The following is a 55,524-nucleotide window of genomic DNA, read 5'->3' as shown; positions in this document are numbered from 1 at the left end:
ACCGCTTCCGCCTGGAGGCCCCGGTGGACACGCTCGGCGCCCTGCTGCCGGTGCTGGCCGCGCTCGGCGCCGTACCGCAGACGACCGCCGCGCGCGGGGACACCGGGGTGCTCGATGGCACGGTGCCCGCAGCGCGGGTGCACGAGCTGGAGCAGCGGCTGCCGGGGCTGACCCGCGGCGAGGGCGAGCTGGAGAGCGCGTTCGAGGCGTACGCGCCCGTCACCCACGGCCCGGTGCCGCGGCGCCCGCCCACCGACCACAACCCGCTGAACCGCAAGGAATACCTGCTGAACGTGACACGCCGGGTGGGCGGCTGACACCGCCCGCCCGCCCGGCGCGGCTTCCCGCCGTCAGCCGCCGGCCGGTCCCGTCCAGTCACGCGGGACGTGGCCGAGGCGCACCCGCTGCGGATGGTCGCCGACGGGCACGGTCGCCGTCTTCTCGCCGGTGGCGAAGTCGATGGCCGTGACCCGGTCGGCGCCGCTCTCGGAGACGACGCAGCTTCGGCCGTCACCGCTGACCGTCGCCCAGTAGGGCTTGGACACGGTGACGAGCGGGCCCTCCTGGAGGGTGGCCCGGTCCACGACCGTGGCGTAGTCGTCCATGGTGCCCGCGACGCACAGCTTCGTGCCGTCCGGGCTCATCGAGATGCCGTGGTGGCGCGAGTCGTTGACCCAGGTGGTGCGGTCCTCGTCGGTCGCCGGGTTCTTCGGCAGCGTCTTCACGCGGGTGATGCGGTCGGACGCCAGGTCGTACTCCAGGAAGCCGTTGAAGAAGGACACCTGGAAGTACACCTTCGACTCGTCGGGCGAGAACACGGCCGGGCGGACGGCGTCGGAGTGTCCCTCCAGACCCGCCGCGTCGAGCCGCTCCCGCATGTCCACGACCCTGACCTGCCGGTACGTCGTCGCGTCCACGACCGTGATGCGCCGGTCGCCCTTCGTCCAGTCCAGCCACGGGGCGTCCAGGGAGGTGTTCACCTCGCCGATGGACATGTTCCACAGGTGTCTGCCGTCCTTGCTGAAGATGTTCTCGTGCGGCTTGTCGCCCGTGGCGAACTCCCCGAGCTGCCGGCCCGTGGTGATGTCCAGGACGTGCACGGTGTTCGCGGTCGAGGCGGAGACGGCGACCCGCGTGCCGTCCGGGGAGAGCGCCATGTGGTCGGAGCGGTAACCGTCCACGGCGAACCGCCAGTTGACGCGCCCGGTGGCGAGGTCGAGGGAGACGACGTCGGCGAAGCTCGGCCGGGACACCACGACCGACTTTCCGTCCGGCGTGGAGTACATGTCGTCGACGTACTGGTCGTGGCCCTCGCCGACGCTGTTGCGGATGGCCGTGAAGTAGATCCACCTCACGGGGTCGGCCCTGATCTCCGCGAGCCGCTGCTCCTTGTCCGGTACGACGTCGATCCGGCCGACCCTGGCGAGGTCCCCGGTGGACTCGACGACGTCGGCGGTGCCCTCCCAGTTGTTGCCGACGAACAGCACCTCGCGCAGGGCGGCGGTGTCGTGCGGGGCGGCACCGGCGGTCGCCGGGACACCGGCGATCAGGGTGAGGGCGGCTGCCACGGAGCACAGGTGCCCGGGTCTGAAGGCAGGCAAGGGCTGCTCCCTTCTCGGGACGCGAAAGCTGAACACGCCTCAGTTTCAACTTACTGAAAAGTAAGGAGTGTTGGCGCCGCACCACAAGACCGCGTACGCGACGACTTTCCCGGCCGGGCTCCGCCTGTCGGGTGAGTGCGGCCCCGCGCCCGTGTCCGGGGACGGCCCGCCGGCGTTGCGGAAAGCATGATTGCAACACGACGTATCGTCGCCGCCGTCGGTCTCGCCGCCGGGCTCGCCGGCCTTGCCGCGCAGCCGGCGAGCGCGGCCGACGGGGCGGCCCGTGACACCGGCCGGCCGAACCCGATCACGATGCTCGACTCGCTGGTGGTCATGGACCTCCCCGAGGAGCACAAGGACGCGATCCCGCGGCCCTCCGCACAGCTCACCCAGCTGAAGAAGGCGAACGAGCTGAACCGTCTGAACGAGCTGTACCAGGTCGTCGGCCTCGTCTCCCCGGTCCTCGGCCTGGTGCCCGCCGTCGGCTAGCGACCGCGGCACCCGCCCGTGAGGGGCCGCCCGGCCGACGGGTGGCCCCTCACGCATGCCCGGCCCGCCGCCCCTGCCGACCGCGCTCCGACGTCAGCCCGGCGTCGCCAGGAACTGCGTGGCCGCCAGCTCCGCGTACAGCGGGTCCGCCGTCACCAGCTCGGTGTGCGTGCCGACGGCCCGGACCCGGCCCGCGTCCAGGACGACGATCCGGTCGGCCGTCGTCACCGTGGACAGCCGGTGCGCGACCACCAGCACCGTCGTCGCACGGGCCACGTCGGCGACCGTGTCCCGCAGCGCCGCCTCGTTCACCGCGTCCAGCTGCGAGGTGGCCTCGTCGAGCAGCAGCAGGCGGGGCCGGCGCAGCAGGGCACGGGCGATGGCGACCCGCTGGCGCTCCCCGCCCGACAGCCGGGTGCCGCGGTGCCCCACGAGCGTGTCGAGGCCGTTCGGCAGCCGCTCGACCAGCCCGTCCAGGCGGGTCGTCTTCACCACGCGCGCCACGGCGTCGTCGTCCGCCTCCGGATTGCCCAGCAGCAGGTTGTCCTTCAGGGAACCCGACAGGACCGGCGCGTCCTGCTCCACGTAGCCGATGGCCGCCCGCAGTTCGGACAGCTCCCAGTCGGCGACGTCCCGCCCGTCCAGCGTGATCACGCCCGAGTCGGGGTCGTAGAACCGCTCGACGAGCGAGAACACGGTCGTCTTGCCCGCGCCGGACGGGCCCACGAACGCCGTCATGCCGCGTGCCGGCACCGCGAACGTCACCCCGTGGTGGACGTACGGAAGATCGTCGGCGTACCGGAAGCGGACGTCCGTGAAGGCGACCGACGCGGGCTCGGCGCCGGGGGCGGGCAGCGGCGCGGGCCGGGCGGCCGGCTCGGCGGGCAGCCGCAGCGCCTCCTGGATGCGGGCCAGCGCGGCGGAACCGGTCTGGTACTGCGTGATCGCCCCGACCACCTGCTGGATCGGCGACATCAGGTAGAACACGTACAGCAGGAACGCCACCAGCGTGGCGACGTCGGTCGCGCCCGTGGCGACGCGCGCGCCGCCCACCGCGAGCACCGTGATGAACGCGCACTGCATCGCGAGGCCCGCCGTGTTGCCCGCCGCCGCCGACCACTTGGCGGCCCGCACGCTCTGCCGCCACGACTCCTCCGCCGCCGCGTGCAGGGTGCGCTCCTCGCGGTCCTCCGCGCCCGACGCCTTCACCGTGCGCAGCGCGCCCAGGATCCGCTCCAGGGAGGCCCCCATCACGCCGACCGCGTCCTGCGCCTGCCGGCTCGCCCGGTTGATGCGCGGCACGATCACGCCGAGGATCGTGCCCGCCAGCAGGATCACCGCCAGCGTGACGCCCAGCAGCACCGGCTCCACCAGGCCCATCATGACCACGGTCGCCACCAGCGTGAGCCCGCCCGTGCCCAGGCCCACCAGCGAGTCGGTGGTGACCTCGCGCAGCAGGGTGGTGTCGGAGGTGATGCGCGACATCAGGTCGCCCGGCTCGGTCCGGTCCACCGCCGCCACCCGCAGCCGCAGCAGATACGACGACAGGGCGCGCCGCGCGCCGAGCACCACCGACTCCGCCGTGCGCCGCAGCACGTACGAACCCAGCGCCCCCAGCGCCGCGTTGGCGACCACCAGCGCCGACATGAGCAGCAACGCCCCGGTGATGGCCCGGTCCCGCGACAGATCGGTGATCAACTCCCGTGCCACCAGCGGCAGTGCGAGCCCCGTGGCGCCCGTGACCAGCGACAGCAGGGCGCCCGCGAGCAGGGCCCAGCGGTGCGGTCTGACATAGCCGAGGAGCAGCCGCCACGTCGGCGTGCCGGTGTCCGTCTCTGCTGTGCTCACGGCTCTCCTGGGGAGTCGGGGGGCGGGCCCTCAGGCTACGTGGGCAGGCCCCCGCCGGCCCCGGGGTTTTCCTGGCCGGGGAACCGCTCGGCGCCCTGTCGGTACGTGCCGCTACCGATCGGTCACGCGTAGGCTCGAAGGACCGACGGACCGACGAAGGGGCCGGCACCATGGCGCAGGACGTACGCGGCGTGATCGCACCGGGCAGGGACGAGCCGGTACGCATCGAGACCGTCGTGGTGCCCGACCCGGGGCCGGGCGAGGCCGTGGTGCGGGTGCAGGCCTGCGGGGTGTGCCACACCGACCTGCACTACAAGCAGGGCGGCATCAGCGACGACTTCCCGTTCCTGCTGGGGCACGAGGCTGCGGGCGTGGTCGAGTCGGTCGGCGAGGGCGTCACGGACATCGCGCCCGGCGACTTCGTGATCCTCAACTGGCGTGCCGTGTGCGGCGCGTGCCGGGCCTGTCTGCGGGGCAGGCCGTGGTACTGCTTCGACACGCACAACGCCCGGCAGCGGATGACGCTCGCCTCGACGGGGCAGGAGCTGTCCCCGGCGCTGGGGATCGGGGCGTTCGCGGAGAAGACGCTGGTGGCCGCCGGGCAGTGCACCAAGGTCGACCCGGCGGTGGCGCCGCAGGTGGCGGGCCTGCTGGGCTGCGGGGTGATGGCGGGCATCGGCGCGGCGATCAACACGGGCGGCGTCGGCCGGGGCGACACGGTCGCCGTCATCGGCTGCGGCGGGGTCGGAGACGCGGCGATCGCCGGATCACGCCTCGCGGGCGCGGCGAGGATCATCGGCGTGGACATCGACGACCGCAAGCTGGAGACGGCCCGCGCGATGGGTGCCACGCACACGGTCAACTCCCGTGACACGGACCCGGTGGAGGCGATCCGCGAGCTGACCGGGGGGTTCGGCGCGGACGTGGTGATCGAGGCGGTCGGGTGTCCGGAGACGTACCGGCAGGCCTTCTACGCCCGGGACCTGGCCGGGACGGTGGTACTGGTGGGCGTGCCGACCCCGGAGATGAAGCTGGAACTGCCGCTGCTGGACGTGTTCGGGCGGGGCGGCGCGCTGAAGTCGTCGTGGTACGGGGACTGCCTGCCGTCCCGTGACTTCCCGATGCTCGTCGACCTCCATCTCCAGGGCCGCCTGGACCTCGCTGCGTTCGTCACCGAGACGATCCGGCTGGACGAGGTGGAGAAGGCGTTCGGGCGGATGCACGCGGGTGACGTCCTGCGTTCGGTGGTGACACTGTGACGGCCGCCCGCATCGAACGCGTCGTCACCTCCGGGCAGTTCACGCTCGACGGCGGCACCTGGGACGTCGAGAACAACGTCTGGCTCGTCGGCGACGACCGTGAGGTGATCGTCATCGACGCCGCCCACGACGCCGACGCCATCATCGAGGCGGTCGGCGACCGCCGCCTGACCGCCGTCGTGTGCACCCACGCCCACAACGACCACGTCAACGCCGCGCCCGCACTCGCCGACCGCACCGGCGCCACCGTCTGGCTGCACCCCGACGACCTGCCGCTGTGGAAGCTGACCCACCCCGGCCGTCTGCCCGACGCCCACCTGGCCGACGGGCAGGTCATCGAGGCCGCCGGCGCCGACCTCACCGTGCTGCACACCCCCGGACACGCGCCCGGCGCGGTCTGCCTCCACGACCCGGGCCTGGGCGCCGTGTTCACCGGCGACACCCTCTTCCGGGGCGGCCCCGGCGCCACCGGCCGCTCCTACTCCCACTTCCCGACCATCATCGACTCGATCCGCGACCGGCTGCTCACCCTGCCGCCCGGGACGAACGTCCTCACCGGCCACGGCGACGCGACCACCATCGGCGCCGAGGCACCGCACATCGAGGAATGGATCGCGCGCGGGCACTGACCCCACCGGCCGGGCGACGCGTCCGGAAAGGCGACAGGAGATGTCCGGCTTACCCGCCATCCTCGGACGACGAAGGTCACCGCAGGCGGCGGTCGCCCGCCGACGGGCGACCGCCACACCGGATACGGGAGGTCGGACATGTCACTGCCGCTGAAGGACAAGGTCGCGCTGGTCGCCGGGGCGACACGCGGCGCCGGACGGGGGATCGCGGCCGAACTGGGCGCGGCCGGTGCCACGGTGTACGTCACCGGCCGTACCACGCGCGAGCGGCGCTCCGAGTACGACCGCCCCGAGACCATCGAGGACACCGCCGACCTCGTCACCGCGGCCGGCGGGCACGGCATCGCCGTACCCACCGACCACCTCGAAGCCGGGCAGGTCCGCGCCCTCGTGGACCGCATCGCCGACGAGCAGGGCCGGCTCGACGTCCTCGTCAACGACATCTGGGGCGGCGAGCACCTCTTCCAGTGGGACACCCCCGTCTGGGAGCACGACCTCGACAAGGGACTGCGGCTGCTCCGCCTCGCCGTGGAGACGCACGCGATCACCAGCCACCACGCGCTGCCCCTGCTGCTGCGCAGCCCCGGCGGACTGGTCGTCGAAGTCACCGACGGCACCGCCGAGTACAACCGCGACACCTACCGCGTGAACTTCTTCTACGACCTCGCCAAGGCGTCCGTGCTGCGCATGGCCTTCGCCCTCGGCCACGAACTCGGCCCGCGCGGCGCCACCGCCGTCGCGCTCACACCGGGCTGGCTGCGCTCGGAGATCATGCTGGAGACCTTCGGCGTGCGGGAGGACAACTGGCGCGACGCCCTGGAGCGCGTCCCGCACTTCGCCATCTCCGAGACCCCGCACTACGTCGGCCGCGCCGTGGCGGCCCTCGCCGCCGACCCGGAGGTGGCGCGCTGGAACGGCAGGTCGCTGTCCAGCGGCGGGCTCGCCCAGGAGTACGGGTTCACGGACCTCGACGGCAGCCGCCCCGACGCCTGGCGCTACCTGGTCGAGGTCCAGGACGCGGGCCGGCCGGCGGACACCACCGGGTACCGCTGAGGACCGCTGGAAGCCACCCGCTGCCGGCCCTCTGCCGTTCGGATCACCGGGCCAGTACCGTCGGCCCATGACCGACACGACACGCTTTGCAGGCCACGGAGTTCTCGTCACCGGCGCCGCCCGCGGGATCGGCGCCGCCACCGCGCGGCGGTTCGCCGAGGAGGGGGCGCGGGTGCTGGTGACCGACGTGGACCTGAGCGCGGCCGAGAAGACCGCGAACGGGCTGCGCGAACACGGCCTGGCCGCCGAGGCGTTCCCCTGCGACGTGGCCGACCGGGATTCCGTCGAGGCGGCCGTCGCCCGCGCCGTCGAGACCTTCGGCACGCTCGACGTCCTGGTCAACAACGCCTACCACTGCACCCGCGACGCCCCGCGCTTCGAGGACGAGCCCGACGAGACGTGGGCGCGCGACCTCGACCTCACCCTGACCGGTGCCTACCGCTGCTGCCGCGCCGCCCTGCCGCACCTGGCCGCCTCCGGGCGCGGCGCGATCGTTTCCATCGGCTCGGTCAACGGGCTGCAGGACTTCGGCAACCACGCCTACAGCGCCGCCAAGGCCGGCCTCGCCTCCCTCACCCGCACCCTCGCCGGGCACGCCGCCGCCCGGGGTGTCCGTGTCAACCTGGTGGTGCCCGGCACGGTGCGCACCACGGCGTGGGAGGGGCGCGACGCCCAGCTGGAGGCGGTCCGCGAGCTGTATCCGCTGGGCCGGGTCGGCGAACCCGACGACATCGCCGCCGCCGTCGCCTTCCTCGCCTCCCGCGACGCGGCCTGGATCACCGGCGCGTCCCTGTGTGTCGACGGCGGGCTCACCGCCGTCAACACCGGGTTCCGCGCGGCCGTCGAGCGGGCCGGGGAGTGAGGTCGCGGCCGCGCAGTGTCACCGTTTCGTACCGGCCCCCGCGCGACCACAACCGAGGGCGCCGAACTCCGGTCTAGTTGGCAGATGTCGCAGACAGACGCTGCGAGCACTCCGCGCGAAAGGAATGACCAGTCATGGGGGACACACGCAGACGAGCAGTCGTGGCCGTCGGGGTGACCGCGCTGGTGGCACCGCTCACACTGGCGCTCGGCACCGCGCCAGCGCAGGCCGCGAGCTGCACCACGACGGCCGGCCCGTACCAGAAGCAGGTGGAGAAGTTCCTGGGCCGGCCGGTCGACGGCAAGCAGTCCACGGCCGACTGCCAGGCGATCCAGGCATTCCAGAACAAGCACGGCATCCGTCCCAACATCGGCTATGCCGGGCCCATCACCTGGGGCGTGATGGACCTGATGCTGAAGCAGCGGGCCGTCGGGACGAACCCCAACAAGAACGGCGCGTGCCCGGTGAACAAGGGCCGCATAGCCTGCGTGAACCTCACCCTCCAGCTGAGCTGGATCCAGGACGGCAGCAGGCTCGTGTACGGCCCGGTCCCGGTCCGCACCGGACGCGACGGCTACGAGACCCGCACCGGCCTGAAGAAGATCTACTGGCGCAACATCGACCACGTCTCGACCATTTATGACGTGCCGATGCCGTACAGCCAGTTCTTCGACGGCGGGCAGGCCTTCCACCAGGCGGGCCTCAGCATGTGGAACCCGCCGGGCTCGCACGGCTGCGTCAACATGACCACCACCGCCGCCAAGAAGTACTGGTCGCTGCTGAAGAACGGCGACGACGTGTACGTGTACGGCCGCAAGCCGGGCACCTGACCGGCACCCGGCCCGTCCGGCGCCCGGCCGGGGACGGCGGGGCGCCGGACGGGTGTGAACTCCCCGGTCGCGGCGGGGAACTGCCTCTCCGGGCGGCCCGGGCGGACGTGAGCAGGGACACGGTCCGGTATGCACCTTTTGCGGGTGCTTACTCACGTCGCCTTCACCTCTGGCGCCGTATGCTTCACAGCATGTCCACCACTGTTGAACCTACCTCCGAGCGATCGGCTGACGAGGTCAACGAGGAGATCCGGGCCCTGTGGCTCAGGTCGGGCGGGACACTCAGCGTCGAACAGCGCGAGGAGTACCAGCGCCTCGTCCTGGAATGGGCCTCCGCGGCCCCGCAGCGGGTGTCCGCGGCCTGAGTGCCGCAGTCGCCCCCGCGCATCGCATCCTCGTCCCTGGGCACTCCGTCACCCGATGGTGCCCTCCTCGCACTGGCCCCGGCCGTCTGTTACGGCGTCGTCGACTTCGTCGGCGGCCTGCTGTCCGGACGTGTCTCCTGCACGGCCGTCACCTTCCTCGGTCAGGTGGGCGGGCTCCTGCTCGCCTGTCTGGCCGCCCTCCTCGTGCCGGCCGGCGCCGCGCGCCCCGCGGACCTGATGTGGGGCGCGCTGCCCGGCGTCGACAGCGGCACCGCCTGGCCGGCCCTCGACCGGGGCTGGGCCGGGGCGCCATGAGCGTCGTCGTGCCGGTGAGCGCCGTCACAGGCGTCGTCCTGTCCGTGCTCTGCGGGGGTTTCCTGCTTGGCGGCCGGCCCGGCGCCCTCGCCTGGGCGGGCATCGCTGTCACGGTGCCCGCGCTGTGGCCGGCACCCGGTGGCTCCGCCGGACCGCGCCGAGGCCGCCGACGGGTTGCTCGCCGGCGCGGGCGTCGCCTGCCTGGCCCTGCTGGACGAGCACCTCACCCGGTGGGGGGCCGGCCGGCGCCGTGGCGGCCACCGTCCCGCTCACGCCCGGCCGACCGGCCCCACGTCGACCGCCGCGGGGCCCGTCCGAAGCCGACACGGCCCGGCTCGTTCAGCGTTCCGCTCAGCCCTTGCGGCCCACTCCGCAGTACATGGCCACCTCGGCCGGCTCGGGACCGTCCTCGGGCTCCGGACGCCAGCGGGAGCAGGACACGACCCCCGGCTCCAGCAGCTCCAGGCCGTCGAAGAAGCGGGCGACGTCCTCGGGCGTGCGCTGGGTCAGCTTCGGAGTGCCGTGCTCGTTCCAGAACGTGACCGCCTCGTCCACGTCGGGCATCGACGGGCTGGTGATGGTGTGCGACAGCACCAGGTGGCTGCCCGGCGGCAGCGCGTCGACCAGCCGCCGCACCACGCCGTAGGGGTCCTCGTCGTCCCGCAGGAAGATGACCACGCCCAGCAGCATCAGCCCGACGGGCTGCGTGAAGTCCAGGGTCCGCGCCGCGTGTTCGAGGATCGCGTCGACGTTGCGCAGGTCCTCGTCGAGATAGTCGGTGCGGCCCTCGGGGGAGCTGGTGAGCAGCGCGCGGGCGTGGGTGAGCACCAGCGGGTCGTTGTCGACGTAGACGATCCGGGAGTCCGGCGCGATGCGCTGGGCGACCTCGTGCGTGTTGTCGGCGGTGGGCAGCCCGGTGCCGATGTCGAGGAACTGGCGGATGCCCGCCTCGGCGACGAGGTGACGCACCGCCCTGCCGAGGAACAGCCGGTCGGCGCGGGCGTACTCACCGATGCCCGGGTGCAGTTGGCGTATCTGGTCGCCGGCCGCACGGTCGACCTCGTAGTTGTCCTTGCCGTCGAGCCAGTAGTTCCAGATGCGGGCCGTGTGCGGCTGCGAGGTGTTGATGCGGTCGAGCAGCGGCCGCTGGGCGTGCTGCTCGGCCGGCGGGTTCTCGGTCACGGGAACTCCCGGGGTGGTGACGTGCGCGGACAAACAGCAATTTAGACCCCCGAGTTGATCTCTGACGAGTCTTCGGCGTCTTCCGTCACCCGCCACCGGCGCCCCGCCCGCCCCGTCCGGCGGCCCGCACGCGTGATTCCGCGCCACCGCCACGGTCCCTATCGTGTGTTCATGACCAGGACCCCGCACGAGATGTCCGGTGAACCCAATCCGCTGTGCGCGCTCGGCCTGGACGACCTCCGGCGCCGTACGAGCATGAAGTGGCGCACCTACCCGGACGACGTGCTGCCGCTGTGGGTGGCCGAGATGGACGTGCCGCTCGCCGAACCGGCCGTCCGCGCCGTCGCCGACGCCCTCGCGCTCGGCGACACCGGCTACCCGGCCGGGACGGCCTACGCCGAGGCCCTGGCCGGGTTCGCCGAGAAGCGGTGGGGCTGGGAGGGGATCGCTGTGGAGCGCACCGCGATCGTGCCCGACGTGATGCTCGGCGTGGTCGAGATGCTGAAGCTGGTCACCGGACCCGGCGACCCGGTCGTTGTCAACCCGCCCGTGTACCCGCCGTTCTTCCCGTTCGTGGAGCACATGGACCGCAGGGTCGTGGAGGCGCCGCTCGGGGCGGACGGACGGCTCGACGCCGCCGCCCTGGAGGAGGCCTTCGCGGCGGCCGTCGCCCACGGGGGCCGGGCGGCCTACCTGTTGTGCAGCCCGCACAACCCGACCGGCACCGTGCACACCGCCGCCGAGCTGGCCGCCGTCGCCGCTCTCGCCGAGCGGTACGGCGTCCGCGTCGTCGCCGACGAGATCCACGCCCCGCTCGTCACGGCCGGGCCCGGTTTCGTGCCGTACCTGAGCGTGCCGGGTGCCGAGCGCGGCCTGTCGCTGATGTCGGCGTCCAAGGGGTGGAACCTGGCCGGTCTGAAGGCCGCCCTCGCCGTCGCCGGACCCGGCGCGGCGGCCGATCTCGCCCGGCTGCCCGAGGAGGTGAGCCACGGCCCGAGCCACGTCGGCGTCCTCGCCCACACGGCGGCCCTGCGGGACGGCACCGCGTGGCTGGACGCCCTGCTGGCCGGGCTGGACGCCAACCGGCGGCTGCTCGCCGGGCTGCTGGCCGCGCACCTGCCCGCCGTCGCCCATCGTCCCGGCGAGGCGACCTGCCTCGCCTGGCTGGACTGCCGTGCCCTCGGCCTCGGCGACGACCCGGCGGAGGTGTTCCTGCGCCGCGGCAAAGTGGCCCTCAGCTCGGGGCTGCCCTTCGGCACCGGCGGCGCGGGCCACGTACGCCTCAACCTGGCCACGTCGCCCGGCATCCTCACGGAGGCGGTGCGGCGCATGGCGGCGGCGGCCGAGGGGGAGTCGTGAGCGGGCCACCCCCCTAGACTGCCCGCCATGGACGACGCGTTGCTCGACCGGCTCGCTGCCGGGAAGTACCTGCTCCTCACCAGCTACCGCAAGAACGGCACCCCGGTGGCCACGCCGGTGTGGGCGGTGCGCGACGGCGACGCGCTCGGCGTGTGGACGGCCGCCGATTCGTGGAAGGTGAAGCGGATCCGGGCCCGCGCCGACGTCCTCGCGGGCCCCTGCGACCTGCGCGGCAACCCGACCGGCGAGCAGCACCCGGCCACCGCCGAGATCGTGGACGACGCCACGGTCGCCCGCTACCGGCAACTGATCGCCCGCAAGTACGGGCTCGTCGGCCGCCTCAGCCTGTTCGGCAGCAGGCTGCGCCGCGGACTGAAGGGCACCGTCGGCATCCGGGTCACCCTGACCGGCTGACCCGCGGCGGGCCCCGTCAGGTCCAGGCGCGGTACGGCTCGTCGACGAGCTGGAAGACCGGCTCGCCCCGCACCGGGTCCTTGGCGGTGGACAGCCGTACCCGGTCCCCGCTGTGGATGCCGATGGGCGGGCCCATCACCCGGCCGCGCACCACGAAGCCCTCGCTCATCTCGATCAGCGACACATTGCGCGCGGCGGGCGTGTTGCGGTGCACCACCGTGGAGTGGCGGACCGTGCCGGTGCCCGCGCTGCGCTCCGTGCGCAGGTCGCTGCCGCGGCACACCGGGCACAGCAGCCGGTGGTACATGGCGGTGCCGCACCAGGCGCAGCGCTGGAAGAGGATCGCGTCCTTGTCCGGGGCCTCGGGTGCGAGGACGCCCGTCGCGGAGCCGGCTGCCTGCTGAGTGGCGTTTCCTGAGTGGTGGTACACGCTGTCAACTCCCTGCACTCGCCGGAATCCCGCGTGCGCGGACAGCCGGGCACGCGCGTGCCCGGTTCGCCGTGCCACCGTGCACAGCCACAGGGTATGGCACTGAGTGTCACTCGTAAAGGCACTCGGTACCCCATATTCGCCGGGGATCGGCCCTGTGCGAAGCGCCGCTCAGTCCCCGGCGAGCGTGGTCTCGATCTCCTGGACGACCCGCCACAGCGGCGCCCCGCGCCGGGAGACCACGATCACCACGTCCTCGGGCCGCTCGTCGGCGGGCGGCGCGGCCGGAGCGCCGAACGCGGACCGCACGTACCCCACCGCGTGGTCGAACGCGGCACTCGCGTCCCCCTGGCCGTCCGAACGCAGCCAGGACCGCAGGGCGTTGTTGTGCGCCGCCACGACCGCCGCCGCGATCACGTCCGCCTGGAGCGTGCCGTCCCGCCGGCCGGCGAACCGCCCGCGCAGGTACTCGGCGAGGGCGCGCTCGTACCGCCACACCACCGACAGCTCGTACGCGCGCAGCCCGGGCACCCGCTTGGTGAGGCGGTAGCGCTGCACCGAGAAGGACGGGTTCTCGGCGTACATGCCCAGCACCAGCCGGGCCGCCTCGCAGACCCGCGCCACCGGCTCGTCCTCGTGGCCGCCGGACGCGAGGAACGCCGTCATGTCCGCCAGGCACCGCTCGTGGTCGGGGAAGACCACGTCCTCCTTGGAGGGGAAGTAGCGGAAGAACGACCGGCGTCCGACTCCGGCGAGCGCCACGATGTCGTCCACCGTGGTCTGCTCGTAGCCGCGCTCCAGGAACAGCTGGAAGGCCGCCGCGACCAGCGCGTCCCGCATGGGCGGCTTCCCGGCCGCCGCCTTCTCGCCGCGGCGGGGCGCCGCACTGCTGGAGCTCATGAACGGGAACGTAGCACCTGCCCGGCCCCGATGGCACTCAGTGCTGCCCTGTGAGGGAACTCAGTACCTTCGGTGAGGCCATGACGGCGGACCGGGTCGCATACGATCTCCCCAGTCACCGCCGAGGAGCCCCGCATGCCGCACGCCCGCCCCCGCCTCCTGTACGTCACCGACCTGGCCTATCCGGCCCGCGGGCGCCGCTACTGCGACGAGGACATCTTCCTCACCGCCCGCCTGCGCGAGGACTTCGGCCTCGCCCTGTGCCACCCACGGGACGCCGTCGCCCTCATGGACGCCTTCGACGCCGTGGTCGTGCGCAACAGCGGGCCCGTGCTCGACCACCAGGAGGCGTACGCCGCGTTCCGCGCGCGTGCGGCCGAGCGCGGTACCCGCGTCTACAACCAGCTCTCCGGGCGCGCCGACATGGCCGGCAAGCAGTACCTGCTCGACCTGACCGCCGCGGGACACCCCGTCATCCCCACCGTCGACCGCGCCGAGGACCTCGACCGGCTGCCCGCGGCGGACCAGTACGTCGTCAAGCCCAAGCTGGGCGCCGACTCCATCGGCCTGCGGATCGTCCCCGCCGACCGCGTGCGGGACGAGGTGCGCGGCGAGGTCCTCGTGCAGCCGCGCGTCGACTTCGCCTACGAGGTCTCGTTCTACTACGTTGACCACGACTTCCAGTACGCCCTGTACGCGCCGGATCCTGGCCGGCGCTGGGAGCTGCGGCCCTACGAAGCGACCGCGGCGGACCTGGAGTTCGCGCGCCGCTTCATCGACTGGAACGGCATCGACCACGGCATCCAGCGGGTCGACGCCTGCCGCGCGCCCGACGGCGAACTGCTGCTGGTCGAGCTGGAGGACCTCAACCCGTACCTGTCCCTGGACGCCCTCGACGACACCCGGCGGGACGCCTTCGTCGCCGCGCTGCGGGCCTCCCTGCACCGCTTCCTCGCGGCGGGCTGACTGCGCACCCCGGGCCCCGGGCCGGGACGGCACGGCCGAAGGTGCCGTGCCGAGCCGGACGGGTACCCGGCAGGCGGAAGCGACCGGGCACGGGAAGGGGACGGCGGCGGCATGGCGGACATGGACGCGTTCACGGGGTGGCTGAACCCCGACATGTGCGTGGTCACGGCCTCGGCGGGCGGCGAGCGGGGCGGCTGCCTGGTCGGCTTCGCCTCGCAGTGCTCCCTCGATCCCGTGCGGTTCGTGGTGTGGCTGTCCGAGGTCAACCGCACCTATCGGGTGGCCCGCCGCGCCGACGTGCTGGCCGTCCACCTCCTCACCCCGGACCAGCACGGCCTGGCCGAGGTGTTCGGCGGACACACCGGGGACCGGGAGGACAAATTCGCGCGGGTCGGCTGGCGTGAGGGGTACGGCGGGGCCGTCGTACTGGAGGACGCTGCGGCCTGGTTCGTCGGCCGGGTGGTGCTGCGCGCCGGGGGCGGCGACCACGTCGGCTTCGTCCTCGACCCGGTGGAGTGGGGCGGGCGGGAGCCCGGCGAGGGCCGGCTGCTGCGCCTGGCGGACGCCCTGGACATCACGCCGGGGCACCCGGTCGACTGAGAACCCCCTGGTGGGCGGAATCGGCCTACTGGGGCAGCGCGTCGGCAGGGCCGTCGTCCGGGACCCGGATGTCGAGCACGCACACGTCGTCGCGCCGCTCCTCTTCGAGCATCGCCGCGAGCACCGGTTCCAGCGCGGAGTCCGTGTGGTCCGCGTGTGCCTCGACGGCCCGGGCGAGCCTTTGCAGGCCCCGGTCTATGGGCTCCTCGGGCCGCTCGACCAGGCCGTCCGTGTACATCAGCACCCGGTCACCGGGCCGCAGGAGGCACTCGCCCTCCTCGAAGACGGGGCTGGGGCTCGCCCCGAGCAGCACGCCTCTCGGCCGCTCCAGGAAGCGTGCCTGGCCGTCGCGCAGCAGCAGCGGCGCCGGGTGACCGGCCTGCGCCCAGACCAGCCGGCGCGCCTGGGCCCGGTAGCAGGCCAGGACCATGGTCGCCGTGCCGTGCGAGTCGTGGGAGTGCAGCAGCAGCCTGTTGAGCCGGGCGAGCGCGCCGGTCAGCGACGAACCCGTGATGACCATGCCCTTGGCGGTGAAGCGGAGCTGGGCCATGGTGGCCACGGCGTCGATGCCGTGCCCGGCGACGTCGCCGACGACGAACAGGGCCTCGCCGTCCGGCAGCTCGATCGCCGAGAACCAGTCGCCGCCGACGTTCACGCCGGACTGCGCGGGCAGATAGGCGACGTCGACGTGCAGCCCCGCCAGCCGCATGGACCGCTTCGGCAGCGGCAGCAGCGCGTGCTGGAGGCGGGCCGCCAGGGTGCGCTCGGCGCGCAGCACGTCGTGCTGCGACAGGATGGCCCGCTCGCTCTCCACCAGGGCCAGCTCCACCCGGCGCCGGGCGGTCAGGTCCTGCACGACGCCGTGCACCTCGACCGGCGTGCCGCTCATGTCCTCGACCGCCTCGGCGACGATGCGCAGGTGCCGTACGGCGCCCGCCGCCCTGACCCGGACCGGCAGGTCGAACGGCCGGCCCTCCGCCTGGAGCGCCTCGACGGCCCGTGCCAGCGCCGGGGCGTCCTCGGGCAGCGCGAGGTCGGACAGTTCGGCGAGACGGACGGGGCCGTGCGCGGGTTCCCGGCCGAACAGGGTGAAGACCTGGGACGACCAGGCGGCCTCCTGGGTGACCAGGTTCCAGTCCGCCCAGCCCACGCTGCCCAGCCGCTGCAGATCCGCCAGCCGCTGTTCTTGCAGGTCGGAGGCGTCGTGCCGAAGCCAGGTGACGACCAGCCGGTCACCCAGCCGCGTCACCCGGACCGCGTACGTGGACAGCTCGGCGACGCCCGCCACGACCTCCTGGTACGCGAAGGGGGCGCCCTCGTGGGGCTCCCCGGTGGTCAGGGTGCGCAGGCAGCCGCGCCACACCGGCTCGCGTCCCATGGCCGGGCAGCACTCCAGCAGCCGCCGTCCGGTCAGCTCGTCGCCCGCGCGGCCGACGATGTCGGCGGCATGCGAGGTCACGGCGTCGATGCGGTAGTCCTCGACGCGTCCCGACGGCGAGCGCAGCGGCGTGAGCAGCATCGCCGCGACCGGCAGCGCGTCGAACAGGGAGCGCAGGGCGGCCTCGGCGGTGTCACCGGTGGTGGTGTCCCCCTGGCGGGGGCCGAACAGGCGCAGCGGGCCGGAACACAGCAGGGCGGCGCCGCGCAGGTGCTCGCGGTGGCGGGGCGTGAAGACGCCGGGGTGCGGGCGGAGCACGCCGACGCACACGTCGTCCGCGTTCGGCATCGGCACCGGCAGCCACGCCTGGGAGCGGCGGCGCCAGGGCGGCTGCCCGACGGGCAGCCGGGGGTCGTCGCGGTCGGCGCCGGTGTCCTCCACCCAGCGCGGCTCGCGGTCCCGCAGGGCGTCGAACGCCGGGAACCCGGCCAGCGGCGGCACATGCTTCCACTGGTCGGCGTGCGGGTCGCCGATGCCGGCGTGCCCGATCAGCTCCAGTGCTCCGGAGGGCCGGCGGGCATACAGCACGACCGTGTCGGCGCCGGTGCTCGGCGCGAGGTGATCCAGCAGGCACTCGGCGAGCTCCTGCGGACCGCCGACCCGTACGAGGGCCCGGCCGAGGCGTCCCAGAGCGGCGGCCACGTCGCCGGGGGAGGCGGCCTCGCCGGGCACGTCGGGCCCGGACACCGCGGGGACCTGGGGAACGGGCCCGGCGGAACCGGAGGCCTGCGCCCCGGTCAGTGGCGGGACCAGGCTGCCGAGCGCGATCCAGCACTCCTCCAGCAGCGTCCGGTTCGCCGCCTTGGCCCGCTGCACCAGGGTGTCGCGCGCGGCGTCCGGGGAGCAGCCGCTCACGGCCATCACCGCGCCCACCGCCCGTTCCAGGACAGCCGAGGTCGCCGCCAGCTCGCGCAGCCGTTCCATCTCGGCCCGCTGCCTGGCGACCACCTTGGCCAGCGCGACCGTGTCCGGCGCGACACCGGACTCGGCCGGGCGGGTGGGCTCGCTCGTCACGGCTTGAGCATCGCACACGCATCCCGGTTCGTTGCCCGGCTTACCCACACGTAATGTTCCCCTGCCGGGCGCGTCGTCGGGCGTGACCGACCTCGGCCCGCGGATCGCAATCGCGCAGCTCAGCGGCCTGAGTCCGGTCCCGTCAGCGCCCGGGTGACCGCGCGGACACTGCGCGCGATGTGCTGGAGCTGGCGGACCTCGGCCGCGTACAACTTGATCGTGTGTTCGATCACGGACTCGTGGAGGCCGAGCCGGGGCAGGTCGGCCCGCGCGGTCTGCAGGGCGGTGCGGGCCACCCGGATCTCGTGCTCGACCTGGATCTGCGCGTGCCGGGCGAGCAGCACGGGGTGGCGCATCAGCGCGGGATAGCCGCCGTAGCGCGCGGGCACCAGCTCGCGCAGCCACCTGACCGCCGACCGCTCCCAGTCGTAGCTGCCGGGGGGCTTGACCTGGCAGGGCCAGTCCTGGCTGGTGCGCGTGGACGTCAGGGGCATGATCATCGCTTCCGGTGGTGCGGCGGCGTCGGGGGGCGACGGGGCGGGGGGCGGCCCCGGCCTAGGGGATGACCGGGACCGCCACGGGCTCCCGCACAGGCGGGGGCCCGGACGAACACCCGGAGCGCCGGGGCGGGTAGGAGTCGGCGGCGGGTGTTCATGCAGCGGGAGCAGTATTTATATATGCCGTCGACTTGGCAAGAAGCATGAAAACATTCATGCGTGCCGTAAAGCGTCGCGCTGTCGGTGCAGGCCCGTACAGAGGGGACGCCCGAGAGCCCAACGGCCCGCGCCCGCCCAGTCCTTGAGGAAGAACCCGCTCAGTCCCCGAGGAAGAACCGGTGCTCGTCGGCGATCTGCTCGTACTCCTCCAGCCGCGCCTGCGTCCGCTCCGGATCGGCGTCGGTCATGGCCTGGAGCAGCGCCGCGCACATCACGCCCGGTGCCGCGTACGAGTCGAACACCAGGCGGGAGCCCGTCCCGCTGGCGAAGGTCACGTCGGCCTCGTCCGCGATCGGGCCGAGCGCCAGGTCGGTGACGAGGGCCACCTTGAGCCCGGCCCGCCGCGCGACCCGCACCGCGCCCAGCGTCTCGTGGGCGTGCCGGGGCAGGGAGAACGCCAGCACCCAGGTGCCACCCGCCTCCCGGGACTGCAGCAGCGCGTCGTAGGCGACGGTTCCGCCGCGCGTGACCAGCCGTACGTCGGGGTGGATGCGGCGGGCGGCGTAGGCGAAGTACTCGGCGAGCGACCCGGAGATGCGCAGGCCGAGGACCGTCAGCGGCACCGACCCGGACAGCTTGCGGCCGACGTCGATGACCCGGTCGGGGTCGGCGAGGTCCCGGCGCAGGTTCTCCAGGTTCTCGATCTCGGCGTCGACGGCCGCCTGCAGCTCGTTGGCGCGGTTCTCCTCGCCGGGGCCGCCCGCGAGGGTGCCGAGCGCGATCGCCTGGAGCCGCTCCCGCAGCGCCGGGTAGCCGCTGAAGCCGACGGCCGAGGCGAACCGCGTCACCGACGGCTGGCTCACCCCCACCCGGTCCGCGAGGTCGGTGATCGACAGGAACGCCGCCTCGGTGAGGTGCTCGATCAGGTACTGGGCGATGCGCCGCTGTCCGGGGGAGAGCCGTGGCTGGTCGAACAGGGCGCGCAGCCGGGAGGTCGGGGAGGGCTCCGCCACGGGAGCGGTCCTTCCCGAGGTGATCGCGGACGCCTGTGCGCGTGCCTGCTGCGGCGATGGCACCGGTGCGCCTCCTTCGTCTCCCACAGCGCTCAACATAGCTCACCGACCGCGCTGACCAGGGGCGGTGACCGGGCCCGCGGTACGGCGGCGACGGCCGGGGCACGGGGGATAGGCGCGGGCCGGACGGGAACCCGGGCGGGGAAGATCCGCACACGACCCCGACACGACCCGAACGCGACCCCAAGGAGTCACCGTCATGACGGTCCCCGAGGAGAACCGGGCGAAGACCGGCGCCACCGACGAGGTCCTGGACGGCCGCCGCGACCGGACAGGCCGTCAGGAGCGCGCCGAGGACGCGAACCGCCCGCCCGGCGGCACCGGCCGCACCCTGCGCGAGGCGCTGGAGGAGGCCCGGGTACGGCCCGACGACTACGACGAGAAGTAGACCGGTGCGAGGAAGCGGACGACAGCGGCAGGAGACAACCACATGAGCGCGCTCACCGCGCTGGAACAGGCCCTGGAACACCGATGGGAGGCCCTGTGGGCCCGGCTCCTGGACAAGGAGCCGGTCGAACTCCTCGACGCGCTGCGGGAGGAGTGCGACAGCAACGCCGTGGTCTGCGGCGAGGGCCGCAAGATGGCACCCAACGTGTACGCCGTCGAACTCCACCACTGCGTGCACGACGAACTCGCGCGACGCGGCAGCCGGGTGGGCCAGGTGCTCACCGACAGCCTGGCCCGGCACGGCGAACGCCAGGGATACATGTGGCCGGGCCCCCTCACGGTGCACGTCACCCGGTCGCCGCACGTGCCCAACGGCCGCTACCGCGTGGCCAGCGCCGTCATGTCGCACGTCAGCGCCGACGGCCTGCCGGACCCCGGGCGGGCGTGACCGGCGGGCGTCTGCCCCGCACCGAACAACCCCGTCAGGCGCGGGCGTCCAGTCGCGGCAGCGCGGTCGGCGGCACCACGAGGTCGGCACGGTCCCGGGTCGCGGCGACCAGGCCGGCGTTGCGCTGGTCGGTGCCCAGCGTCCAGGCCACCGCCTCGTCGTGGCCCTTGCCGAACTCCTCGTGCCGGGCGACCAGCCGCCGGACCCGCTCCTCCTCGTCGAGCTCGCAGAACCACACCTCGTCGAGCTGCGCCCGCACCCGCGCCCACGCGCCGGTCCCCAGCAGCAGGTAGTTGCCCTCCGTCACGACCAGCCGGGCGGTCGGCGGCACCGGCACGGCGCCCGCGACCGGCTGCTCCAGGACCCGCTCGAAGGCGGGCGCGTACACCACGTCGTCGCACGGGTCCTCGCGCAGCCGCCGGAGCAGGGCCGCGTACCCGGCCGCGTCGAAGGTGTCCGGGGCGCCCTTGCGGCCGCGGCGGCCGAGACGGTCCAGCTCGGCGTCCGCCAGATGGAAACCGTCCATCGGGACATGCGCGACCCACGGCTCGCCGTCCCCGTTCAGCGCCCGCACCAGATGCTCGGCGAGCGTCGTCTTGCCCGCGCCGGGGCTGCCCGTGACACCGAGGACCGCGCGCCGCCCGGCGCGGGGCAGGGCACGGGCCCGGCTGAGGAGATCGTCGAAAGTCAGCGGCACACGCAGAGTCTGTCACCCGGCACACCCGCCAGGAATCCCGCGAGCCGCAGGCGGGCCGCCGGGCAGGTGGCCGAATCCCGCGCGACGCGCCCCTCACCGCGTGATTAATGTGGCGGTGATTCCCCCGGAAATCCCCCCACTCCGGCGGAAAGGCCGGAAAATCGGCGACATGCGGCAGAGAGGCGGACGATGACCGGCGGCACCGACGCCATCCTCGTGGGTATGCGACGACACGCACCGGCGACCGGGCCGGGCGCGCCCAGCCGGGAGCACGGCACCCGCCTGCTCATACTGGTGGCCGGCCTGTTCACACTGGCCCAGCTGGTCCTCGTACGCCCCGGCTTCGGCCTCGGCTGGGACGAGACCGTGTACGTCAGCCAGATCAGCCCGCAGGCCCCGGCGGCGTTCTTCAGCGCGCCGCGCTCCCGCGGCGTCACGCTGCTCGTGGCGCCCGTCGCGTCCTGGTCGACCTCCACCGAACTGCTGCGCGTCTACCTCGCCGTGCTCTCCGGCATCGGCCTCTACCTCGCGCTGCGCGCCTGGCGCGGGTTGTTCCCGGCCCGCGTGCTGGCCGCCGCGGGCGCGCTGTTCGCCACCCTGTGGGTGACGCTGTTCTACGGCCCGCAGGCCATGCCCAACCTCTGGGTCGCCTTCGGGGCCCTGGTCTGCGTCGGCTGCTTCCTGCGGGCCCGCGACCACCGCGCCGCCCTGTGGGGCGTCGGCGGCGGCGCGCTCCTCATGGCTCTGATGCGGCCCACGGACGCCGTGTGGGTGACGGTTCCGCTGCTCGCCCTCGCCGTCACCGCCCGCCACCGGCGAACCCTTCTCCCGCTCGTCGCGGGACTCGTGGCCGGGGCCCTCCCGTGGGTGATCGAGGCCTACGCCGGCTTCGGCGGCCTCGCCGAGCGCCTGAACGAGGCCTCCCGCGTCCAGGGCCACCTCGGCTGGTACTTCGCCGTGGACGACCAGATGCGCAGCCTCGGCGGCCGGGCGCTGTGCCGCCCCTGCGTGGGACCGCTGCCGCACCCGGCGGTGGCGCTGTGGTGGTTCGCGCTGCCGGTGCTGGCCGCCCTCGGGCTCGCCGTCGCGGTCCGCGCGGGGCGCACCGCGCGCACCCTGGTCCCGCTGGCCTGCGCCACCACCGCCGCCGCCCCGTACCTGTTCATGATCGGCTACGCGGCGCCCCGGTTCCTGCTGCCCGCCTACGCCCTGCTGTCCCTCGCGGTCGCGGACGCGCTGCGGCACCTGGTCACCGCGCCGCGCGGCCGGTGGCGCACAGCCGCCGTGGCGCTGGTCACCATCGGCCTCGCCGGGCATCTGGCCGTGCAGTACGCGGTGCTCACGCACACCGTCGCCCGCAACACCGCCGACCGCCAGGCCTGGACCCGCGCCGCCGCCGACCTGCACCGGCTCGGCGTCCGCCCGCCCTGCCTGCTCACCGGGCACGAGGCCATCCCCCTCGGCTACTACTCCGGCTGCGCCTCGGCCGCGACCCGCGGCAACAACGCCAACTCCACCGACGCGGAGATCCGGGGCACCGCCCGCCGCATCCCGGTCGCCCACCTCACCCTGCCCGGGGCCACCCCGGCCGGCTATGCCCGAGACTGGACCGAACACCGGCTGGAGCGCCTGCGGGCGTACGTGGCACCAGGTGATCGATGAGGTTAGGGCCCGCGCATCGGGAAACGCGGATCAGGACCCACCGAACGATGCGAGTCGACGCAGCGCCCCAGGGAGGCACACATGGGCACGGAACCGATGGCGGACGACGCGTACCAGCCCACCGGGACCAACGAGGAGCAGGAGGACGCCGCGCCCCTCGACATGCAGGACGCCGTCGACGAACGGACCTACGACGACACGCTGGACGAGGGCTACTCCCCGCCGGAGAAGCCCCTCGGCGTGACCAAGTACGGCACGACCGCCGCCGAGCAGCACGAGGGCGAGACCCTCGACCAGCGGCTCGCCCAGGAGGTTCCCGACGACACGGAGCCCGTCGGGGACGGCGTGGGCGACCTGCCGGGCGGCGAGGGCGAGCCGGTCGACCCCGAGGCGGGCACGGTCCGCGCCGGCCGTCTGGTGGCCCCCGACGAGGGGGCGCACCCGGACACCACGAAGGAGACCGTCGCCGACGACGTGGGCATCGACGGCGGCGCCGCGGGCGCCGAGGAGGCGGCCATGCACATCGTGGAGGACGAGACGGCGCTGCCGGACGACCGGGACGCCTGACACGGGCCGGCCCGCGCCGTCCCACGGCCGTAGCGCCCGGGGAGCCCGCCGAGCACGGCTCGGCGGGCTCCCCGGCGTGCGGGTACCCGGCTCAGGGCAGCAGCTTGTCGAGGGCCGCGGGGCCCTCCGCCGCCAGCTTGCGCTTGGCCCATTCCAGATTGCGGGGGGTGAGGTCCCGGCCCGCGGCCAGTACCAGGTCCTCCGGTGACACCTCGGTGCCGGTGCGGGCGTGGAGCAGGCCGTCCGGGGTGGTGCGGTCCTCGGGCGGCCGGGACGCGTCGGGCTGTGTCGTCGACATGATCTCTGCTCCTCGGGTCCGGATCGCTGGGGCGGCCCCGGTGCGGTCATCGGGTCCGATATCACCATTCAACGGCGGAGTGCACCGTGCATCCGGAAAAGCCCGGGGACCGCGCTGGAGCCGACCGCTCCCTGTCCGTGCAGGGGTACCTTCCCGGGCCGCCGGGAAACCTCGCCGGGACGGCCGGCCGGGGCCCGGCGCCCCCCGTTCGGACGCTCACCGATGTCGCGTCGGCGGGAGGCGGGTTTATGTGGAGTCACGTGTCCCAGCGAGTGACAGGAGTTTTCCATGCGTAACCGTGTGATGGCCGCGGTCGGACTTGCCAGCGCCGCGCTGTTGGCGTGCGCCGGTACGGCGAGCGCGGGCGACGGGCCGATCGTGGGCGTGGCGAAGAACAGCCCCGGCGTCCTCTCCGGCAACGTCGTCCAGATCCCCGTCCACATCCAGACCAACATCTGCGGCAACACGGTCAACGTGGGTGGGCTGCTCAACCCGGCGTTCGGCAACGTCTGCATCAACAAGTGACATCCGCGTCCACCACCGACGCCTGCGTGAACGACTGACGTCGTCACGCGCGAACGGCGCCCCGCGGGATCTCCGCGGGGCGCCGTCCTGCCGTCCGCCCTCTCGCCCCGCTCGGGGCCCGATGGGGCCCTAGAACGGGGTGAGCGTCAGCCGGAAGCCCGTGGGGGCCGTGTCCTGGATGTACGAGGCGAAGTCGGCGACGTCGTCGAAGGCGAAGCCGTAGGCCCTGCCGTCCTCGGTGGCCGCGTGCACCGCCTTGGCGTAGTGGTTGGTCAGGCCGGTGCGGTAGAAGGCCGCGGGGTCGGTGGCCGGCTGCGCCGGGTGGCTGATCAGGGTGGTGCGGTTGAAGCCCGCGCCGAGCACGGCGGCCACCGGACCGGTCGTGCCGTCGTTGGGCGCGGCCAGCCTGCCGTCGCAGAACAGCACGTCCCGGGTGGACGGCTTGTCGAAGCCCACCCGGGCGGGGCCGTCGAAGGTGAACCGGTCCGCGCGCACCCGCCCGGTGAACGTCCCGGCGTTCGTGGTGACCGTGAGGTCCTTGCCGGTGTACGTGCTCCACACCTCGTCGATGTACGGCGCGAAGTAGTCGGCCGGGAACAGCCCGGCGTCCAGGCCGTGCCCGGGCGCGATGACGCGGGTGTCGCCGACCACCAGGTGCGAGAACTCCTCGACCTGCCTCACGGCGGCGAACACGGCGGCGCGCCCGCCCTCGCGGACCGTGCCGGTCGTCTGGTCCTTGGCGCCGGTGAGCCGGATGGCGAGCGGGACGCTGAACATGTCGACCATGGTCGTGTTGCAGAACATGCCCGACGCGTTGTACGTGAACTCGGCGCAGTCGTGCAGCACGCCGTGGTTCGGGTCCGAGGACACCCAGCCCGCCGGGTACTGGAGTACGGCGTTGCCGTTGCCGTCCGCGACGGCCCTGAACTTGAGCTTCCCGCCGAGCGCGACGTAGATCCGGCCGGACATGTACGGCAGGGACAGCCGGGTCTCGTCGCTGCCGGACAGGCTGAGGGCGTAGTCGGTGAAGCCGTCGGGGCCGTTGTCCGACAGGGCGATGGGCGCGAGGGTGCCCTCGGGAGTGACCCGTACCTGCCTGCCGTCCGTGTTGCCCACGATGTAGACGTGGACGTTCGCGTTGTCGAAGGCACCGCTGTTGTTCACGATCGTCAGCGGCAGAGCGCCCGCGGCGGCCTTCGTGCCGGACCCCGAGGTGGTGCCCGCGAGGGCGTGCGGCCCCACCGCGGCGACGACGGGCGCGGCCACCGCCGCACCGCCGAGAGCGAAGAGGACTGTGCGACGGCCGTACGGGCGCTGGTGACGGGGTGTCATGTGGCGGTCTCCTGTGGGGGGATGGTGGTGCTCCGGTGCGGGACACGGACGACACACGACGTGAGAGAGCGCTCTCAGAACGCGCGTGACGCCGCCGCGGGGCCCCGATGCTACGCACGACCCCCGCCTCGGCCAACCGGTCATACGTCCGCCAAGTCCCGTTCGTCACCCGGCACTTGGGTCATCCCGCGCGAACCGCCTGCCGTGCCCGGAGGGCTTAATCGACTGTTAAGGCTCCTTTAAGTGGCGGCTGAAGAGCGCTCTGTCGGGGTTGCCGGTCCGGCGACGAAAACCGGTGGACGACCCGCCCGGGGAGCCGTACCGTGGGGACGCCACGCCCCAAGATCGACGGAAGGAGGCAGCCGTGCAGTTCTCATGTCACCAGCGCTCCCTCCCCGTTGACCCGGCGTGTCACGTCTGAACCGACCGGGAGCGCGCCACGCGGCAGCATCCCGGAGGAATCCATGACCGACACGGTCATCCGCGCGCTCGACGCGCGCGACGCACACCTTTTCGACGCCATGCCCGACCCGCTCGGCGCCGCCGAAGGGCACCGGCTCACCCGGCACCGCCCCGACTGGAAGCGCGTCGCCCTGCGCGACGGCACGGTCGTCGCCCGCGGCGCCTGGTGGGGCGGCCCCGACGACACCGCGCCGATCGTCCTCAACTGGTTCGACGTGGCCGAGGGGGAGGAGGAGGCGGGAGCCCAGCTCCTGCGGACCGCCCCCTGGCAGGCGGAGATCGAACTGAACCTGCCCGACGGCTGGCGCACCGACCCCACGCTGCGCGCCGCGGCCGACACCCGCCTCGCCGCGGCCCGCGCGGCCGGATACGAACTGCTCGCCGAGCGCCGCATCTACCGCTGGACACCCGAGCACGGGCTGCCCGCGCGGCCCGGACGCCTGCGGTTCGGCCCGGAGCCGGACGACGCGGTGTTCTTCGCCGCGCTGCGCCGCATCCACTCCGTCACCCTGGACGCCCACGCCCTGCGGGCCGTCGCCGAGGGCGGACTCGACCGGGCGGCCCAGGAGGAACTCGACGTCTTCCGCTGGTTCCCCTCACCGCGCGAGTGGTGGCAGATCGCCCGTATACCGGACGGCGAGCCGGTCGGCATCCACATCCCGGCGCACAACCCCTCCGGCCCGTGCGTCGGCTTCATCGGCGTCCTGCCGGAACACCGCGGCCACGGCTACGCCTACGACCTGCTGGCCGAGTGCACGCACTTCCTCGCCGAGCGGGGCGCGCGGTTCATCGCCGCGGCCACGGACCGGGGGAACTTCCCCATGGCCCAGAACTTCACCAAGGCGGGCTACCCGGTGGTGAAGGAACGCCTCAACCTCCAGGTGCGGGGACCGGGCCGCTGACCCACGGCCCGCCCCCGCCGGACGGGCGCCGGCCGGTCGTGGCCCCGGTGCCGCCCAGCAGGGCCGCGGCCTGCGTGAGCAGCTCCGTGACCCGTAGCGCGAACCCCGCGTCGCACGGGTGCGGGGAGCCCGACCGGGCGGCGGTCAGCAACGCGTCCGCCGCCCGGACCAGCGCCGGCACCGGACCCTCCGTGGCCTGCGGCATCAGCCGCACGCCGGCCTCGCCGCGCAGTTCCACGGCCGCCCCCGCCGCGGCGGGCGGGGCCGTCAGGCTCAGGGTCACCGTGCTCGAAGCGCCACCGGCATGCTCCAGCACGAGGTGGACCGTGTCCCCGGGGCCGCGCGCGGCGGACGCCACCCGCCGTACGTCGCCGAGCGCCGGCAGCAGCACCGACAGGGCGTGCGGACCGACGTCCCACAGCGCGCCCATCTCCCGCCGCCACGGCGTGGCGAACGGGCTGTCCCCGGTGAACACCGCGCCGAGCCACTCCGCCCGCGCCGTGAACCAGCCCCCGCGCCCGGCCTGCTCGGCGATCCACGCCTCCGGCTCCGGCTGGAAGCGCGTCGTGAAGAAGACCACCGAGGCGACCCCCGCCTCCCGGACCGCGTCCACCACGGCCCGCCCTTGCGGAACCGTCAGGGCGAGCGGCTTGTCGAGCAGCAGATGGCACCCGGCGCGCGCGGCCCGCACCGCGAGGTCCGCCTGGACGTCCGGGGGCAGCGCCACGGCCACGGCGTCCACGTCGGCCAGGAGCGCGTCGACGTCCTCGTACGCGCGCGTGCCGTGCGCCGCGGCAAGCTCCTCCGCCGCCGCAGGGCGCCGTCCCCACACGCCGGTGAAGTCCAGCCCGTCGTGAGCGCTCAGGGCGGGCGCGTGAGCGATCCGGGCCCAGGGCCCGGTGCCGAGCAGTCCGATGCGCATGCCGTCGCCTTTCCAGGAAGCCGATGCCGAAGCCGATCGTAAGGGGCCCTCACACCGGCCCCGTGCTCTCCCGCACGACCAGCCGGTAGTCCGCCGCCACCTCCCGGGCGTCCGGCAGGCGGCGGCCCTGGCGGCGCGGGCCGTTGATCTGGGCGTCGAGCATGTCGACGGCCACGCGGGCGATCTGCGCCTTGTCGGGGGAGACCGTGGTGAGCGTGGGCGTGCTGTAGCGGCCGTCCTCGATGTCGTCGAAGCCCGCCACGGCCACGTCCTGCGGCACCCGCAGCCCGGACGACAGGGCGGTGCGCAGCGCGCCGAGCGCCAGCAGGTCGTTGCAGCAGAACACGGCCTGCGGCGGCTCGGGCAGGTCGAGCAACTGCCGCATCAGCCGGGCGCCGTCGGCGCGGTGGTAGGACGCGGTCGGCGGTGCCAGGCGCTCGTCGTAGGCGATGCCCGCCGCGTCCAGCGCCTCGCGGTAGCCGGCCAGCCGCAGGTGGGCGGTGTTGGCGCTGGGGTTCTCCTGGCGGCCGATGGCGGCGATCCGGGTGTGCCCGAGCGCGATGAGGTGCTCGGTGACCTCGCGGGCGGCGCGCTGGTTGTCGATGGCGACGTGATGGGTCGGGCCGTCCAGCACCCGCTCGCCGAGCAGCACCAGCGCGGTGGTGTCCGTGCGGGCCGACAGCTCCTCGCGGCCCACCGCGATCGGGCTGAAGATCAGCCCGTCGATGCGCTGTTCGCGCACCCCGTCCAGGACTTCCCGCTCGCGGTCCGGCAGGCCGTCGGTCTGCTCGATGAGCACGGTCCAGCTCCGCTCGGAGGCCGCCTCGATCACGAACCGGGTCAGCTCGGCGAAGTAGGGGGCGTCCAGCTCGGGCAGGGCCAGGGCGATCACGCCCGTGCGGCCCTGGCGCAGGTTGCGGGCCGACAGGTTGGGCCGGTAGTCCAGCTCCGCCAGCGCCCGCTCCACCTTCTCGCGCGTCGTCGGCGAGACGTACGTATAGCCGTTGACAACGTTGGACACCGTCTTCACGGACACCCCGGCCAGCGCCGCGACGTCCTTGAGACTCGCCCCCACCTGATCACCTCCACCGCACCCGCGGGGGTGCTCCTGCCCGTGACGCGTCTCACCGTCGCACACGGAACGTCCCTGACGTGCGCCGCCCCTGGTCCGAAGGGGGTCGAAACTTTTTCGGCGGAACCTTGCCGTAGGTATTTACCACGCTGTTTCAACGATGTAATCGTACTCCTGCCGCGCCCGCCTCCCGAGGCCGCGCGGCTGCCCGCCGTACCGATCCAGGGGAGTCACGCTTCATGACCACCGCCCGCCTCACCGTGGACCCGGCCTTCCGGACAGGGTCCGTCGACCGACGACTGTTCGGCTCGTTCGTCGAGCACATGGGCAGGTGCGTCTACACCGGCATCTTCGAACCCGGCCACCCCGCCGCCGACGAGGACGGCTTCCGCACCGACGTGCTGGACCTGGTGCGTGAACTGGGCGTCACCACCGTGCGCTACCCCGGCGGCAACTTCGTCTCCCACCACCGCTGGGAGGACGGCGTCGGCCCCCGCGAGGAGCGCCCGCGCCGGCTGGACCTGGCCTGGCGGAGCATCGAGTCCAACGCCTTCGGGCTCAACGAGTTCATGGCCTGGGCCGCCAAGGCGGGCGTCGAGCCGATGATGGCCCTCAACCTCGGCACCCGCGGCACCGCCGAGGCCCTCGACCTGCTCGAGTACGCCAACTACCCGTCCGGCACGACCCTGTCCGACCTGCGCCGGTCGCACGGCGTGGAACAGCCGCACGGCATCCGCATGTGGTGCCTGGGCAACGAACTCGACGGCCCCTGGCAGATGGGGCACAAGACGGCCCACGAGTACGGGCGGGTCGCCGCCGAGACCGCCCGTGCCATGAAGCGGTTCGACCCCACGCTGGAACTGGTCGCCTGCGGCAGCTCCAACGCGTACATCGACACCTTCGCCTCCTGGGAGGCGACCGTGCTGGAGCACACCTACGAGTTCGTCGACTACGTGTCCCTGCACGCCTACTACGAGCCGGTCGACGGCGACGTCGACTCCTTCCTCGCCAGCGGCGCCGAAATGGACCGGATGATCTCCGCGATCACCGCCACCGCCGACCACATCGGCGCCAAGGTGCGCAACGGCAAGAAGATCAAGCTGTCGTTCGACGAGTGGAACGTCTGGCGCCAGAGCCGCTTCGGCGGCGAGGCCTCCCTGGACTGGCGTCCGGCCCCCGAACTCATCGAGGACGTCTACGACGTCACCGACGCCGTCGTCGTGGGCAGCCTCCTCGTCACGCTGCTGCGGCACGCCGACCGGGTGGGCGCGGCCTGCCAGGCGCAGCTCGCCAACGTGATCGCGCCCATTCTGACCAGCCCGCAGGGCCCTGCCTGGCGCCAGACGATCTTCCACCCGTTCGCGCTGACGGCGCGGTACGCGCGCGGCACCGTGCTGCGCGTGGAACCGGAATCGCCGGTGGTCGACACCGCCAGGTACGGCGAGGTGCCCGCGCTGTGGGCGACCGCCACCCACGACGAGGAGACCGGCGACGTCGTGCTGTTCGCCGTCAACCGGGACCGCACCGAGCCGCTGCGGCTCACCGCCGACGTACGGGCCTTCCCCGGCGCCCGCGTCGTGGAGCACCTGGTCCTGCACGACGAGGACACCGCCGCCGTCAACACCGCCGAGCAGCCCGACCGGGTCCGGCCCCGCCGGGTGGACGGCACCAAGACCGACGACGGCGCGCTCACCGCCGAACTGCCGCCGGTGTCCTGGGCCATGATCCGCCTGGCCACCCGCTGACCCCGATCCGCTTCCCCTCCGCCGACCCCCGGTCCGCCACCCCGCCCGCCGGCCCCGAACCCATCGCACCCGGCCCGGACACGGCCCACTCCCGAGGAGCACACCATGCGCACCACCCCGATCCCCACCTCCCCGCTCTCCCGCAGGACACTGCTGGGTGCCTCGGCCGCAGCCGCGGCGGGACTCCTCACGGCGTGCAGCGGCGGCACCAAGATCGGCTCGGACGAGGGCGGCGCCGACTCGGCGCCCACCTTCAGCGGCGGCGAGTACAAGGGCCCCAAGGTCACCCTGGAGTACTGGAACGGCTTCACCGGCGGCGACGGCCCGCACATGCAGGCCATGCTCCGCGACTTCAACAAGCGCTACGCCGGCCGGATCGAGGTCAAGAACACCACCCGCCAGTGGGCCGACCTCTACCCGGCGCTGCCCACCGCGATCGCCGCCGGCAAGGGCCCGGACGTGGCGGTCGTGCACAACGACCAGATCGCCACCTTCGCCGCCCGCGGCACCCTCATCCCGCTCGACGACGTGGTCGAGGCGCTGAAGCTGACCGGGTCGGACTTCATCCCCGCCGTCTGGGAGGCCGGTGTCTACGACGGCAAGCGCTACAGCGTCCCGCTCGACGTGCACTGCCTCGCCGACTACTGGAACGCGAGCCACCTGAAGAAGGCCGGCCTGGACAAGGCCCCGACCGACCGCGAGGGTTTCGAGGGCGCCCTCGGCGAGCTGAAGGGCGCCGGGATCGCCCACCCGTTCTGGATGCCCAACAAGTGGCCCGCGCACCTGATGTTCATGACGCTGCTGTGGCAGTTCGGCGGCGAGCTGTACGACACCGAGGGCACCAGGGCGCTGTGGGGCTCCGATGCCGGCCAGGAGGCCCTCGGCTGGATGGTCGAGCAGGTCCGCAAGGGGCACAGCCCCGCCCAGGTAGCCCAGGACGCCCAGTACAACGCCTTCAAGAACAACAAGGTGACTTTCACCTGGGACGGCATCTGGCAGATCAACGACCTGAAGGCCACCGCCAGGAGCGTGCCGTGGCAGATGTCGAAGGTGCCCGTCATCGGCGGCACCGACGCGGTGTGGACGGCGAGCCACAACTTCGTGCTGACCTCGCAGGCGGGGCGCGACAAGAACAAGGTGCAGGCGGCCAAGTTCTTCATCGACGAGATGAGCGCCAAGTCCACCGAGTGGGCCCGGGCCGGCATGATCCCCGCCCGCAACAGCGTGCGGGCCGGGGCCGAGGTCAAGAAGCTGCCGCAGACCGCGCTCGCCGCCGACGTCGGCGTCTTCCGGTTCCTGCCCGCCCTGCCCGGCCTCGGCGACGTACAGACCAAGGCGCTCGAACTGGCCGTCCAGCAGGCCGTGCTGGGCAAGGAGTCCCCTGCCAAGGCGCTGGCCGACGGCGTGCGGACCGCGAACAAGGTCCTCGCCGAGAACAAGCAGAAGTACGCGAAGTGAGGCCCGCCCCATGGTGCAGCCGCTGACCACGCGGCAGTCCGCCGCCCGGGCCGGCAAGGCCCCGGGCGGCGACTCGCCCCGGGCCACCACCCGATACCGCTGGTGGACCCCCTACCTCTTCATGGCGCCGTACCTGGTGCTGTTCCTCACCTTCGTCGTGGTGCCGATCGGCTACGGGCTGTGGATCAGCCTGCACGCCTGGGACATCAACGTGTCCGCGAAGCCGTTCGTCGGACTGGACAACTACCGGGAGCTGTTCACCCCCGACTCCGTGGACGCGCCCCGCTTCTGGCAGTCGATGCGGGCCACCGGTGTCTTCACGGCGCTGTCCCTGCCGTTCCTGCTCGTCGTGCCCCTGCTGGTCGCCCTGCTGATGAACGGCAAGTTCCGCGGCCGGAACCTGTACCGGGCGGTCTACTTCGCCCCGTACGTCCTCGGCGTGGCCGTCGTCGGCCTGCTCTGGCGGTTCCTGCTGGACGGCAACATCGGCATGGTCAACCACTACCTCGGCGTGCTCGGACTGCCCGACGACGTCCAGTGGACCACCGACACCCCGGCCGCCTGGTGGGCGCTGGTCCTCGTCACCGTCTGGTGGACCCTCGGCTTCAACGCCGTCATCTACCTCGCCGGGCTCCAGGACATCCCCGCGGAGCTGTACGAGTCGGCCCGCGTCGACGGCGCGAACGCCTGGCAGCGCTTCGTGCACGTCACCCTGCCGGGCCTGAGGCCGGTGGCCCTGTTCGTGGTCAACTCCACGCTGCTCGCCTCGGCCAACATGTTCGGCCAGTCGTACCTGATCACCGCGGGCGCGCCGGCCGACGAGACCAAGACGGCGATCTACCTGATCGCCGAGACCGGACTGCGCCGCTTCGAGATGGGGTCCGCGTCCGCGATGAGCTTCGTGCTCGCGCTGGCGCTCATGGCCGCCAGCGCGGTCGTCTTCCGCATCTTCCGCGAGCGGCAGGAGGACCGATGACCCGCACCGACACCCTGCCGGACACCGGACGGGCGACCGGCGCCCGGCGGCGGCTGCGCCGCTCCCTGCTGCATCTGATCCTCGCCGTGGTGGCGGCCCTGTACCTCAGCCCGCTGCTGTACATGCTGGTCACCTCCTTCAAGAACAGCCCCGACGCGGGCTCCACCGACCCGCAGTGGATCCCGTCGCCGGCCACCCTCGATGCCTACCGCACCGTGCTCGGCGCGAGCGACAGCCCGGTGCTGCGCTGGCTGCTCAACAGCGTCCTCGCGGCCACGGCCCACACCCTGCTCGTGCTGGTGACGGCGACCCCGGCCGCGTACGCCCTGGCGCGCATGCGGTTCCGCGGACGTACGGCCGTCTTCACGGCGGTGGTGGCGACGCTGTTCGTGCCGCCGATGGTGCTGCTGATCCCCAACTTCCTCATCGTGAACGAGTTCGCGTGGGTCGACAGCCTGCCGGCCGTGATCGTGCCCGGGGCGGCCAGCGCGTTCGGGGTGTTCTTCCTGCGGCAGTTCTTCCTGACGCTGCCGGGCGAACTGGAGGAGGCGGCGGAGATCGACGGCGCCAACCGCTGGCAGATCTTCGTCAAGGTGGTGCTCCCGCTCACCAGACCCGCCCTGGCCACCCTCGGCATGCTCGCGTTCCTCGCCAACTGGAACGACTTCCTGTGGCCGCTGTACGTGCTGCTCAGCCCCGAGGCACTGACCCTCCCGGCGGGCCTGGCCAACTTCCAGAACGCCAACAACATCCACTACGACCTGCTGATGGCCGGCGCGGTCATCGCCAGCGTCCCCGTCCTGCTGCTGTACGTCGTCGCGCAGCGCTGGGTCATCGAGGGGGTGTCGCGGTCCGGCCTGAAGGGCTGAGCGCCCGGCGGCCGGATGCCACGGCCGGGAGACCGAGGAGACCGGTGAGATTGCCGGTCCCCGCGGCGGGGGGTGGCCCCGACATTGTCAGGGCCACCCAAACGGCAGCGCCCGCCGGCGCCACCGACGCGTTCCGCGCGTCGTCCCCATGTGCTCCACGCCGGCCGGCGGCTCGCCACGACAGAGAGGACGACTCGTCGTGCAGCAGCACCTGCAGTCCCCCGCCGCACCACTCCCCACCGAGCACCGTGCCCCCCGGCGCCGGACGGGCCGGCTCGCCGGCGCGGCGGCGGCGCTCGCCGCGGTGATCGGACTCGGCACCCTCACGAGCCCGGGCGCCCACGCCGCGGACAACCCCTACGAGCGCGGCCCCGCGCCCACCGTCTCCAGCATCGAGGCGCTGCGCGGCCCGTACGCCGTGTCGGAGACCTCCGTGTCCTCGCTCCTGGTCAGCGGCTTCGGCGGCGGCACCGTCTACTACCCGACCAGCACCAGCGACGGAACGTTCGGCGCCGTCGTCGTCTCGCCCGGCTACACCGCCGACCAGTCCTCGATGTCCTGGCTCGGCCCGCGCCTGGCCTCCCAGGGCTTCGTGGTCTTCACCATCGACACCCTGAGCCGGTACGACCAGCCGGACTCGCGCGGCCGTCAGCTGCTCGCGGCCCTGGACTACCTGACCCAGCGCAGCTCCGTCAGGACCCGCATCGACAGTACCCGCCTCGGCGTCATGGGCCACTCGATGGGCGGCGGCGGCAGCCTGGAGGCCGCCAAGTCCCGGCCCTCCCTCCAGGCGGCCATCCCGCTCACCCCCTGGAACACCGACAAGACCTGGCCCGAGGTCAGGACACCCACCCTGATCATCGGCGCGGACGGCGACACGATCGCGCCCGTGTCGTCCCACTCCGAGCCGTTCTACACCAGCCTGCCGTCCACCCTGGACCGCGCCTACCTGGAGCTGAACAGCGCCTCGCACTTCACCCCGAACTCCAACAACACGACGATCGCGAAGTACAGCATCTCCTGGCTCAAGCGGTTCATCGACAACGACACCCGCTACGAGCAGTTCCTGTGCCCGATCCCGCGGCCGAGCACGACCATCGAGGAGTACCGGGGCAACTGCCCGCACACCTCCTGACGCCCCACCCGCACCACACCCCGCGGCGGTCGCGCACAGCGCGACCGCCGTCGGCGTTGTGCCCGCGCAGCACGGGGCGGCCCCGGCGCTGGGCGGCGGCACACACTGCGGCGGCCCCTGTCGCGCCAAAGCGCAGGTGACCGTGTCGATGCCGGGCCCCGTTGCTGCGGAGGTAGGCCTTCCGCCTAGCGTTACGCGCAAGTAACGTCACGGGAATGACCGCAGAGACGACCGTGAGGACGGCCCCGAGGATCCACGGCCGGAGCACCCAACGGCGCGCAGTGGCCGCCCTGTCGGACCGGACCGCCACCGGCGGCGGCGTCCTCGTCCTGACCGGGGAGCCCGGCCTGGGCCGCACCGCCCTCGTCGCCCACGCCGCCGGGTCGTTCACCGCCGGGCCCGTGCTCCAGGCGCGTCCCGGCCCGTCCGCACACCGCGAACCGTACACGGCCGTGCGGGAGCTGATCGGCGAGGCCGCCGCACTCGCCGGGACCGGGCCGGCCCCCTACGGGGACCCGGTCGACGCCGACTCGGCGGCCGGCGCCCTGCTGGGGGCGCTGCGGGCCGCCGCGGCGGGACGCCGGCTGCTGGTGTGCGTGGACGACGCGCACCGCTGGGACGGCCCCTCCCGGGCCGCGCTCGCCCGGACCGCGGCGTGCCTGGCCTCGACCCCCGGCGTTGGCCTGCTGCTGACCCTCGCCGCCCATCGCGCGGCCGGCCGGGACTTCGCCGGCCTGCCGACCGTGGGCCTGGACCCGCTGACCCCGCCGCAGGCCTCCGCGCTGCTGGAGGACGCCACGGGCGGCGACGTCGACCCGGCCGTACGCGCGGAACTGCTGGAGGAGGCCGACGGCAACCCGGCACTGCTGCTCGCCCTCGTCCGCCGCCTGTCACCCGCCGAACTGCACGGCAGCCGCCCACTGCCCCGGCCGACGGCCGACCCCGCGACGCTGACCGGGGTGGCCGGACACCACCTGACCGACATACCGGCCGACGCCCACGACCTGCTGCTGACCGCGGCGGCGGCCCTGCGGGAGTCGGACGACGTGACCGTGGACGCGGGGCTGCTGCGCAGGGCTGCGGGGAGGGTGCCGGCTTGGGGCGCGGGCGGCCGGGCGCTGGGTGGGGTGTCGCGGGGGGCGGGGGATGCCGGGTTCGTGGGCTGGGGGGCACGGGGACCGGGGGGCGGCGTGGGAGCGGTCCGGGAGAGATTCGGGGGATGGCGTCCGGGAGATGTCTCGGGCGCGCCGGGTGGTGGGGAGAAGCGGGGTCCGGGGGAGCCACTGGACGAGACCGGGCTCGCGGGCCGGGTGGTGCGGCGGCCCGGGGACGGCTGTGGGTCCGTTGGCGGGGTGGCGGGAAGCCCGGGGAAGTCGGGCGGCCCGGTCGTGGGGCCGGGCTCTGCGGGGCAGGCCGTGTGGCGCCTGGGGGACGGCGGTGGGCCCGTCGGCAAGGCAGCGGGAAGCCCGGGGACATCGGACGGTACGGGCGCGGACAGCGAATGCACCGGTCGGCCCGTGCGGCGGCCGGGGGACGGTGGCGTGCCCGGTGGGGGAGCCGTTCCGGTGAGGCCGGGGGTGTGGCCTTCGGAGGATGGTGGTGTGCTCGGTGGGGGGACCGTTCCGGAGGAGCCGGGGGCGTGGCCTCTGCGGGATGGTGGCGTGCCCGGTGGGGGAGCCGTTCCGGTGAGGCCGGGGGTGTGGCCTTCGGGGGATGGTGGCGTGCTCGGTGGGGGAGCCGCCCCGGTGAGGCCGGGGGCGTGGCATCCGGACGACGTCCCCGACGTGCTGGTGGCCGTCGACGGCGGGTTCCGGTTCGCCGGTGATCTCATCCGCAGGGCCGTGTACGCCGCCGCCCCACCCGAGCGGCGCCGCGCCGCGCACCGGGCGCTCGCCGCCGAGCTGGACGCCGACGGGCGCGCCCTGCCCGCCCTGCTGCACCGGGCCTGGGCCACGCCGGGCCCCGCGCCGCGCACGGCCGCCGAACTGGCCGCCGCGGCCGAGGAGTCGCCCGCCGCGCCGCACCTGCTGCGCGCCGTGGCCCTCACCCGCGCCGCCGAGCTGACGCCCGAGGGCCCGGACCGTGCCGCGCGTTACACGGCCGCGGCCGAACACGCGCTGCTCGCCGGGCGCCCGCACCGCGCGCTCCGCCTCCTGGTCCCGGCCCAGTGCGGGTCCGCGCCGGCCGTGACACGGGGCCGCGCCGAACTCGTCCGTGGCACGGCCGGCCTGCGGGACGGTCACGTCGCCGACGCCCACGAGTCCCTCCTCCTCGCCGCCGCCCTGCTGACCCCCGGCGCCCCGGACGCCGCGGCCCGCGCCACCCTCGCGGCAGCGGACGCCGCGTGGGCGGCGGGGGACATGCGGGGGTGCCTGGTGGCGCTGCGGGGAGAGGGGCCTGGTTCCGCGGAGACCGGGAGGCCTGGCGCCCCGACTGCGGGAACCCCTGACCTCCGGCCGCCCACGCCCGGGAGGAACGATGCCGAGCGTGCCCTCCAGCCCTCCGTGTCCCAGGCGAGCGACAGCGAGCGTGCCCTCCTCGCCGACTACCGGCTCGGCATGCGGGCCGTACTCGAAGCCCGCCTCGATCAGGCCCTCGGACCGCTGCGGCGTGTCGTCGCGCAGTCCGGGGCCGATGTCCGGCCGCAGGCGCTGCTGAAGTCGGCCGCCGCAGGGTTGCTGCTCGGCGACGTGGCCGCCGCCCGCCGGGCCGGCGCCCGCGCCCTCGCCGCGGCGCGCAACCTCGGACCCGCCGCGCTCGTACCGCAGGCCCTGGAGTACCTCGCCTACGCCGAACTCCGCGCCGGTCGGCACGCCCAGGCGCGGGCCCACGCCGAGGAGGGCCTGCGGGCCGCGCACCGCACGGGGCAGCGCAACACCGCCGCCCAGCACCACGCCGTCCTCGCCCTCGCGGCTTCCATCGAGGGCGACACGGCCGCCGTCGACGTACACGTGTCCGCCGCGCTGACGACGGCCAGACGGCACGGACTGGCGCAGGCGGCCACCCTCGCCGAATGGGCGGCGGCCCGCGCCGACCTGGGCCGCGGCCGGCCCCTCGACGCCGCCGACCGGCTCGGACCGCTGGTGCGCCCCGGCCCCCGGCGCGGCCACTTCGCCGTCTGGATGCTCGCCGTACCCTGCTACGTCGAGGCCGCGGCGCTCGCCGGACGGCCCGACGACGCCCGGACGGTCGTGGCGGAGTTCGCCCTGTGGGCCGACTTCGGGGCCGACCCGCCCGCGCCCGCACAGCTCGCCCGCTGCCACGCCCTGCTGGCCGGCCCGGACGAGACCGACGCCCTCTACCTGCGGGCCCTCGCCCGGCACGAGGAGGCGGACGGCGACTTCGAGCGCGCCCGCACCGAACTGCTCTACGGCAAGTGGCTGCGCCGCCGGCGCCGGCTGCGCGAGGCCCGCGACCGCCTCGGTGCCGCACTCGTCGGCTTCGAGCGCTGCGGCGCCCGGGTGTGGGCCGAACAGGCCCGCGGCGAACTCCGGGCCAACGGCGCCGCCCCGCACGGCACCGGCCCCGGCACCGCCCGCACCACCTCCTACGGCACCGGCGCGGGCCCGCTCGCCCGCCTCACCCCGCAGCAGCTGCGCATCGCGCGGTACGTGGCCGAAGGTGCCACCAACCGCGAAGTCGCGCTGCGGCTGGCGGTGAGCACCCGCACGGTCGACTACCACCTTCGTAACGTCTTCGCGGCAGTTGGAGTGCGATCCCGTGTCGAACTGGCCCGACTGGTCGAGCAGGCCGAAAAGACCCGTGCACAGACCTAGGGACCGACCGGACGGTATGCCATCCTTCGGTGCAGGACGAGTCAGGCGGCAGCCACCGCACGGGCGTCCGCGCCCCGGGACCGACGGGATGACCGGGGACGGACGCACCGCGGACAGCCGAACGTGGGGGAGGACCGCGATGCAGCACGCCGTACGGTCACGCACAGCGATTCGCCGGGCGCCCGCGCCCGCACCGGGAGCCCGGCCGCGCCGCGTCCGGTCCCTGATCGACGCCGACGCCCTGCGGGTCCTGCACCGGGCCGCCCGGACCCTGATGGAGGACCTGCCCGACCTCACCGACCGGCTGATCGCCGCGCTCCGGGAACAGGAGCCGGCCTACCGCGCCACCATCGAGAGCGACCCGGTCGGCACCTGGCAGGAGGTGCACCGGTCGCTGCGGCACAGCGTGGCCTCGCTGATCGACCCGCGTGACGCCCGCGAGGCGGCCCGCCGCTGCTCCTGGAAGATCGGTGCCGGGCGTGCCGAGCAGGGCCTCCCGCTGGACGCCCTGCTGCACGCCTTCCGGCTGGGCGGCTCCCTGGTGTGGCAGGGACTCGTCGAGGAGACCTCCCGTACGGCCCCCGAGGACGTACGGCTCCTCGTGCACGTGGCGTCCGACGTGTGGAACTTCGTGGACGAGCACTGCAGCCTGGTCGCCGACGCCTACCGGCAGGTCGAGCGGCAGATGACCTGGCGGCGCGAGAACCGGGTGCGGCTGCTGGCCGGGGCGCTGCTCGACGGCACCAGCCGGATCTCCGACCTGCCCGAGGCCGCACGCGCCCTCGACCTGCCGGAACACGCGCGGTACGTCGTCGTCGCCGTGGCGGGCGGCCACCCCTCGGCGTGCGCCGCCGCCCGGGCCGCCGCCGTGCCCGAGGGCATGCGCGTCCACTGGCACACCGGCGTCGAGGTCGACTACGGCATCGTCCTCGTCGGCGACGGCGAACTGGCCGCCCCGGCCGTCCAGGCCCCGCCCGGCGCCCGTATCGGCGTGGGCAGCGCGGTGGAGGGCCTGGCCGCGGTCGGGGACGCCCGCAGGTCGGCCGACACCGCGCTCGCCATCTGTCCCGAGGAGGGCGGCACCATACGGCTGCCGGAACACCTGTCCGCCGCCCTCGTCGTCTCCTCCCCGGGGCTCGGCAAGGCCCTCGTGGGGCGGGTCCTGGGCCCGCTGCTGAGCCTGGAGCCCGCCGACCGTGACGTCCTGCTGGACACCCTGGCCGCGTGGCTCGCCTGCGACGGTTCCGCCCAGCGCGCCGGCGAGCGCCTGTACTGCCACCGCAACACCGTCCTGAACCGGCTCCGCCGCTGCGAGCAGCTCACCGGCCGCTGCCTGGCCCGCCCCGCGGACGTCGTGGAAATCAGCCTCGCCCTGACCGGCCACCGCCTCCTGCGCGACTGACACCCGGAGGCCGCGGGCCTCCGACCTCGCCGCCTCGCCGCCCGGCCACCGCCCGCCACGCCGCCGGCGCCCGGGCGCGCGCCTTACGGGCCCTGCTGCCCGGACGCACGCCGCAGCGTCAAGGACCTGCCACCCCTCCGCCGTCCCGCACGGCCCAGCCGCCGCGCCGCACGCGTCAAGTACCTGCCGCCCCAGCCGCCGTGCCGAACGGCCCTGCCGCCCCGCCGTACGCCTCAAGGACCCGCCACCCCCACTGCCGCACCGCACGCCTCAGGGACCCGCCGCCCCCACTGCCCGTGTGACCAGCCCCGCTGCCCGGGCGCGCGCCTCACCCGCCCACCCCGTCCGGACGTCCGTAAACCCACCCGCCCACCACCCCTGGGCACCCGCACAACCTCCCCCCGCCCACGCTGTAACGACGCAGCGTACGGGCCTGAAGGCCTGTACCCGTGCCCGGCGGCCGTGCTGTCGTGAGCACCCCTTCACCTTCAGCAGAAGACCCGTGCCGCGACCGGCACGGACCCGAGGAGCCGCGATGTCCCACGCACCACCGGACGGGGAACAGGCCCTGCACGTCGAGGGCCTCGACGTGACCTACGGCCGCGCCCTGTCCGCCCTCCGCTCCGTGTCCCTGACCGTCCCGCACGGCGGCGTCGTCGCACTGCTCGGCGCCAACGGCGCGGGCAAGACGACGCTGCTGCGGGCCGTGTCGGGCACGTTGCGCCTGCATCGCGGGGCCGTCACGGCCGGCACCATCCGCTACGGCGAGACCACGCTCGACGGCCGCGACCCGGTCGCCGCCGTCCGCGCCGGAGTCGTCCAGGTCCCCGAGGGCCGCCGGGTGTTCGCCGGCCTCACCGTGGACGAGAACCTGCGCTCCGGCGGCCTCGGCCTCGGCCGCCGCAAGCCCGAGCTGGTCCGCGAGGCCCGCGACCGGGTGTTCACCCTCTTCCCGAGGCTCGCCGAGCGCACCCACCAGGCCGCGGGCCTGCTGTCCGGCGGCGAGCAGCAGATGCTCGCCATCGGCCGCGCCCTGATGGCCGCCCCGCGCCTGCTGCTCCTCGACGAACCGTCCCTCGGCCTCGCCCCGCAGATGGTGCAGCGGATCGCCGAGGTGGTCCGCGAGATCAACGCCCAGGGCACCGCCGTCCTGCTGGTCGAGCAGAACGCCGGCATGGCCCTGTCGCTCGCCCAGCACGCCTACGTCCTGGAGGTCGGCGAGATCGGCCTGTCCGGACCCGCCGGCGAACTCGCCCGCACCGACGCCGTGCGCCGCCTGTACCTGGGCGAGGCCGCCGACGACCAGGGGGCCGCGTGACCGCCCGTACCACCGCGCCGCCCGAGCTCGAAGTCCGCGACGTCACCGTCCGGTTCGCCGGGCTGACCGCGCTCGACGAGGTGTCCTTCACCGTCGCCCCCGGCTCCGTGCACGCCATCATCGGACCCAACGGCGCCGGCAAGTCGACCTGCTTCAACGTGCTGTCCGGCCTGTACCGCCCGGCCACCGGCACCGTCCGGCTCGGCGGCACCGAGCTGACCCGGCTCGCCCCGCACCGCATCGCCGCGCTCGGCGTGGCCCGCACCTTCCAGAACATCGTCACCACCGAGGGCACCGTCGCCGACAACCTGATGCTCGGCCGGCACGCCCTGACCCGCGCGGGCTTCGCCGCCAGCGCCCTGCGTCTGCCGCGCGCCGTGCGCGAACAGCGCGAACACCTCGCCCGCGCCCGCGAGATCGCCGAACTCGTCGGTCTCCAACAGCACTTCGACTCACCGGTCGCGCTGCTGTCGTACGGCGACCGCAAGCGCGTGGAGTTCGCCCGCGCCCTCTGCCTGGAGCCCAGCGTGCTGCTGCTCGACGAACCCGTGGCCGGCATGAACGGCGCCGAGCGCGCCCGCACCGCCGAAGTCGTCCGTACCGTCCGCGACCGCCTCGGCCTGTCCGTGGTGCTCGTCGAGCACGACATGGGCCTGGTGATGCGCCTGGCCGACGAGGTCACCGTCCTCGACTTCGGCCGCGTCATCGCCCACGGCACCCCGGACCGGGTCCGCCAGGACCCCGAGGTGCTGCGCGCCTACCTCGGCACGGAGACCCCGCAGGAGGACGTGGCATGACCGGCTTCCTCGACAACGTCCTGAACGGCATCGCCCTCGGCTCCGTCTACGCCCTGGTCGCCCTCGGCTTCGTCGTCATCTTCAAGGCCTCCGGCGTGATGAACTTCGCGCACGGCTCCCTGCTCCTGCTCGGCGGCTACCTCACCGCCGTCCTCCACGACGACCTCGGCTTCGCCGGCGCCCTCGCGGTGGGCGTCCTGGCCACGGCGGCCGTGGCCGGCGCCATGGACCGCTTCCTGCTGCAACGCGGCGACCCGGACCCCCGGCACGCGCACGTGCAGACCATCGTGACCATCGGCGTCGACATCGTCCTGCTCACCGACCTGGCCCGCCGCATCGGCGGCGACCTGCTCTCCATGGGCGACCCGTGGGGCGACTCGGTGAGCGGCCTCGGACCGATCACCGTCGCCGACAGCCGGCTCGCCGCGATCGTGGTGTCCGCCGTCGTCATCGGCGCCGTCTTCGCCCTCTTCCGGTTCACACCCTGGGGCCTGTCGCTGCGCGCGGCGGCCGAGGACGTGGAGGCGGCCTCCCTGATGGGCGTGCGCCTGGTCCGGGTCCGCACCCTCGCCTGGTGCCTGGCCGGAGCGCTCGCCGCGCTGGCCGCCGTGTTCCTCGCCGCGTTCCCGGCGCCCGGCCTGGAACGCACCACCGGCCAGATCGCCCTCAAGGCGTTCCCGGCCGCGATCCTCGGCGGCATGGCCTCACCCACCGGCGCCCTCGCCGGCAGCATGATCATCGGCCTGACCGAGGCCCTGGTCGCCGGATACCAGTCCGACCTGCACGTCCTCGGCGAAGGATTCGGCGACGTCGCCCCGTACGCGGTGATGATCGTGGTGCTCCTGATCCGGCCCACCGGACTGTTCGGCGCGAGGGGAGCGGCTCGTGTCTGACCTCACCGCCCGCCTGCTGCGACTGGCGCTGCCGCTCGTCCTGCTCAGCGCCCTGCCCTTCTACCTCGACGCGTTCTGGCTGCGCATCGGCCTGTTCTCCATGGCCGCGGCCATCGGCGCCGTCGGCCTCGGCCTGCTCAGCGGCACCGCGGGCCAGCTCTCCCTCGGCCACGCCTTCTTCCTCGCCGTCGGCGCCTACGGCTACGTCTGGCTCGCGGGCGAGCCCGGCCCCGGCCTGTCACCGGCGCTCGCGATGGTCCTCGCGGTGCTGCTGGCCGGCGCCGCGGGCGGACTGTTCAGCCCCGTCGCGGGCCGCGTGCGCGGCATCTACCTCGGCGTCGCCACCCTCGCCCTGGTCTTCATCGGCCACCACGTCCTGCTCACCGCCGACTCCGTCACCGGCGGCTTCAACGGACGCTCCGTACCGCCCCTGGAGATCGGCGGGTTCGCCTTCACGACCGCCGACCCCGAACTGGTCGTGCTCGGCGTGCCGTTCGGCGCCGAGGAACGGCTGTGGTACCTGGGTCTCGCCCTGCTCGCCCTCACCTGGTTCACCGCGCGCGGACTGCTGCGCGGCCGTCCCGGACGCGCCCTCGTGGCGCTGCGCGACAGCGAGACCGCGGCGTCCGTGATGGGCGTCAACGTCGCCCGCTACCGCTCCGCCGCCTTCGTCGTCTCCTCCATGTACGCGGGCCTCGCCGGCGTCCTGCTCGCCCTCTCCTTCCGCCGCGTGGTCCCCGACTACTTCGGACTCGTCCTGTCCGTCGACTACCTCGCCATGATCGTCATCGGCGGCCTCGGCTCCGTCGCCGGAGCCACCGCGGGAGCCGTCTTCGTGACCGCGCTGCCGCTGCTGATGACCCGCTACGCCGACCAGCTCCCCCTGGTGACCGCACCCGGCTCCGGCGAGGGCTCGGTCGGCCCGACCGAGGCGGCCCGCTACCTGTACGGCGCCGCCATCGTCGTGATCCTCCTCTACGCCCCCGACGGCCTGCACGGACTGGCCCGGCGCACCCGCGCCCGGCTGCGCCGCCGACGGCCCGACACCCCACCCGCCGAGACCATCCCGTCGTCACCCGAACCCTCACCCGCACGAACCAAGGAGCACACCCCGTGAACACGCACTCCAGGCACCGCACCACCAGAGTCATCGCTGCCTCGGCCCTCTCGGCCGTGCTCCTCGCGGTCACCGGCTGCAGCTCCAAGGCGGACAGCGGCACCAGCACCGAGAAGGGCGGCGACGGCGTCAAGGGCGGTCCCGGCGTCACCGCCAAGACCATCAAGCTGGGCGCCCTGACCGACCTGACCGGCCCCTACGCCACCCTCGGCAAGAGCATCGTGCAGGCCCAGCAGATGTGGGCCGACGAGACCAACGCCAAGGGCGGCATCTGCGACCGCAAGATCGAGATCGTCGTCAAGGACCACGGCTACGACGTGCAGAAGGCGGTCACCGCCTACGCCGACATCGCCCCGGACGTCGTCGCCATGCCGCAGGTCATCGGCTCCCCGGTGGTCGCGGCCCTGCTCGACGACATCGAACGCGACAAGGTGCTCACCTTCCCGCAGGCGTGGGCCGCCTCCCTGCTCGGCAAGGACCCCGTGCAGGTCCTCGGCACCACCTACGACGTCGACATGATCGGCGCCGTCGACTTCCTCACCCGCACCAAGGGCCTGAAGAAGGGCGACACCATCGGCCACGTCTACTTCGAGGGGGACTACGGCACCAACGCGCTGGAGGGCTCCACCTGGGCCGCGAAGCGGGCCGGGCTGAAGATCACCGGCCAGAAGATCAAGGCGACGGACACCGACCTGTCCGCGCAGGTCTCCGCGCTCCGCAAGGCGGGCGTCAAGGCCGTCCTGATCAGCGCCGGACCCGCCCAGACCGCCTCCCTGGTCGGCGTGGCCGCCTCCAAGGGGCTGCGCGTCCCGGTCGTCAGCAGCGCGCCCGGCTTCGCCCCGCAGCTGATGAAGACCCCCGCCGCGCCCGCCCTGGAGGCCATGCTCAGCGTGGTCAGCGCGGCCCCGGCCGTCAGCTCGGACCTGCCCGGCGTGAAGAGCATGGTCGCCGCCTACCAGAAGAAGTACCCGGGCTCCCAGGTCGACTCCGGCGTGCTGTCCGGGTACAACGCCGCCCAACTCCTCGGCCAGGACCTGAAGAAGGCCTGCGAGGACGGCAGCCTGGCCCGTGAGGACGTGGTCAAGGCGCACCGCGCGCAGAAGAACGCCGACACCGGACTCGGCACCCCGCAGGACTTCTCCGACGTCAACCGCCCCGCGAGCGTGTCGAGTTACATTCTCAAGCCCGACCCCAAGGCGGTCGGCGGGATCGTGCAGGCGGAGGAGGCCCACGAGGCGCCCGGCGTCGAGGAGTACCTGAAGTCGGGCAGCTGAGCCCCACTGCTCCGGCCCGCCGGAACTCCCTTCCGGCGGGCCGGGCGCACCCGTCGCCGGCCGCGGAACTGGACACCCGCTGAAGCGTCCTGCGTAGGCGGACTGGTTTCGCCGAACGGCACCTCCCTAGGATGTACTCTCAGTCAGGCCAGCGCAGTTGGCGCGTAGTGATGCTGGGGGAACCATGCAACCGGGAAAGCAGCTGTCCACGGAGATCAACGCCAACGTACCCACGGCCGCCCGCATGTACGACTACTACTTGGGCGGCAAGGACAACTACGCCGCCGACCGGGCAGCCGTGGCGGAACTCGACAAGGTCGTGCCCAGCACCCGCCAACTCGCCCTGAACAACCGGCGCTTCCTGCAGCGGGTCGTGAAGGTCCTCACCGCCGAGTACGGCATACGGCAGTTCCTGGACCACGGCTCCGGCCTGCCCACGCAGGACAACGTCCACCAGGTCGCCCAGCGCATCGCCCCCGAGGCGCGCGTGGTCTACGTCGACAACGACCCGATGGTCCTGGTGCACGGCCGCGCCCTGCTCGACCAGAACGACCGCACCGCCGTCATCCACGCCGACATGCGCGAGACGGAGGCGATCCTCGCGCACCCCGACACCGAGCGTCTGATCGACTTCTCCGAGCCGGTCGCCGTGCTGTTCAACTCCGTCTTCCACTGCATCCCGGACAGCGAGACCGACGGACCGCTCGCGGTGGCCCGCCGGGTGCGGGAGCGGCTGGTCCCCGGCAGCATCATGGTCATGTGCCAGCTGGTCAGCGAGGACCCGAAGGTCCGTGAGTTCGTCACGAACTTCATGGACCAGGTGACACAGGGACACTGGGGCCGGGTGCGCCAGGAGAAGGACGTCGCCGAGCTGTTCGAGGGCCTGGAGATCCTGGAGCCGGGCCTGGTGGAGGTGTCCACCTGGCGCCCCGACACCGAGGTGGCGCCGCGTCAGGCCACCCAGGAGTGGATCGAGTTCGGCGGCGTGGGCCGCGTCCCCTAGCCACGACGGACGAAGGGCCGCCGGCGTCGGGAGACCGACGCCGGCGGCCCTTCGCGCACGCTCAGGCGCGATCAGGACGCCCCGCCGGGCGCCCGGCACTCACGACGTGGCCGGATAACGCTGCTCCAGCGTCTCGCGCAGCAGGGTGATCGTCTCCCGCGGCGGGAGGGCCTCGTCGGCCAGCCGGTCCAGGGCGAGCCGGTACTCCTCCGTCTCGTCCCTGTCCTCCAGGAAGTTGGCGCTGCGGATGTGCTCCAGATACACCACGTCCGGCAGGTCGAGCCCGCTGAAGCGCAGATAGGTGATGGGGATCGCGGGTGCCGACGCGTTCGTCACGTCGAGCGGCACGACCTGAAGCGTCACATTGGGCCGCTTCGCCATCTCCACCAAGTGCTTGAGCTGCTCCCGCATGACCTCGGGACTGCCCAGCACGCGCAGCAGAACGGATTCGTCGATCACCGCCCACAGCTGCGGGGCGTCCTCGCGCAGCAGCAGCCCCGACCGCCGCATGCGCAGCTCCACCCGGCGCTGCACCTCGACCGGGGGCACGTTGGGCAGGCCGCGCTCCACGACCGCGCGGGCGTAGTCGGCCGTCTGGAGCAGCCCCGGCACGTACTGGATCTCGAACGTACGGATCGTGGCGGCGGCCTCCTGGAGCCCGACCAGACGGTCGAACCACTCCGGCATCAGCCGCTTGTCGTAACGCTGCCACCAGCCGGGCTCACCGGCGCGCCGAAGAATCTTCAGCAGCACGTCCACCTGGTAGGGCTCGGTGCCGTACAGCTCCAGCAGTGCCCGGACGTCCCGCTCGGTCGGAGGTCTGCGGCCCTTGCCGGCCTCGATGCGCGACAGCTTGGCCGGGCTGAACCCGAGTGCGCGTGCCGCCTGCTCCTGGGAGTAGCCCGCGTCCTCGCGGAAACCCGCCAGCTGCACGCCGACGAGCATCTTCAGCAGAGTCGGCGCGGGCTCGGGCCGGTCCAGATAGGGTTCGAGGCGGGAGATGCGCTGCAACTCGGCGGACATCCTGGGCTCCCCAACAGACCGGCAGAATTGAGACTTACACTATCTCACCCGGTTCTGCGCCGTCGCACCCCCGAAGGGAAGCCGCGGAAAATTGCGCGGTCGCGTTCCGCTTCTCGCCGCCCGCGCGAGCCTCCGTCGGCGGGCGCTCCCCGCGCCCGCGTGAGCCCTTGCCCGCCCCGCCCGCAGGGAGTGGCCGCCCGCCCACCCGCGCATCCCTGCCCACGGGGCTGCCGCCCACCCGCGTTCGCCGTGCCCGAGAGGGCTTCCGCCCGCCCGCGGGAGCGCACGCGTTCGTCGCACCGCCCGGCCCGGCGCGGCGGCTGGCCGAAAACCGCCGCGCACGGACCCGGACCCGCGGCCCTCAGAGCAGGTGGTCGAACTCACCCGCCTTCGCCCCGGCGACGAAGGCCGCCACCTCGGCGTTCGTGTAGACGAGCGCGGGCCCGTCGGGGTCGCGGGAGTTGCGCATCGCGACGCCGCCGTCCACCCGGGCGACCTCGACGCAGTTGCCCTCGGCGTTGCTGTAGCGGCTCTTGACCCAGCGGGCGTCCAACGAGCTCGCCCGCACTCCGTTCTGCACTGCTGGCACCGCATTCTCCTCGCTGTTGGCGTCCTCGGCGCCCGCCGTACGGCCGCCGCGGAAGGGAGCGGACCGCACGCTCGTCGGTCCTGACTGCTCCCGATCGATTTTCGCGCAATTTCCCGTGCAATTGCACGGGAGCGCCATCGGCGTGGATAATAGCCGGGGCGTCAACCCCTTGGGGAGCGCCCCGTCCTGACGTCGCATCAGGGAGATGTCGTGTCGTCACCTGCGCATCGAGAGCTCCGCATGCCGAGTCCGCCCCTGCCGTGGGGGGCCGGTGCGGCGGGCCCGGTCCGCGGGTTGCCGGCAGGCGTCCTCCCGCCCGGTGAGTGCCGGCTGCGGCGGCCGGCGACCGTGCTCCACCGGCCGGCGGTCGAGATGCGCATCGGCTGCACCGGGGAGGGATTCGCCCGGGCCCGCAGCTTCACGCGCGACACCCTGTGCCGGTGGGACCTGGACCACCGCACCGACGACGCGCTCCTCGTCCTGACCGAACTCGCCTCCAACGCCGTGGCCCACGCGGTCCCGCGCGCCGCCGGGGATGAGCAGGACGTCCGGCTCGGCCTCGCGCTCGACCCCACGCACCTGATGCTCGCCGTCTCCGACCCCGCCGACGCCCCACCCGTGTGCCGGCCGCCCGACGGTCACGCCCTGGAGGAACACGGCCGCGGCCTGTGCCTCGTCGACGCCCTGTCCGAGGAGTGGGGCTGGACCCCGAGACCTCCGGCAGGCAAGACCGTCTGGGCCAAGCTGTCGACCGGGTTGACCCTTCCCCCCATCTGACATGACTGCCGCGGAAAGGCCTCACGCCATGCGCACCGCTCCGACGCACCAGACGAGCACACCGCGCACAGCTCGCGGGACGCTCCCCACCGAGAAGACCGGCTCCGGCCCCCTCGCCGCCGTGCACCAGGTGCCCTGGGAGCAGATCCAGGACTCCACCGGCTCGGCGGCGGCCATCCCCGGGCTGCTCGCCGACATCGCCTCGGGTGACGCCGACACCGCCCGGGCCGCGCTGGCCGACCTGCGCAAACGCATCTGCCAGTACGGCTTCGTCGTGGAGCAGGCGACCGCCGCCACCGTTCCCTTCCTCTGGGAGCTCGCCCAGCTGCCCCACGTGACCTGCCGCGCGCAGATCATCCAGCTGCTGAAGAACATCGCCGACGCACGGCAGTGGGAGAACACCGCCACCGCCTACCCCAAGCTGCTCAACCACCGCGAGAACCACGTCGTGTGGGAGCGCAAGGCCCGGCAGGCCGTCCGCGCCCGGCGTGGCGCCCTCGATCAGCTCATGGACGAGGGCGACACCGAGATCGCCAGGGCCACCACGGAGCTGGCTCGCGCCCTCGCCGACTGAGGCCGTTGCCTCCTCGGGCGGCGGGGGAGGGGAGGGGGCGGCCCGCCGCGCGGTGGTCCCCGGCCCGGACGGCGTGATGTACTCCTCACCGACTGGCGCAGAAAGCGCTTGCCATCGTTTCAGGCAACCCGGGGAGGAACACCGCCGATGGCGTCGTCGCTGGAGAAACCACTCGACCACCGCTACCGCGGCGAGCACCCGATACGCACGCTCGCCTATCTGTTCCGCGCCGACCGCTCGCGCCTGGCCGGGGCCGTCGTCGTCTTCACCGTGAAGCACAGCCCGGTCTGGCTGCTGCCGCTCATCACCGCGTCCATCATCGACACCGTCGTCCAGCACCAGCCCATCAGCAGGCTCTGGACCAGCACCGCGATCATCATGTTCATCCTGCTGGTCAACTACCCCCTGCACCTGCTGTACGTCCGACTCCTCTACGGCAGCGTCCGCCGCATGGGCACCGCGCTGCGCTCCGCGCTGTGCACCCGCATGCAGCAGCTCTCCATCGGCTACCACGCGCGCGTCAGCGCCGGCGTGCTCCAGGCCAAGGTGGTGCGCGACGTGGAGACGGTGGAGCAGATGGTCCAGCAGACCGCCGAGACCGGGCTGGGCGCGACCACCGTGCTCGTCGGCGGTCTCGTCATCATCGGCGTCCGCACACCGGAGTTCCTGCCCGTCTTCCTCGTCGTCGTGCCCGCCGCCGCGCTCCTCGTGGCCCGGCTCCGGGCCCGGCTGCGCACCCACAACGAGGACTTCCGGCACGAGGTGGAGACCCTGTCCTCCCGTGTGACGGAGATGACCCGGCTCATACCGGTCACCCGCGCCCACGGCCTGGAGGGCAAGGCACTGCGCCGCATGGACGGCACCCTGCACCGCCTGCTGACCTCCGGGATGCGCCTGGACCTGCTCAACGGCCGCTTCGGTTCGCTGGCCTGGGTCGTCCTCAACGTGGTCGGCGTCCTGGTGCTGGCGGGCGCCGCGCTGATCTCGTACTACGACGTCTGGGGCGTCACCGCCGGTGACGTCGTGATGCTCAGCGCCTTCCTGACGACGCTCACCAACTCCACGACAACGTTGGCGGGCCTGGCGCCGGTCATCACCAAGGGGCTGGAGTCCGTCCGCTCGGTCGGCGAGGTTCTCCAGGCGCCCGAGCTGGAGGACAACGAGGGCAAGGCCGAGCTGACCGCGCTGCGCGGCGCCGTCACCTTCGAGGGTGTCGGCCACGCCTACGAGGCCGACGGGCGGCCCGCGGTCCGCGACTTCACGCTCGACGTCGAACCCGGCGAGACCATCGCCCTGGTCGGTGCCTCCGGAGCGGGCAAGTCCACCGTGCTCAACCTCGTCATCGGCTTCATCCGCCCGACGGCCGGCCGCCTCCTGCTCGACGGGACCGACATGAACACCCTCGACCTGCGCACGTACCGGCGATTTCTGTCCGTGGTGCCGCAGGAGTCGATCCTGTTCGACGGCACCGTCCGCGAGAACGTCGCCTACGGTATGGACGACGTGGACGAGGAGACGGTACGGGCGGCGCTGCGCGACGCCAATGCGCTGGAGTTCGTGGACCGGCTCCCGCAAGGGCTCGACACCCTCGTCGGGGAACGGGGTGCGCGGCTGTCCGGCGGGCAGCGGCAGCGCCTCGCCATCGCCCGCGCGCTCATCAGGGACCCCAAGGTGCTCGTCCTGGACGAGGCGACGTCGGCGCTGGACACCCAGTCGGAGGCGCTCGTCCAGCAGGCGCTCGCCCGGCTGCTGCGGGGCCGTACCACGTTCGTCGTGGCGCACCGGCTGTCCACGGTGCGCGGTGCGGACCGGATCGTGGTGATGGGGGACGGCCGGATCCTGGAGACCGGCACCCACGAGGAGCTGCTGCGCCGCGGCGGTGCCTACGCGGGCCTGCACAGCGGGCAGGTCGCCTGACGGCGCATCGGCGCGCGGCCCCGCGCGCGGCGTACGGCGGGGCGCGCGGGGGCGGTCAGGCCGCGCTGCTGCGCGGGGCGCGGTGGGCGCAGGCCGCGTCGTGGTCGGTGCCCAGGCTCGTCCACCACCGCTCGCAGCAGGCCGCGCCGAACTCGGCGTGCACGATCGCGTCGGCGACTCGCTCGCCCGGCCGGCGCGGCCCGGCGGCCAGCTCGGCGAGGGCCCGCTCCTGGTCGCCGATCACGCTCTCGCGGACGACGGCGACGGTGGGGACCAGGCCCGCCGCCGTGAACAGCAACCCCGCCCACAGCGGGCCGTACCGGTACTGGAGGACCGCGGTCCAGGCGAGGAGTCCGCTGGTGAGGACGTACAGGGTGGACAGGAAGCGGCTGTAGCGGTTCATCGGGTCGTACACCGTCCGGGGTGAGGAGTCGTGCCCTCTGCTCAACTGCTCAGGGCCGCCCGGGAAGCGGGTCGACGGGGGCGATTTCCCGGTCGCCGTCCGGCAGGGACCGTAACCGGTCGGTCTCCGGCGGTGTCCGTTCAGGCGGAGACATATTTTCGCCATTTCTGAGCAGGTGTGCGTGTGTGGTGAATGCTTCCGGGTGCTCCGGGCATACGGAGCGAAAATCGAGAGAGGGGCGCTTCGTGCTCGTACCGGACCCGAAGGTCGTCAGGACGTTGCTGACGCGGTACGCGTCGCTGCAGATCGCTCAGGCGGAGCGGGAGATGCCGGCGGCGGCTCGTGAACTGGAGGACGTCAGTTACACGCTGTGCGTGATGATGGGAACCACCGAAGTCCATGAGGCGATCGAGAGGGCGGACGCCCTGCTGATGGGCAAGGAACCGGTGACGGACCCGGACGGCGAGAGCGGCCTGTCGCTGGCCGTCTGACGCCCGGCCCGCAAAGCCGCCCCTTGGTTCACCCCGGGACCCGCTCCCGGGGTGAACCAAGGGGCGGCTGCCGGTGTCCCGCCGGGCGCGCGGGCCCCGCGCCATAGGCGTACGGGGTCGTCCCGACCACCCGGCGGAACAGGCGCGCCAGTTCCGCCGCGGCCACCCAGTGCGTGGTGGCGCGCAGCCCGTCCGGCAGCCCGGCCTCCGCCGGCACGAAGGCGCCCACGCACACGGACGCGATGCGGGTGCCCGTCGCAGGGCCGCCGCCCATCCCCGCGGAGCGGGCCCGCGCCGGGGGAGCGGCCGGGCACGATGATCGTGTCGGCGGCCTCCAACGTCTCCAGACCCCGGTCGACGCGCAGCGCCCTGCCCTCCGTGCGCACCTCCGGCGCCGCGGCGCACAGCCGGATCCGGTACGGGCGGCGGCCGTCCGGCAGCCGCGTCCAGCCGAAGGTCTGCATGGGCGCGGCCATGTCGAAGGGCACCACGTCATCCGCATCTGCCGCGACTACGCCCGCCTTGGCATCGCGGTTCCCGTCCTGGGCTTCGCCGCCGCCGCCGCGATGGGCGTCCTCGGCGACGGCCCGCTCGTCGCGTCCCCCACCCTGACCACCGTCGCCGCGGGCATCCTGATCGCGTGCGTGCTGCCCGGCCAGGACGAACTCCTCGGTCGACTGGCCGGACAGCGGACCGTCGAACGCGCCGGCACGGTCCGGCCGGCCATGTTCACCGCGGTGTTCAACCTCCTGTGGGCCACTGTGACCGTTCTCATGATCGTGCGGCCGGGCTCCACCACGGGTGCCTGACCAGGACGTGAGACCGGCTCGGGTTCGCGTCAAGAGCTCTGGTGATGTCCTGCCCCGGCCTGTCGCGGCGCCTACACTCGACTGTTGTTGCCCATCGCACGGGCAGACGACACGAAAGGCGCGTGGACGGGTGTTCCAGGATTCCCCGATTTATGACCGACTCGTCGCCGAATGCGGCGACGTACCCGCCCAGGTGCGCCGGGAGGCCGAGCGCGTGCACAGGGAGCTGGAGCTGGTCATGCGCCCGCTGCACTTCCCCGGCCACGGACTCGGCCCCGAGCGCCCCCAGGGCAACCCGGGCACCGGCTGGCAGCGCAGCGCGCTGCTGCCCGGACCCCGCTGACACGTACCGTCAGCGCAGGGACGAGTCCCTGCCGTTGACGTGCGCGCGGTCCTCATCGGCCGCACAGGACAGCCACTCGGCGATGGTGCGGGCGATCGGCTGGGCCGTTTCCACCTCGACGAAGCCGAACTGGCCGGACTGGTTGCACTCCAGGAACCACCACAGGCCGTCGGCGTCCTCGGCGAAGTCGAAGGCGCCGTAGGACAGTTGCGTCTCCGTCAGGTACGCGTGGACCGCCTCGGCGATGCGCGGCGGGACCTCGGCGGGCCGCCAGGGCGAAGTCGGGGGAGCGAAGCGGACGTCGACCTCCGCCGCGTCGGGATCGGCGGCCTTGCGGGCGGCGAGCAGCCGGTCGCCCACCGCGGTCAGACGGATGTCGGCCCGTTTGGCGATCCGTCGTTGCAGCAGCGTCGGGCCGAAGGCGACGGCGGAGAAATCCGTGTCCGGCGCGACACGGCTGGTCGGCACGGCCCGCGGCGGATCCTTCGGATGCGCCCCCGACACGGGTTTGACGACCAGGTCCGGATACCGCTGTGCGAACTCCTCGGCGGCGCGCGGAAACGTCGTGATCAGCGTCGCCGGGACGGGCAGCCCGGACGACTGCGCGACACGCAACTGCCACGGCTTGTACCGGGCACGCCGTGCCGCGTCCGGATGGTTCATCCAGCGCGCCCCGCACCCGCGGAGCATCCCGTACAGCGCCTGGGAGGTCTCCTCGGTCAGCCACGCGGAGGGCTGTTCGGCGCGGCCGGCCGGGGTGCCGGGTCTTCGCACCCAGACCGACCGCAGTCCGTCGATGCACACCAGCCGCCCACCGGACGACAGATGACCCTGGAAGGAGCCGTGCACGTACTCGCCGGAGAGCGCGACACCGCCGGGCAGGTCGGCGGGGTCCAGGCGGACCACCGGAACCCCGGAGGAGTTCAGGTGGACGACCACCATGTCGGCGGTCACGTCTTCTTCACAGGTCAGGATCAAAACGGTCATCGTCGTCCGGTCGGTGTTCAGTCGTCGAAGTGTGTCTTCGAGCCCGCTGTGGAGGTCGTGGTCGCCAACTCCCTCAGCAAAGCGTGGTCGCAGGCGGCCACGCGCCCGTCCCGAAGCACGTTCAACTGTCGCCCCGTGTCATAGACGTACGGTGCGGCGGCCTCCAACTGGGCTGCCGGACGTGCGTAGTTGAGCGCGAAGGGTTGCATCGCCTCTCCCTGGGTCGGTGTTCCCCCGGTCAGGCGGGATCCCCTTTGACGCCGCCTGGTCCGCTTCTTCCTTGGACTTCCAGTCACTTATACGAATCGAACGGGTGATTGGTTTCCTTACGCTCCGTAGTGGCCGGAGAGTTCGCCCCACCGCGGCACCGGGTATGAGACCCGCGCAGGCCGCGCAGAGCGAGGAGGAGCACGCCGATGTCGTCCAGGTACACGGGATCGGGCAACAAGTCGGTCGGCAGTACGAAATAGAACACGGCGCCCCAGAAGATCCAGCGGGGGCCCGTCGGAAGCCTGGTGCGCCGCAGCTCGCGCCGGGTGCGCACCAGGCGTACGAGCACCACGACCGCCACGGCCAGCACGGCCGCGGCGAGGGCCGCGGCGGAGGCGACCAGTGCCGTCGTCGAGTCCACGCTCCCCCCTCCCATGTCCCGGTGGGCCACGATCCCGCGCGTCCCCGTACAGGATTCCCTGCTTGGCCAGGTGTATGGCGCCCGGCACGCCGTGTCCTGAACGGACCGCCGACGGGGCGTGCGCCGAGCGCGCCCCGTCGCCGGCCGGGAGTGGGGAAGCTCGCGCAGGGCGGCGCGGACACCGATCAGCCGGTGGACCCCGCGCTCGTGTGTCGGACAGCCGCTAGGAGTTGTCGTCAGATGTCACGCTCGCATCAGGAGCGATGCGAGGGTGACGGCTGTTTGGTAGGACTCGGCGGTCTTGTCGTAGCGGGTGGCGATGCCACGTCGCTGTTTGAGGCGGGTGAAGCACCGTTCGATGACGTTGCGCCGCTTGTAGACCCGTCTGTCGAAGGCCGGCGGATGTCCGCCGTGGCTGGCGCGTCGGAGCGGGTTGCGAACGTGGTCGGACCGTTCCGCGATGGTGTGCCGGATGGTCCGTCGCCGCAGCCGACCGCGTATGGGCTTGGGGCTGTGGCCCTTGTCGCCGATGGCGTGATCGGGCCGGACCCGGGGCCGTCCCGGCCCCGGCCGGGGCACCTGGACCGCTTTCATCACGGCGGTGAACTGCGTGCGGTCGTTGGTGTTCTGGCTGGTGACGGTGAAGGGCGGGCGGTCGCC

General features: G+C 73.3%; 57 protein-coding genes and 1 pseudogene (1 of these 58 only partly in view). 38 read left to right on the top strand and 20 right to left on the bottom strand.

Annotated features, from left to right (window positions below):
- Positions 1-317 carry the 3' end of a translation factor GTPase family protein gene (locus AB0M97_RS18320; RefSeq protein WP_365961896.1) on the top strand. 1,663 nt of this gene lie to the left of the window's left edge, so only the last 317 of its 1,980 coding nucleotides appear in the window; its start codon lies beyond the left edge, outside the window; the stop codon is at positions 315-317.
- A gap of 33 nt (positions 318-350) precedes the next feature.
- Here AB0M97_RS18320 and AB0M97_RS18315 read toward each other — a convergent pair whose 3' ends face one another.
- Positions 351-1,601 carry a YncE family protein gene (locus AB0M97_RS18315; RefSeq protein ID WP_365961895.1) on the bottom strand — a complete coding sequence of 417 codons (1,251 nt, stop codon included), beginning with the start codon at positions 1,599-1,601 and terminating at the stop codon, positions 351-353.
- 186 nt (positions 1,602-1,787) lie between these two features.
- Between AB0M97_RS18315 and AB0M97_RS18310 the strand changes: the two genes are divergently transcribed.
- Entirely contained in the window at positions 1,788-2,090 is a 303-nt protein-coding gene (locus AB0M97_RS18310; RefSeq protein ID WP_365961894.1) for a hypothetical protein, read from the top strand.
- A 93-nt stretch (positions 2,091-2,183) separates the two neighbouring features.
- Here AB0M97_RS18310 and AB0M97_RS18305 read toward each other — a convergent pair whose 3' ends face one another.
- Positions 2,184-3,938 (bottom strand): ABC transporter ATP-binding protein, encoded by a 1,755-nt coding sequence (locus AB0M97_RS18305; protein ID WP_365961893.1) that lies wholly within the window; start codon positions 3,936-3,938, stop codon positions 2,184-2,186.
- Between the two features lie 170 nt (positions 3,939-4,108).
- On the opposite strand from AB0M97_RS18305, the gene AB0M97_RS18300 reads away from it, so the two are divergent.
- The 7 genes from AB0M97_RS18300 (at position 4,109) to AB0M97_RS18270 (ending at position 9,251) form a co-directional block, all read left to right on the top strand.
- Complete coding sequence (locus AB0M97_RS18300) at positions 4,109-5,197, top strand: S-(hydroxymethyl)mycothiol dehydrogenase (RefSeq protein ID WP_365961892.1); 1,089 nt, start codon at positions 4,109-4,111, stop codon at positions 5,195-5,197.
- Positions 5,194-5,826 (top strand): MBL fold metallo-hydrolase, encoded by a 633-nt coding sequence (locus AB0M97_RS18295; protein ID WP_365961891.1) that lies wholly within the window; start codon positions 5,194-5,196, stop codon positions 5,824-5,826. The genes AB0M97_RS18300 and AB0M97_RS18295 overlap by 4 nt, the downstream gene beginning before the upstream one ends.
- A gap of 138 nt (positions 5,827-5,964) precedes the next feature.
- On the top strand, positions 5,965-6,879 hold the full coding sequence (locus AB0M97_RS18290) for an SDR family oxidoreductase (RefSeq protein WP_365961890.1): 915 nt from the start codon (positions 5,965-5,967) through the stop codon (positions 6,877-6,879).
- Positions 6,880-6,946: 67 nt separating this feature from the next.
- Positions 6,947-7,741, top strand: coding sequence for an SDR family NAD(P)-dependent oxidoreductase (locus tag AB0M97_RS18285; protein ID WP_365961889.1), 795 nt, complete (start codon positions 6,947-6,949; stop codon positions 7,739-7,741).
- Positions 7,742-7,875: 134 nt separating this feature from the next.
- Positions 7,876-8,571: a L,D-transpeptidase gene (locus AB0M97_RS18280; RefSeq protein ID WP_365961888.1), complete on the top strand. Its 696-nt coding sequence runs from the start codon at positions 7,876-7,878 to the stop codon at positions 8,569-8,571.
- A gap of 179 nt (positions 8,572-8,750) precedes the next feature.
- A complete protein-coding gene (locus AB0M97_RS18275) occupies positions 8,751-8,936 on the top strand; it encodes a hypothetical protein (protein ID WP_365961887.1) in 186 nt (61 codons plus the stop codon).
- On the top strand, positions 8,937-9,251 hold the full coding sequence (locus AB0M97_RS18270) for a hypothetical protein (RefSeq protein WP_365961886.1): 315 nt from the start codon (positions 8,937-8,939) through the stop codon (positions 9,249-9,251).
- A 351-nt stretch (positions 9,252-9,602) separates the two neighbouring features.
- Here the strand turns inward: AB0M97_RS18270 and AB0M97_RS18265 are convergent, their stop codons facing one another.
- On the bottom strand, positions 9,603-10,433 hold the full coding sequence (locus AB0M97_RS18265; protein WP_365961885.1) for an SAM-dependent methyltransferase: 831 nt from the start codon (positions 10,431-10,433) through the stop codon (positions 9,603-9,605).
- Positions 10,434-10,604: 171 nt separating this feature from the next.
- Between AB0M97_RS18265 and AB0M97_RS18260 the strand changes: the two genes are divergently transcribed.
- Together AB0M97_RS18260 and AB0M97_RS18255 are read left to right on the top strand one after the other, a co-directional pair.
- On the top strand, positions 10,605-11,792 hold the full coding sequence (locus AB0M97_RS18260; protein WP_365961884.1) for an aminotransferase class I/II-fold pyridoxal phosphate-dependent enzyme: 1,188 nt from the start codon (positions 10,605-10,607) through the stop codon (positions 11,790-11,792).
- 27 nt (positions 11,793-11,819) lie between these two features.
- Positions 11,820-12,206 carry a PPOX class F420-dependent oxidoreductase gene (locus AB0M97_RS18255; RefSeq protein WP_365961883.1) on the top strand — a complete coding sequence of 129 codons (387 nt, stop codon included), beginning with the start codon at positions 11,820-11,822 and terminating at the stop codon, positions 12,204-12,206.
- Positions 12,207-12,222: 16 nt separating this feature from the next.
- Here the strand turns inward: AB0M97_RS18255 and AB0M97_RS18250 are convergent, their stop codons facing one another.
- The gene (locus AB0M97_RS18250) at positions 12,223-12,636 is read right to left on the bottom strand and encodes a zinc ribbon domain-containing protein (RefSeq protein ID WP_365961882.1); all 414 of its coding nucleotides are present in this window, start codon (positions 12,634-12,636) and stop codon (positions 12,223-12,225) included.
- A gap of 171 nt (positions 12,637-12,807) precedes the next feature.
- Positions 12,808-13,536: a TetR family transcriptional regulator gene (locus AB0M97_RS18245; protein ID WP_365961881.1), complete on the bottom strand. Its 729-nt coding sequence runs from the start codon at positions 13,534-13,536 to the stop codon at positions 12,808-12,810.
- A gap of 135 nt (positions 13,537-13,671) precedes the next feature.
- On the opposite strand from AB0M97_RS18245, the gene AB0M97_RS18240 reads away from it, so the two are divergent.
- Both AB0M97_RS18240 and AB0M97_RS18235 read left to right on the top strand, forming a co-directional pair.
- Positions 13,672-14,502 (top strand): hypothetical protein, encoded by an 831-nt coding sequence (locus AB0M97_RS18240; protein WP_365961880.1) that lies wholly within the window; start codon positions 13,672-13,674, stop codon positions 14,500-14,502.
- Between the two features lie 111 nt (positions 14,503-14,613).
- Positions 14,614-15,102 (top strand): flavin reductase family protein, encoded by a 489-nt coding sequence (locus AB0M97_RS18235; RefSeq protein WP_365961879.1) that lies wholly within the window; start codon positions 14,614-14,616, stop codon positions 15,100-15,102.
- 25 nt (positions 15,103-15,127) lie between these two features.
- On the opposite strand, the gene AB0M97_RS18230 is transcribed toward AB0M97_RS18235, so the two are convergent.
- From AB0M97_RS18230 to AB0M97_RS18220, 3 genes are all read right to left on the bottom strand, one after another.
- The gene (locus tag AB0M97_RS18230) at positions 15,128-17,464 is read right to left on the bottom strand and encodes a SpoIIE family protein phosphatase (protein ID WP_365961982.1); all 2,337 of its coding nucleotides are present in this window, start codon (positions 17,462-17,464) and stop codon (positions 15,128-15,130) included.
- Positions 17,465-17,673: 209 nt separating this feature from the next.
- Positions 17,674-18,048: a hypothetical protein gene (locus AB0M97_RS18225; protein ID WP_365961878.1), complete on the bottom strand. Its 375-nt coding sequence runs from the start codon at positions 18,046-18,048 to the stop codon at positions 17,674-17,676.
- A 320-nt stretch (positions 18,049-18,368) separates the two neighbouring features.
- Positions 18,369-19,286: a MurR/RpiR family transcriptional regulator gene (locus AB0M97_RS18220; RefSeq protein WP_365961877.1), complete on the bottom strand. Its 918-nt coding sequence runs from the start codon at positions 19,284-19,286 to the stop codon at positions 18,369-18,371.
- Positions 19,287-19,482: 196 nt separating this feature from the next.
- Between AB0M97_RS18220 and AB0M97_RS18215 the strand changes: the two genes are divergently transcribed.
- Both AB0M97_RS18215 and AB0M97_RS18210 read left to right on the top strand, forming a co-directional pair.
- Complete coding sequence (locus AB0M97_RS18215; protein ID WP_365961876.1) at positions 19,483-19,671, top strand: hypothetical protein; 189 nt, start codon at positions 19,483-19,485, stop codon at positions 19,669-19,671.
- A 42-nt stretch (positions 19,672-19,713) separates the two neighbouring features.
- Positions 19,714-20,118 carry a DUF3662 domain-containing protein gene (locus AB0M97_RS18210; RefSeq protein ID WP_365961875.1) on the top strand — a complete coding sequence of 135 codons (405 nt, stop codon included), beginning with the start codon at positions 19,714-19,716 and terminating at the stop codon, positions 20,116-20,118.
- Positions 20,119-20,152: 34 nt separating this feature from the next.
- Here AB0M97_RS18210 and AB0M97_RS18205 read toward each other — a convergent pair whose 3' ends face one another.
- Positions 20,153-20,815, bottom strand: coding sequence for a nucleoside/nucleotide kinase family protein (locus tag AB0M97_RS18205; protein ID WP_365961874.1), 663 nt, complete (start codon positions 20,813-20,815; stop codon positions 20,153-20,155).
- Positions 20,816-21,004: 189 nt separating this feature from the next.
- Here AB0M97_RS18205 and AB0M97_RS18200 point away from each other — a divergent pair, with 189 nt between their 5' ends.
- The gene (locus AB0M97_RS18200; protein ID WP_365961873.1) at positions 21,005-22,477 is read left to right on the top strand and encodes a hypothetical protein; all 1,473 of its coding nucleotides are present in this window, start codon (positions 21,005-21,007) and stop codon (positions 22,475-22,477) included.
- 81 nt (positions 22,478-22,558) lie between these two features.
- Positions 22,559-23,044 carry a DUF5709 domain-containing protein gene (locus tag AB0M97_RS18195; RefSeq protein ID WP_365961872.1) on the top strand — a complete coding sequence of 162 codons (486 nt, stop codon included), beginning with the start codon at positions 22,559-22,561 and terminating at the stop codon, positions 23,042-23,044.
- Between the two features lie 91 nt (positions 23,045-23,135).
- Here AB0M97_RS18195 and AB0M97_RS18190 read toward each other — a convergent pair whose 3' ends face one another.
- Entirely contained in the window at positions 23,136-23,342 is a 207-nt protein-coding gene (locus tag AB0M97_RS18190) for a hypothetical protein (protein WP_365961871.1), read from the bottom strand.
- Between the two features lie 288 nt (positions 23,343-23,630).
- On the opposite strand from AB0M97_RS18190, the gene AB0M97_RS18185 reads away from it, so the two are divergent.
- Positions 23,631-23,867: a chaplin gene (locus AB0M97_RS18185; protein ID WP_365961870.1), complete on the top strand. Its 237-nt coding sequence runs from the start codon at positions 23,631-23,633 to the stop codon at positions 23,865-23,867.
- 129 nt (positions 23,868-23,996) lie between these two features.
- On the opposite strand, the gene AB0M97_RS18180 is transcribed toward AB0M97_RS18185, so the two are convergent.
- Positions 23,997-25,199 (bottom strand): beta-1,3-glucanase family protein, encoded by a 1,203-nt coding sequence (locus AB0M97_RS18180; protein ID WP_365961869.1) that lies wholly within the window; start codon positions 25,197-25,199, stop codon positions 23,997-23,999.
- Between the two features lie 464 nt (positions 25,200-25,663).
- Between AB0M97_RS18180 and AB0M97_RS18175 the strand changes: the two genes are divergently transcribed.
- Positions 25,664-26,563, top strand: a complete 900-nt coding sequence (locus AB0M97_RS18175) for a GNAT family N-acetyltransferase (RefSeq protein WP_365961868.1) — start codon at positions 25,664-25,666, stop codon at positions 26,561-26,563.
- Here AB0M97_RS18175 and AB0M97_RS18170 read toward each other — a convergent pair.
- The gene (locus AB0M97_RS18170) at positions 26,532-27,485 is read right to left on the bottom strand and encodes a Gfo/Idh/MocA family oxidoreductase (protein WP_365961867.1); all 954 of its coding nucleotides are present in this window, start codon (positions 27,483-27,485) and stop codon (positions 26,532-26,534) included. The two genes, AB0M97_RS18175 and AB0M97_RS18170, sit on opposite strands and share 32 nt — an antisense overlap.
- Before the next feature lie 49 nt (positions 27,486-27,534).
- Positions 27,535-28,560 (bottom strand): LacI family DNA-binding transcriptional regulator, encoded by a 1,026-nt coding sequence (locus AB0M97_RS18165; protein ID WP_365961866.1) that lies wholly within the window; start codon positions 28,558-28,560, stop codon positions 27,535-27,537.
- Between the two features lie 236 nt (positions 28,561-28,796).
- On the opposite strand from AB0M97_RS18165, the gene AB0M97_RS18160 reads away from it, so the two are divergent.
- The 13 genes from AB0M97_RS18160 to AB0M97_RS18100 all read left to right on the top strand — a co-directional run bounded on the left by AB0M97_RS18160 (position 28,797) and on the right by AB0M97_RS18100 (position 46,320).
- Positions 28,797-30,302 carry an alpha-N-arabinofuranosidase gene (locus AB0M97_RS18160; RefSeq protein WP_365961865.1) on the top strand — a complete coding sequence of 502 codons (1,506 nt, stop codon included), beginning with the start codon at positions 28,797-28,799 and terminating at the stop codon, positions 30,300-30,302.
- 105 nt (positions 30,303-30,407) lie between these two features.
- A complete protein-coding gene (locus AB0M97_RS18155; protein WP_365961864.1) occupies positions 30,408-31,760 on the top strand; it encodes an ABC transporter substrate-binding protein in 1,353 nt (450 codons plus the stop codon).
- A gap of 10 nt (positions 31,761-31,770) precedes the next feature.
- Positions 31,771-32,736, top strand: a complete 966-nt coding sequence (locus AB0M97_RS18150) for a sugar ABC transporter permease (RefSeq protein WP_365961863.1) — start codon at positions 31,771-31,773, stop codon at positions 32,734-32,736.
- Positions 32,733-33,605, top strand: coding sequence for a carbohydrate ABC transporter permease (locus AB0M97_RS18145; protein WP_365961862.1), 873 nt, complete (start codon positions 32,733-32,735; stop codon positions 33,603-33,605). Before AB0M97_RS18150 ends, AB0M97_RS18145 begins: the two co-directional genes overlap by 4 nt.
- A gap of 199 nt (positions 33,606-33,804) precedes the next feature.
- Complete coding sequence (locus AB0M97_RS18140; protein WP_365961861.1) at positions 33,805-34,740, top strand: dienelactone hydrolase family protein; 936 nt, start codon at positions 33,805-33,807, stop codon at positions 34,738-34,740.
- A gap of 215 nt (positions 34,741-34,955) precedes the next feature.
- Positions 34,956-38,516, top strand: coding sequence for a helix-turn-helix transcriptional regulator (locus tag AB0M97_RS18135; protein WP_365961859.1), 3,561 nt, complete (start codon positions 34,956-34,958; stop codon positions 38,514-38,516).
- Positions 38,517-38,655: 139 nt separating this feature from the next.
- Positions 38,656-39,918: a helix-turn-helix domain-containing protein gene (locus AB0M97_RS18130; RefSeq protein WP_365961858.1), complete on the top strand. Its 1,263-nt coding sequence runs from the start codon at positions 38,656-38,658 to the stop codon at positions 39,916-39,918.
- Positions 39,919-40,453: 535 nt separating this feature from the next.
- Positions 40,454-41,236 (top strand): ABC transporter ATP-binding protein, encoded by a 783-nt coding sequence (locus tag AB0M97_RS18125; RefSeq protein WP_365961857.1) that lies wholly within the window; start codon positions 40,454-40,456, stop codon positions 41,234-41,236.
- A complete protein-coding gene (locus tag AB0M97_RS18120) occupies positions 41,233-42,033 on the top strand; it encodes an ABC transporter ATP-binding protein (protein WP_365961856.1) in 801 nt (266 codons plus the stop codon). Before AB0M97_RS18125 ends, AB0M97_RS18120 begins: the two co-directional genes overlap by 4 nt.
- Positions 42,030-42,926, top strand: a complete 897-nt coding sequence (locus AB0M97_RS18115; RefSeq protein ID WP_365961855.1) for a branched-chain amino acid ABC transporter permease — start codon at positions 42,030-42,032, stop codon at positions 42,924-42,926. The genes AB0M97_RS18120 and AB0M97_RS18115 overlap by 4 nt, the downstream gene beginning before the upstream one ends.
- Before the next feature lie 13 nt (positions 42,927-42,939).
- Positions 42,940-44,043, top strand: a complete 1,104-nt coding sequence (locus AB0M97_RS18110) for a branched-chain amino acid ABC transporter permease (protein ID WP_365961981.1) — start codon at positions 42,940-42,942, stop codon at positions 44,041-44,043.
- The gene (locus AB0M97_RS18105; RefSeq protein ID WP_365961854.1) at positions 44,040-45,317 is read left to right on the top strand and encodes an ABC transporter substrate-binding protein; all 1,278 of its coding nucleotides are present in this window, start codon (positions 44,040-44,042) and stop codon (positions 45,315-45,317) included. The genes AB0M97_RS18110 and AB0M97_RS18105 overlap by 4 nt, the downstream gene beginning before the upstream one ends.
- 184 nt (positions 45,318-45,501) lie before the next feature.
- Complete coding sequence (locus AB0M97_RS18100; protein ID WP_365961853.1) at positions 45,502-46,320, top strand: SAM-dependent methyltransferase; 819 nt, start codon at positions 45,502-45,504, stop codon at positions 46,318-46,320.
- A 99-nt stretch (positions 46,321-46,419) separates the two neighbouring features.
- Here the strand turns inward: AB0M97_RS18100 and AB0M97_RS18095 are convergent, their stop codons facing one another.
- Positions 46,420-47,343: a helix-turn-helix transcriptional regulator gene (locus AB0M97_RS18095; RefSeq protein ID WP_365961852.1), complete on the bottom strand. Its 924-nt coding sequence runs from the start codon at positions 47,341-47,343 to the stop codon at positions 46,420-46,422.
- 361 nt (positions 47,344-47,704) lie between these two features.
- A complete protein-coding gene (locus tag AB0M97_RS18090; RefSeq protein ID WP_365961980.1) occupies positions 47,705-47,932 on the bottom strand; it encodes a DUF397 domain-containing protein in 228 nt (75 codons plus the stop codon).
- Positions 47,933-48,118: 186 nt separating this feature from the next.
- Between AB0M97_RS18090 and AB0M97_RS18085 the strand changes: the two genes are divergently transcribed.
- The 3 genes from AB0M97_RS18085 (at position 48,119) to AB0M97_RS18075 (ending at position 51,200) form a co-directional block, all read left to right on the top strand.
- On the top strand, positions 48,119-48,709 hold the full coding sequence (locus AB0M97_RS18085; RefSeq protein WP_365961979.1) for an ATP-binding protein: 591 nt from the start codon (positions 48,119-48,121) through the stop codon (positions 48,707-48,709).
- Positions 48,710-48,737: 28 nt separating this feature from the next.
- On the top strand, positions 48,738-49,283 hold the full coding sequence (locus AB0M97_RS18080; protein WP_365961851.1) for a hypothetical protein: 546 nt from the start codon (positions 48,738-48,740) through the stop codon (positions 49,281-49,283).
- 147 nt (positions 49,284-49,430) lie between these two features.
- Entirely contained in the window at positions 49,431-51,200 is a 1,770-nt protein-coding gene (locus AB0M97_RS18075) for an ABC transporter ATP-binding protein (protein ID WP_365961850.1), read from the top strand.
- A gap of 55 nt (positions 51,201-51,255) precedes the next feature.
- Here the strand turns inward: AB0M97_RS18075 and AB0M97_RS18070 are convergent, their stop codons facing one another.
- On the bottom strand, positions 51,256-51,603 hold the full coding sequence (locus AB0M97_RS18070) for a hypothetical protein (RefSeq protein WP_365961849.1): 348 nt from the start codon (positions 51,601-51,603) through the stop codon (positions 51,256-51,258).
- Between the two features lie 245 nt (positions 51,604-51,848).
- On the opposite strand from AB0M97_RS18070, the gene AB0M97_RS18065 reads away from it, so the two are divergent.
- The 3 genes and pseudogenes from AB0M97_RS18065 (at position 51,849) to AB0M97_RS18055 (ending at position 53,246) form a co-directional block, all read left to right on the top strand.
- The gene (locus tag AB0M97_RS18065) at positions 51,849-52,094 is read left to right on the top strand and encodes a DUF5133 domain-containing protein (protein ID WP_365961848.1); all 246 of its coding nucleotides are present in this window, start codon (positions 51,849-51,851) and stop codon (positions 52,092-52,094) included.
- A 497-nt stretch (positions 52,095-52,591) separates the two neighbouring features.
- Positions 52,592-52,903, top strand: a pseudogene (locus tag AB0M97_RS18060) (hypothetical protein); the annotation flags it as partial.
- Between the two features lie 130 nt (positions 52,904-53,033).
- Entirely contained in the window at positions 53,034-53,246 is a 213-nt protein-coding gene (locus AB0M97_RS18055) for a hypothetical protein (RefSeq protein ID WP_365961847.1), read from the top strand.
- A 9-nt stretch (positions 53,247-53,255) separates the two neighbouring features.
- Here the strand turns inward: AB0M97_RS18055 and tgmB are convergent, their stop codons facing one another.
- From tgmB to AB0M97_RS18035, 4 genes are all read right to left on the bottom strand, one after another.
- Entirely contained in the window at positions 53,256-54,233 is a 978-nt protein-coding gene (gene tgmB, locus AB0M97_RS18050) for an ATP-grasp ribosomal peptide maturase (protein WP_365961846.1), read from the bottom strand.
- Positions 54,234-54,250: 17 nt separating this feature from the next.
- Positions 54,251-54,442, bottom strand: a complete 192-nt coding sequence (gene tgmA, locus AB0M97_RS18045; RefSeq protein WP_365961845.1) for a putative ATP-grasp-modified RiPP — start codon at positions 54,440-54,442, stop codon at positions 54,251-54,253.
- Positions 54,443-54,525: 83 nt separating this feature from the next.
- The gene (locus tag AB0M97_RS18040; protein WP_365961844.1) at positions 54,526-54,864 is read right to left on the bottom strand and encodes a YkvA family protein; all 339 of its coding nucleotides are present in this window, start codon (positions 54,862-54,864) and stop codon (positions 54,526-54,528) included.
- 243 nt (positions 54,865-55,107) lie between these two features.
- Positions 55,108-55,524 (bottom strand): transposase (locus AB0M97_RS18035; RefSeq protein WP_365961843.1); only part of this gene is annotated, 417 nt, incomplete at its 5' end.

The sequence above is a fragment of the Streptomyces sp. NPDC051207 genome (genome assembly GCF_040682395.1).
Taxonomy (GTDB): Bacteria; Actinomycetota; Actinomycetes; order Streptomycetales; family Streptomycetaceae; genus Streptomyces.
This window is presented reverse-complemented; position numbering and strand designations above follow the sequence as displayed.

What these genes read in the sequence shown, in the direction of transcription:
- AB0M97_RS18310 (WP_365961894.1), top strand. Translation starts at nt 1,788, where the DNA reads ATGATTGCAACACGACGTATCGTCGCCGCCGTCGGTCTCGCCGCCGGG.
- AB0M97_RS18300 (WP_365961892.1), top strand. Translation starts at nt 4,109, where the DNA reads ATGGCGCAGGACGTACGCGGCGTGATCGCACCGGGCAGGGACGAGCCG.
- AB0M97_RS18290 (WP_365961890.1), top strand. Translation starts at nt 5,965, where the DNA reads ATGTCACTGCCGCTGAAGGACAAGGTCGCGCTGGTCGCCGGGGCGACA.
- AB0M97_RS18285 (WP_365961889.1), top strand. Translation starts at nt 6,947, where the DNA reads ATGACCGACACGACACGCTTTGCAGGCCACGGAGTTCTCGTCACCGGC.
- AB0M97_RS18280 (WP_365961888.1), top strand. Translation starts at nt 7,876, where the DNA reads ATGGGGGACACACGCAGACGAGCAGTCGTGGCCGTCGGGGTGACCGCG.
- AB0M97_RS18275 (WP_365961887.1), top strand. Translation starts at nt 8,751, where the DNA reads ATGCTTCACAGCATGTCCACCACTGTTGAACCTACCTCCGAGCGATCG.
- AB0M97_RS18260 (WP_365961884.1), top strand. Translation starts at nt 10,605, where the DNA reads ATGACCAGGACCCCGCACGAGATGTCCGGTGAACCCAATCCGCTGTGC.
- AB0M97_RS18255 (WP_365961883.1), top strand. Translation starts at nt 11,820, where the DNA reads ATGGACGACGCGTTGCTCGACCGGCTCGCTGCCGGGAAGTACCTGCTC.
- AB0M97_RS18245 (WP_365961881.1), bottom strand. Translation starts at nt 13,536, where the DNA reads ATGAGCTCCAGCAGTGCGGCGCCCCGCCGCGGCGAGAAGGCGGCGGCC.
- AB0M97_RS18240 (WP_365961880.1), top strand. Translation starts at nt 13,672, where the DNA reads ATGCCGCACGCCCGCCCCCGCCTCCTGTACGTCACCGACCTGGCCTAT.
- AB0M97_RS18235 (WP_365961879.1), top strand. Translation starts at nt 14,614, where the DNA reads ATGGCGGACATGGACGCGTTCACGGGGTGGCTGAACCCCGACATGTGC.
- AB0M97_RS18230 (WP_365961982.1), bottom strand. Translation starts at nt 17,464, where the DNA reads ATGGAACGGCTGCGCGAGCTGGCGGCGACCTCGGCTGTCCTGGAACGG.
- AB0M97_RS18225 (WP_365961878.1), bottom strand. Translation starts at nt 18,048, where the DNA reads ATGCCCCTGACGTCCACGCGCACCAGCCAGGACTGGCCCTGCCAGGTC.
- AB0M97_RS18215 (WP_365961876.1), top strand. Translation starts at nt 19,483, where the DNA reads ATGACGGTCCCCGAGGAGAACCGGGCGAAGACCGGCGCCACCGACGAG.
- AB0M97_RS18210 (WP_365961875.1), top strand. Translation starts at nt 19,714, where the DNA reads ATGAGCGCGCTCACCGCGCTGGAACAGGCCCTGGAACACCGATGGGAG.
- AB0M97_RS18200 (WP_365961873.1), top strand. Translation starts at nt 21,005, where the DNA reads ATGACCGGCGGCACCGACGCCATCCTCGTGGGTATGCGACGACACGCA.
- AB0M97_RS18195 (WP_365961872.1), top strand. Translation starts at nt 22,559, where the DNA reads ATGGGCACGGAACCGATGGCGGACGACGCGTACCAGCCCACCGGGACC.
- AB0M97_RS18190 (WP_365961871.1), bottom strand. Translation starts at nt 23,342, where the DNA reads ATGTCGACGACACAGCCCGACGCGTCCCGGCCGCCCGAGGACCGCACC.
- AB0M97_RS18185 (WP_365961870.1), top strand. Translation starts at nt 23,631, where the DNA reads ATGCGTAACCGTGTGATGGCCGCGGTCGGACTTGCCAGCGCCGCGCTG.
- AB0M97_RS18180 (WP_365961869.1), bottom strand. Translation starts at nt 25,199, where the DNA reads ATGACACCCCGTCACCAGCGCCCGTACGGCCGTCGCACAGTCCTCTTC.
- AB0M97_RS18175 (WP_365961868.1), top strand. Translation starts at nt 25,664, where the DNA reads ATGACCGACACGGTCATCCGCGCGCTCGACGCGCGCGACGCACACCTT.
- AB0M97_RS18170 (WP_365961867.1), bottom strand. Translation starts at nt 27,485, where the DNA reads ATGCGCATCGGACTGCTCGGCACCGGGCCCTGGGCCCGGATCGCTCAC.
- AB0M97_RS18160 (WP_365961865.1), top strand. Translation starts at nt 28,797, where the DNA reads ATGACCACCGCCCGCCTCACCGTGGACCCGGCCTTCCGGACAGGGTCC.
- AB0M97_RS18155 (WP_365961864.1), top strand. Translation starts at nt 30,408, where the DNA reads ATGCGCACCACCCCGATCCCCACCTCCCCGCTCTCCCGCAGGACACTG.
- AB0M97_RS18150 (WP_365961863.1), top strand. Translation starts at nt 31,771, where the DNA reads ATGGTGCAGCCGCTGACCACGCGGCAGTCCGCCGCCCGGGCCGGCAAG.
- AB0M97_RS18145 (WP_365961862.1), top strand. Translation starts at nt 32,733, where the DNA reads ATGACCCGCACCGACACCCTGCCGGACACCGGACGGGCGACCGGCGCC.
- AB0M97_RS18135 (WP_365961859.1), top strand. Translation starts at nt 34,956, where the DNA reads ATGACCGCAGAGACGACCGTGAGGACGGCCCCGAGGATCCACGGCCGG.
- AB0M97_RS18130 (WP_365961858.1), top strand. Translation starts at nt 38,656, where the DNA reads ATGCAGCACGCCGTACGGTCACGCACAGCGATTCGCCGGGCGCCCGCG.
- AB0M97_RS18125 (WP_365961857.1), top strand. Translation starts at nt 40,454, where the DNA reads ATGTCCCACGCACCACCGGACGGGGAACAGGCCCTGCACGTCGAGGGC.
- AB0M97_RS18115 (WP_365961855.1), top strand. Translation starts at nt 42,030, where the DNA reads ATGACCGGCTTCCTCGACAACGTCCTGAACGGCATCGCCCTCGGCTCC.
- AB0M97_RS18100 (WP_365961853.1), top strand. Translation starts at nt 45,502, where the DNA reads ATGCAACCGGGAAAGCAGCTGTCCACGGAGATCAACGCCAACGTACCC.
- AB0M97_RS18095 (WP_365961852.1), bottom strand. Translation starts at nt 47,343, where the DNA reads ATGTCCGCCGAGTTGCAGCGCATCTCCCGCCTCGAACCCTATCTGGAC.
- AB0M97_RS18080 (WP_365961851.1), top strand. Translation starts at nt 48,738, where the DNA reads ATGCGCACCGCTCCGACGCACCAGACGAGCACACCGCGCACAGCTCGC.
- AB0M97_RS18075 (WP_365961850.1), top strand. Translation starts at nt 49,431, where the DNA reads ATGGCGTCGTCGCTGGAGAAACCACTCGACCACCGCTACCGCGGCGAG.
- AB0M97_RS18070 (WP_365961849.1), bottom strand. Translation starts at nt 51,603, where the DNA reads ATGAACCGCTACAGCCGCTTCCTGTCCACCCTGTACGTCCTCACCAGC.
- tgmB (WP_365961846.1), bottom strand. Translation starts at nt 54,233, where the DNA reads ATGACCGTTTTGATCCTGACCTGTGAAGAAGACGTGACCGCCGACATG.
- tgmA (WP_365961845.1), bottom strand. Translation starts at nt 54,442, where the DNA reads ATGCAACCCTTCGCGCTCAACTACGCACGTCCGGCAGCCCAGTTGGAG.